The 56978-nt window shown below is 72.3% G+C and carries 52 protein-coding genes (2 of these 52 only partly in view); 32 read left to right on the forward strand and 20 right to left on the reverse strand.

The window, feature by feature from the left end:
- A protein-coding gene (locus tag ACGFR9_RS31675; RefSeq protein WP_393215541.1) for a hypothetical protein crosses the window boundary here: on the forward strand, nt 1-213 show its 3' portion. It extends 1260 nt beyond the left edge of the window; only the last 213 of its 1473 coding nucleotides appear in the window; the start codon falls outside the window, past its left edge; it ends in the stop codon at nt 211-213.
- A gap of 78 nt (nt 214-291) precedes the next feature.
- Here ACGFR9_RS31675 and erpA read toward each other — a convergent pair whose 3' ends face one another.
- The gene (erpA, locus tag ACGFR9_RS31680) at nt 292-648 is read right to left on the reverse strand and encodes an iron-sulfur cluster insertion protein ErpA (protein WP_030228943.1); all 357 of its coding nucleotides are present in this window, start codon (nt 646-648) and stop codon (nt 292-294) included.
- A 287-nt stretch (nt 649-935) separates the two neighbouring features.
- Here erpA and nadA point away from each other — a divergent pair, with 287 nt between their 5' ends.
- Complete coding sequence (nadA, locus tag ACGFR9_RS31685) at nt 936-2129, forward strand: quinolinate synthase NadA (RefSeq protein WP_393215407.1); 1194 nt, start codon at nt 936-938, stop codon at nt 2127-2129.
- A gap of 69 nt (nt 2130-2198) precedes the next feature.
- On the opposite strand, the gene ACGFR9_RS31690 is transcribed toward nadA, so the two are convergent.
- The 5 genes from ACGFR9_RS31690 to ACGFR9_RS31710 form a co-directional block, all read right to left on the reverse strand.
- The gene (locus ACGFR9_RS31690) at nt 2199-5315 is read right to left on the reverse strand and encodes an efflux RND transporter permease subunit (RefSeq protein ID WP_393215410.1); all 3117 of its coding nucleotides are present in this window, start codon (nt 5313-5315) and stop codon (nt 2199-2201) included.
- Between the two features lie 177 nt (nt 5316-5492).
- A complete protein-coding gene (locus tag ACGFR9_RS31695; protein ID WP_393215413.1) occupies nt 5493-6179 on the reverse strand; it encodes a response regulator in 687 nt (228 codons plus the stop codon).
- 39 nt (nt 6180-6218) lie between these two features.
- Nucleotides 6219-7442 carry a sensor histidine kinase gene (locus ACGFR9_RS31700; protein WP_393215416.1) on the reverse strand — a complete coding sequence of 408 codons (1224 nt, stop codon included), beginning with the start codon at nt 7440-7442 and terminating at the stop codon, nt 6219-6221.
- 212 nt (nt 7443-7654) lie between these two features.
- A complete protein-coding gene (locus ACGFR9_RS31705; protein ID WP_393215419.1) occupies nt 7655-7939 on the reverse strand; it encodes a hypothetical protein in 285 nt (94 codons plus the stop codon).
- Between the two features lie 20 nt (nt 7940-7959).
- Nucleotides 7960-8742, reverse strand: a complete 783-nt coding sequence (locus tag ACGFR9_RS31710) for a PspA/IM30 family protein (RefSeq protein WP_311711239.1) — start codon at nt 8740-8742, stop codon at nt 7960-7962.
- A gap of 268 nt (nt 8743-9010) precedes the next feature.
- Here ACGFR9_RS31710 and ACGFR9_RS31715 point away from each other — a divergent pair, with 268 nt between their 5' ends.
- Nucleotides 9011-9649, forward strand: coding sequence for a DUF3043 domain-containing protein (locus tag ACGFR9_RS31715; RefSeq protein WP_393215544.1), 639 nt, complete (start codon nt 9011-9013; stop codon nt 9647-9649).
- A gap of 86 nt (nt 9650-9735) precedes the next feature.
- Nucleotides 9736-10404: a methyltransferase domain-containing protein gene (locus ACGFR9_RS31720; RefSeq protein WP_393215547.1), complete on the forward strand. Its 669-nt coding sequence runs from the start codon at nt 9736-9738 to the stop codon at nt 10402-10404.
- A gap of 191 nt (nt 10405-10595) precedes the next feature.
- Here the strand turns inward: ACGFR9_RS31720 and ACGFR9_RS31725 are convergent, their stop codons facing one another.
- Nucleotides 10596-10808 carry a hypothetical protein gene (locus tag ACGFR9_RS31725; protein WP_393215422.1) on the reverse strand — a complete coding sequence of 71 codons (213 nt, stop codon included), beginning with the start codon at nt 10806-10808 and terminating at the stop codon, nt 10596-10598.
- 84 nt (nt 10809-10892) lie between these two features.
- Between ACGFR9_RS31725 and ACGFR9_RS31730 the strand changes: the two genes are divergently transcribed.
- Complete coding sequence (locus ACGFR9_RS31730; protein WP_393215424.1) at nt 10893-12092, forward strand: bifunctional adenosylcobinamide kinase/adenosylcobinamide-phosphate guanylyltransferase; 1200 nt, start codon at nt 10893-10895, stop codon at nt 12090-12092.
- Nucleotides 12093-12103: 11 nt separating this feature from the next.
- Here the strand turns inward: ACGFR9_RS31730 and ACGFR9_RS31735 are convergent, their stop codons facing one another.
- A complete protein-coding gene (locus ACGFR9_RS31735; RefSeq protein ID WP_393215427.1) occupies nt 12104-13153 on the reverse strand; it encodes a class I SAM-dependent methyltransferase in 1050 nt (349 codons plus the stop codon).
- A gap of 241 nt (nt 13154-13394) precedes the next feature.
- On the opposite strand from ACGFR9_RS31735, the gene cobT reads away from it, so the two are divergent.
- Nucleotides 13395-14453, forward strand: coding sequence for a nicotinate-nucleotide--dimethylbenzimidazole phosphoribosyltransferase (gene cobT / locus ACGFR9_RS31740; protein WP_393215429.1), 1059 nt, complete (start codon nt 13395-13397; stop codon nt 14451-14453).
- Nucleotides 14454-14694: 241 nt separating this feature from the next.
- Here cobT and ACGFR9_RS31745 read toward each other — a convergent pair whose 3' ends face one another.
- On the reverse strand, nt 14695-15444 hold the full coding sequence (locus ACGFR9_RS31745; protein ID WP_393215432.1) for a hypothetical protein: 750 nt from the start codon (nt 15442-15444) through the stop codon (nt 14695-14697).
- Between the two features lie 60 nt (nt 15445-15504).
- Here ACGFR9_RS31745 and ACGFR9_RS31750 point away from each other — a divergent pair, with 60 nt between their 5' ends.
- Together ACGFR9_RS31750 and ACGFR9_RS31755 are read left to right on the forward strand one after the other, a co-directional pair.
- Entirely contained in the window at nt 15505-16290 is a 786-nt protein-coding gene (locus ACGFR9_RS31750) for an adenosylcobinamide-GDP ribazoletransferase (RefSeq protein ID WP_393215435.1), read from the forward strand.
- Between the two features lie 92 nt (nt 16291-16382).
- Nucleotides 16383-16988, forward strand: a complete 606-nt coding sequence (locus ACGFR9_RS31755) for an RDD family protein (protein WP_393215438.1) — start codon at nt 16383-16385, stop codon at nt 16986-16988.
- Here ACGFR9_RS31755 and ACGFR9_RS31760 read toward each other — a convergent pair.
- Complete coding sequence (locus ACGFR9_RS31760) at nt 16948-17757, reverse strand: endo alpha-1,4 polygalactosaminidase (RefSeq protein WP_393215441.1); 810 nt, start codon at nt 17755-17757, stop codon at nt 16948-16950. The genes ACGFR9_RS31755 and ACGFR9_RS31760 overlap by 41 nt on opposite strands.
- 336 nt (nt 17758-18093) lie before the next feature.
- Here ACGFR9_RS31760 and ACGFR9_RS31765 point away from each other — a divergent pair, with 336 nt between their 5' ends.
- The 7 genes from ACGFR9_RS31765 (at nt 18094) to ACGFR9_RS31795 (ending at nt 29299) form a co-directional block, all read left to right on the forward strand.
- The gene (locus ACGFR9_RS31765; protein WP_393215444.1) at nt 18094-19626 is read left to right on the forward strand and encodes a leucyl aminopeptidase; all 1533 of its coding nucleotides are present in this window, start codon (nt 18094-18096) and stop codon (nt 19624-19626) included.
- Between the two features lie 576 nt (nt 19627-20202).
- Entirely contained in the window at nt 20203-21591 is a 1389-nt protein-coding gene (gene lpdA / locus ACGFR9_RS31770; protein ID WP_030228989.1) for a dihydrolipoyl dehydrogenase, read from the forward strand.
- Nucleotides 21592-21653: 62 nt separating this feature from the next.
- Nucleotides 21654-23429: a 2-oxoglutarate dehydrogenase, E2 component, dihydrolipoamide succinyltransferase gene (sucB, locus tag ACGFR9_RS31775; RefSeq protein WP_393215447.1), complete on the forward strand. Its 1776-nt coding sequence runs from the start codon at nt 21654-21656 to the stop codon at nt 23427-23429.
- A 219-nt stretch (nt 23430-23648) separates the two neighbouring features.
- Nucleotides 23649-24272 carry a GntR family transcriptional regulator gene (locus ACGFR9_RS31780; RefSeq protein WP_030228993.1) on the forward strand — a complete coding sequence of 208 codons (624 nt, stop codon included), beginning with the start codon at nt 23649-23651 and terminating at the stop codon, nt 24270-24272.
- Nucleotides 24273-24793: 521 nt separating this feature from the next.
- Entirely contained in the window at nt 24794-27499 is a 2706-nt protein-coding gene (gene aceE, locus ACGFR9_RS31785; RefSeq protein WP_393215451.1) for a pyruvate dehydrogenase (acetyl-transferring), homodimeric type, read from the forward strand.
- Nucleotides 27500-27562: 63 nt separating this feature from the next.
- Entirely contained in the window at nt 27563-28564 is a 1002-nt protein-coding gene (locus ACGFR9_RS31790; RefSeq protein ID WP_393215454.1) for a helix-turn-helix transcriptional regulator, read from the forward strand.
- Nucleotides 28565-28780: 216 nt separating this feature from the next.
- Nucleotides 28781-29299 carry a DUF4240 domain-containing protein gene (locus ACGFR9_RS31795; protein ID WP_393215550.1) on the forward strand — a complete coding sequence of 173 codons (519 nt, stop codon included), beginning with the start codon at nt 28781-28783 and terminating at the stop codon, nt 29297-29299.
- A 16-nt stretch (nt 29300-29315) separates the two neighbouring features.
- On the opposite strand, the gene ACGFR9_RS31800 is transcribed toward ACGFR9_RS31795, so the two are convergent.
- A complete protein-coding gene (locus ACGFR9_RS31800) occupies nt 29316-30128 on the reverse strand; it encodes a peptidoglycan recognition protein (protein ID WP_393215457.1) in 813 nt (270 codons plus the stop codon).
- Nucleotides 30129-30443: 315 nt separating this feature from the next.
- Between ACGFR9_RS31800 and ACGFR9_RS31805 the strand changes: the two genes are divergently transcribed.
- A complete protein-coding gene (locus tag ACGFR9_RS31805) occupies nt 30444-31625 on the forward strand; it encodes a MarP family serine protease (protein WP_393215460.1) in 1182 nt (393 codons plus the stop codon).
- A 26-nt stretch (nt 31626-31651) separates the two neighbouring features.
- Here the strand turns inward: ACGFR9_RS31805 and ACGFR9_RS31810 are convergent, their stop codons facing one another.
- Nucleotides 31652-32143, reverse strand: coding sequence for a GNAT family N-acetyltransferase (locus tag ACGFR9_RS31810; RefSeq protein ID WP_393215463.1), 492 nt, complete (start codon nt 32141-32143; stop codon nt 31652-31654).
- Between the two features lie 71 nt (nt 32144-32214).
- On the opposite strand from ACGFR9_RS31810, the gene ACGFR9_RS31815 reads away from it, so the two are divergent.
- A complete protein-coding gene (locus ACGFR9_RS31815; protein WP_393215466.1) occupies nt 32215-33123 on the forward strand; it encodes a TIGR01777 family oxidoreductase in 909 nt (302 codons plus the stop codon).
- A 197-nt stretch (nt 33124-33320) separates the two neighbouring features.
- Complete coding sequence (locus ACGFR9_RS31820; protein WP_393215469.1) at nt 33321-34724, forward strand: NAD(P)/FAD-dependent oxidoreductase; 1404 nt, start codon at nt 33321-33323, stop codon at nt 34722-34724.
- Between the two features lie 238 nt (nt 34725-34962).
- Here the strand turns inward: ACGFR9_RS31820 and ACGFR9_RS31825 are convergent, their stop codons facing one another.
- Nucleotides 34963-36420, reverse strand: a complete 1458-nt coding sequence (locus ACGFR9_RS31825) for a regulator (RefSeq protein WP_393215472.1) — start codon at nt 36418-36420, stop codon at nt 34963-34965.
- Between the two features lie 464 nt (nt 36421-36884).
- On the opposite strand from ACGFR9_RS31825, the gene lipB reads away from it, so the two are divergent.
- The 4 genes from lipB to ACGFR9_RS31845 all read left to right on the forward strand — a co-directional run bounded on the left by lipB (nt 36885) and on the right by ACGFR9_RS31845 (nt 40027).
- Nucleotides 36885-37685: a lipoyl(octanoyl) transferase LipB gene (lipB, locus tag ACGFR9_RS31830; protein ID WP_393215475.1), complete on the forward strand. Its 801-nt coding sequence runs from the start codon at nt 36885-36887 to the stop codon at nt 37683-37685.
- Between the two features lie 152 nt (nt 37686-37837).
- A complete protein-coding gene (gene lipA / locus ACGFR9_RS31835) occupies nt 37838-38803 on the forward strand; it encodes a lipoyl synthase (RefSeq protein ID WP_393215478.1) in 966 nt (321 codons plus the stop codon).
- 266 nt (nt 38804-39069) lie between these two features.
- Nucleotides 39070-39285 carry a hypothetical protein gene (locus ACGFR9_RS31840; RefSeq protein WP_393215481.1) on the forward strand — a complete coding sequence of 72 codons (216 nt, stop codon included), beginning with the start codon at nt 39070-39072 and terminating at the stop codon, nt 39283-39285.
- 37 nt (nt 39286-39322) lie between these two features.
- Complete coding sequence (locus ACGFR9_RS31845; RefSeq protein WP_393215484.1) at nt 39323-40027, forward strand: DUF4191 domain-containing protein; 705 nt, start codon at nt 39323-39325, stop codon at nt 40025-40027.
- An 85-nt stretch (nt 40028-40112) separates the two neighbouring features.
- On the opposite strand, the gene ACGFR9_RS31850 is transcribed toward ACGFR9_RS31845, so the two are convergent.
- The gene (locus ACGFR9_RS31850) at nt 40113-40583 is read right to left on the reverse strand and encodes an RDD family protein (RefSeq protein WP_393215486.1); all 471 of its coding nucleotides are present in this window, start codon (nt 40581-40583) and stop codon (nt 40113-40115) included.
- Between the two features lie 210 nt (nt 40584-40793).
- On the opposite strand from ACGFR9_RS31850, the gene glnA reads away from it, so the two are divergent.
- Nucleotides 40794-42203, forward strand: a complete 1410-nt coding sequence (glnA, locus tag ACGFR9_RS31855) for a type I glutamate--ammonia ligase (RefSeq protein ID WP_393215489.1) — start codon at nt 40794-40796, stop codon at nt 42201-42203.
- Nucleotides 42204-42412: 209 nt separating this feature from the next.
- On the forward strand, nt 42413-42670 hold the full coding sequence (locus ACGFR9_RS31860; RefSeq protein ID WP_393215492.1) for a hypothetical protein: 258 nt from the start codon (nt 42413-42415) through the stop codon (nt 42668-42670).
- A 125-nt stretch (nt 42671-42795) separates the two neighbouring features.
- Here ACGFR9_RS31860 and ACGFR9_RS31865 read toward each other — a convergent pair whose 3' ends face one another.
- From ACGFR9_RS31865 to ACGFR9_RS31890, 6 genes are all read right to left on the reverse strand, one after another.
- On the reverse strand, nt 42796-45360 hold the full coding sequence (locus ACGFR9_RS31865; RefSeq protein ID WP_393215494.1) for an FtsX-like permease family protein: 2565 nt from the start codon (nt 45358-45360) through the stop codon (nt 42796-42798).
- Nucleotides 45357-46127 carry an ABC transporter ATP-binding protein gene (locus ACGFR9_RS31870; RefSeq protein WP_393215497.1) on the reverse strand — a complete coding sequence of 257 codons (771 nt, stop codon included), beginning with the start codon at nt 46125-46127 and terminating at the stop codon, nt 45357-45359. The genes ACGFR9_RS31865 and ACGFR9_RS31870 overlap by 4 nt, the downstream gene beginning before the upstream one ends.
- A 23-nt stretch (nt 46128-46150) precedes the next feature.
- Nucleotides 46151-46594, reverse strand: coding sequence for a hypothetical protein (locus ACGFR9_RS31875; protein ID WP_393215500.1), 444 nt, complete (start codon nt 46592-46594; stop codon nt 46151-46153).
- 170 nt (nt 46595-46764) lie between these two features.
- Nucleotides 46765-47439, reverse strand: a complete 675-nt coding sequence (locus ACGFR9_RS31880; protein ID WP_393215503.1) for a response regulator — start codon at nt 47437-47439, stop codon at nt 46765-46767.
- Nucleotides 47439-48686, reverse strand: a complete 1248-nt coding sequence (locus ACGFR9_RS31885) for a sensor histidine kinase (RefSeq protein ID WP_393215506.1) — start codon at nt 48684-48686, stop codon at nt 47439-47441. Before ACGFR9_RS31885 ends, ACGFR9_RS31880 begins: the two co-directional genes overlap by 1 nt.
- Before the next feature lie 178 nt (nt 48687-48864).
- Nucleotides 48865-49179 (reverse strand): hypothetical protein, encoded by a 315-nt coding sequence (locus tag ACGFR9_RS31890; protein ID WP_393215509.1) that lies wholly within the window; start codon nt 49177-49179, stop codon nt 48865-48867.
- A 232-nt stretch (nt 49180-49411) separates the two neighbouring features.
- Here ACGFR9_RS31890 and ACGFR9_RS31895 point away from each other — a divergent pair, with 232 nt between their 5' ends.
- From ACGFR9_RS31895 to ACGFR9_RS31930, 8 genes are all read left to right on the forward strand, one after another.
- Nucleotides 49412-49771 carry an arsenate reductase family protein gene (locus ACGFR9_RS31895; RefSeq protein ID WP_393215512.1) on the forward strand — a complete coding sequence of 120 codons (360 nt, stop codon included), beginning with the start codon at nt 49412-49414 and terminating at the stop codon, nt 49769-49771.
- 111 nt (nt 49772-49882) lie between these two features.
- On the forward strand, nt 49883-50542 hold the full coding sequence (locus ACGFR9_RS31900; RefSeq protein WP_393215515.1) for a hypothetical protein: 660 nt from the start codon (nt 49883-49885) through the stop codon (nt 50540-50542).
- A 241-nt stretch (nt 50543-50783) separates the two neighbouring features.
- Complete coding sequence (gene glnII / locus ACGFR9_RS31905) at nt 50784-51812, forward strand: glutamine synthetase (protein WP_393215518.1); 1029 nt, start codon at nt 50784-50786, stop codon at nt 51810-51812.
- Between the two features lie 335 nt (nt 51813-52147).
- Nucleotides 52148-52711: a winged helix-turn-helix domain-containing protein gene (locus ACGFR9_RS31910; protein WP_393215521.1), complete on the forward strand. Its 564-nt coding sequence runs from the start codon at nt 52148-52150 to the stop codon at nt 52709-52711.
- Between the two features lie 62 nt (nt 52712-52773).
- Entirely contained in the window at nt 52774-53784 is a 1011-nt protein-coding gene (locus ACGFR9_RS31915) for an NAD-dependent epimerase/dehydratase family protein (RefSeq protein ID WP_393215523.1), read from the forward strand.
- A 68-nt stretch (nt 53785-53852) separates the two neighbouring features.
- On the forward strand, nt 53853-55118 hold the full coding sequence (locus ACGFR9_RS31920; protein ID WP_393215526.1) for a sensor histidine kinase: 1266 nt from the start codon (nt 53853-53855) through the stop codon (nt 55116-55118).
- On the forward strand, nt 55103-55756 hold the full coding sequence (locus ACGFR9_RS31925) for a LuxR C-terminal-related transcriptional regulator (protein ID WP_393215529.1): 654 nt from the start codon (nt 55103-55105) through the stop codon (nt 55754-55756). Before ACGFR9_RS31920 ends, ACGFR9_RS31925 begins: the two co-directional genes overlap by 16 nt.
- Before the next feature lie 210 nt (nt 55757-55966).
- Nucleotides 55967-56978: the 5' portion of a DUF1996 domain-containing protein gene (locus ACGFR9_RS31930; protein ID WP_393215532.1), read on the forward strand. 515 nt of this gene lie beyond the right edge of the window; 1012 of the gene's 1527 nt are visible here — the first part of the coding sequence; it begins with the start codon at nt 55967-55969; its stop codon lies beyond the right edge, outside the window.

The following is a 56978-nucleotide window of genomic DNA, read 5'->3' on the forward strand; positions in this document are numbered from 1 at the left end:
AGGGTGACGGCGAGCGAGGACGGCGGCCGGGTGACGGTGCGGGTGACCGAGACACCGTGGCCGGACAAGGTGTGCATCATGATCGCCAAGGGGTACCAGCAGACGGTACGGCTGGACGCCCCGCTGGGCGGCCGTGAGGTCGTGGGCACGGACGGCGATCCGGTCCCGCTGCACAAGGACGGTGCCCGGCTCCCGGCACCGCCCACCCGCTGAACGACGAGGAAGGCGGCGGCCCCTTCGTGGGGACCGCCGCCTTCTTCCTGTCCTGCCGGCCTGGTGGAAGGACCCGGCTCAGCTGAAGGAGTCGCCGCAGGCGCAGGAGCCCGTGGCGTTCGGGTTGTCGATCGTGAAGCCCTGCTTCTCGATGGAGTCGACGAAGTCGACGGTGGCGCCGCCCAGGTACGGGGCGCTCATCCGGTCGGTGACGACCTTGACACCGCCGAAGTCCTTCACCACGTCGCCGTCGAGCGAGCGCTCGTCGAAGAAGAGCTGGTAGCGCAGGCCGGAGCAGCCGCCGGGCTGGACGGCGACGCGCAGGGCGAGGTCGTCACGGCCTTCCTGGTCGAGCAGGGCCTTGACCTTGGACGCGGCGGCGTCGGTCAGGACGATGCCGTCGGTGACGGTGGTGGTCTCGTCCGATACGGACATCTACATCTCTCCCGGGTTGTACGGAGACTGCTTGCCGACGGTTGCAACCGGCGGGACCGCGGATTCATTCCGGGCCGGGCGCGTGGATTCCTCGCCTCCCTCCTCATGCTCGCACACGCGGTCCGGTGCGGAAACCGGCCCTTGTGGGGGCTTTCCGGGAACGCGTCACCGGGCAGCGGGATTCACGTCACATGGACGCTATGGCCGTCGTCAAAGTGACGTGAACCGGTTATGATAGATAGCGTCATTTCGACGAGAAGTCGCCAGAAACAGAAAGGGTGCGTGCCGTGACCACCGCCACCACCGCCCAGACCCAGGAGCTCGACGTACAGCCGACGCCCCTCGCCCTGCTGCTCCTCGGCCGTGAGGCCGACCCGAGGAGTGAGCGCGGAGTGGAGTGTCCCGGCGACCTCCCCTCGCCGTCCGACCCGAACCTGGTGGAGCGGGCCCGCGCCGCCAAGGAGAAGCTCGGGGACAAGGTCTTCGTGCTCGGCCACCACTACCAGCGTGACGAGGTCATCCAGTTCGCGGACGTCACGGGCGACTCCTTCAAGCTGGCCCGCGACGCCGCCGCCCGGCCGCAGGCCGAGTACATCGTGTTCTGCGGTGTGCACTTCATGGCCGAGTCCGCGGACATCCTCACGGGCGACGACCAGAAGGTCGTCCTGCCCGACCTCGCGGCCGGCTGCTCCATGGCGGACATGGCCACCGCCGAGCAGGTCGCCGAGTGCTGGGACGTCCTCACCGAGGCCGGGGTGGCCGAGCAGGTCGTCCCCGTCTCGTACATGAACTCCTCCGCCGACATCAAGGCCTTCACCGGCAAGCACGGCGGCACCATCTGTACGTCGTCCAACGCGAAGCGGGCCCTTGACTGGGCCTTCGAGCAGGGCGAGAAGGTCCTCTTCCTCCCGGACCAGCACCTGGGCCGGAACACCGCCGTCCGCGACATGGGCATGTCCCTGGAGGACTGCGTCCTCTACAACCCGCACAAGCCGAACGGCGGGCTGACGGCGGACGAGCTGCGCGCCGCGAAGATGATCCTGTGGCGCGGCCACTGCTCGGTGCACGGCCGCTTCAGCCTGGACTCGGTCGACGACGTGCGCGCGCGCATACCGGGCGTGAACGTGCTGGTGCACCCCGAGTGCCGGCACGAGGTCGTGGCCGCCGCGGACTACGTCGGCTCGACGGAGTACATCATCAAGACGCTGGAGGCGGCCCCGGCCGGCTCCAAGTGGGCCATCGGCACCGAACTGAACCTGGTCCGCCGCTTGGCGAACCGTTTCGCGTCCGAGAACAAGGAGATCGTCTTCCTCGACAAGACGGTCTGCTTCTGCTCCACGATGAACCGCATCGATCTCCCCCACCTGGTCTGGGCGCTCGAATCCCTCGCCGAGGGCAACCTGGTCAACCGCATCGAGGTGGACAAGGAGACGGAGGCGTTCGCGAAGCTGGCACTGGAGCGCATGCTGGCGCTGCCGTAGGACCGCACCACATGAAGGGGCGCCCCCGTGACGGCTTCACGGGGGCGCCCCTTCATGTGGTGACGGCTGTCAGACCTCGACCGGCTTCGGCTCCTGGGAAGTCCCGGCCCGGGTGGCCGCTTCCCTCTTCGCCGCGCGCTTCCTCGCGCGGCGCTCCTTGCGGAGCTCCAGCATCGCGTAGAGCGTCGGGACCAGGAGGAGGGTGAGCAGGGTCGACGTGATCAGGCCGCCGATCACCACCACGGCCAGCGGCTGGGCGATGAAGCCGCCCTCGCCGGTGACACCCAGGGCCATCGGGAGCAGGGCGAAGATGGTCGCCAGCGCCGTCATGAGGATCGGGCGAAGCCGGTGGCGGCCGCCCTCGATCACGGCCTCGACGACGCCGTGGCCCTGCTTGCGGTACTGGTTGATCAGGTCGATCAGCACGATCGCGTTGGTGACCACGATGCCGATCAGCATCAGCATGCCGATCATCGCCGGGACACCCATCGGGGTGCCGGTGACGATCAGCAGACCGATGGCGCCGGTCGCCGCGAACGGGATGGACACCAGCAGGATCAGCGGCTGGGCGAGCGAGCGGAAGGTGCCGACCAGCAGCATGAAGACGATCGCGATCGCCGCCAGCATCGCCAGGCCCAGGTTGACGAACGCCTCGTCCTGGTCGGACGTGACGCCGCCGATCTCCGCCGTCGCGCCCGCCGGGAGGGTCAGCGCGTCGATCTTCTTCTGAAGGTCCGCGCCGACCGCGCCCGTGTTGTCACCGGTCGGCTTCGCCGTGACGGTGGCGGCGCGCTGGCCGTCGATCCGGGTCATGGAGACGGGACCGTCCACCACCTCGACGGTGGCGATGTCACCCAGCTTCACCGGGCCGAGGGCGAGGTTCTTCAGCTGGTCCACGGTGGTGGCCGGCTTCGCCGAGCGGATGACGACATCGCGCTCGGTGTCGTCGAGGACCGCCGTGGCGGCCGGGGTGCCCTTCACCGACTGGGCGACAGCCGCACCGAGGGTCTGGTCGGTGAAACCGGCCGCGGCGGCCTTGTCGTTGGCCTTCACGGAGACGCGGGGCACGCTCTGCGCCAGGTCGCTGGTGACGTCCGTGACGTCGTCCAGGGAGGCCACCGCGTCACGGACCTGGTCCGCGGCCTTGCGCAGCGCCTGCGCGTCGGCCGCCTTGACGACGACGCTCAGGTCCTGGCTGCCGAAGCCGTCACCGGCCGCGATGGTGGTGGTGCCGAGGCCGTCGAGCTTCTCCAGCCCCTTCTCGAGGCTGTCCTGGACGTCCTCGGAGGACGCGTCGTCCTCCAGCATCACCTGGTAGGTGGCCTGATTGGTGTCCGTACCGCCGCCGAAGGCCGCCATCCAGCCGGACGAGCCGATGGTGACCTGGAAGTCCTTGACGCCCTTGGTGTCGCCGAGGAGGTTCTCGACCTTCTTCGCCTGGGCGTCGGTCGCGGCCAGGCTGGTGCCGGGCTTCAGCTCCTGCTGGACGGTGAGGACCTGCTGCTCGCCCGCGTCGAAGAAGTTGGTCTTCAGCAGCGGCGCCATGGCGAACGTGACGATCAGGACGACGACCGCGATGGCCACACTGGTCAGCCTGCGCCGGGTGGCGAAGCGCAGCACGGGCACGTAGGCGCGCTGGAGGCGGCTCTTCGCCTCCTTCTCCTCGGCGATCCTGCGGGCTTCCTCGGCGTCCTCGGGGGTGCCCTTGGGGGCGCGCAGGAACCAGTACGACAGGACGGGCACGACCGTCAGCGACACCAGCAGGGACGCCAGCAGCGCCGCCGTGACGGTGAGGCTGAAGGAGCCGAACAGCTCGCCCACCATGCCGCCGACCAGGCCGATCGGCAGGAACACGGCGACCGTGGTGAGCGTCGAGGACGTCACCGCGCCCGCGACCTCACGTACCGCGTTCATGATCGCGGAGTGGCGCTCCTCGCCGTAGCCGAGGTGCCGCTTGATGTTCTCCAGGACCACGATCGAGTCGTCGACGACCCGGCCGATGGCGATGGTCAGCGCACCCAGCGTCAGCATGTTCAGCGACAGGTCGCGCGTCCACAGCACGATCAGGGCGAGGACCACGGACAGCGGGATGGAGACCGCGGTGACGAGGGTCGAGCGGATCGACGCCAGGAAGACGAGGATGACGAGGACGGCGAAGACCAGACCGAGGGCGCCCTCGGTGGTCAGGCCCTCGATGGCCTTGGAGACCGCCGGGCCCTGGTCGCTGACGACGGTGAGGGTGGCGCCGTCGCCGAGGTCCTTGCGCAGGTCGGGCAGCTTGTCCGCGACGGCCTCGGAGATCGCGACGGCGCTGCCGTCGTGGTCCATGGTCGCCATCACGGCGAGACTGGGCTCGCCGTTGGTGCGGGTGAGGGAGTCGGCCCTGGCCTCCTGCTGCCGCACGGTGGCGACGTCACCGAGGCGGGCGGGCTTCCCCCGGCCGGGCTCGCCGGCGACCCTCAGGTCCTCGATCTGCTCGAGCGAGGTGAAGCCGCCGCCGACCTGGACGGTGCGGTTGGCGCCGTCCTCGTCGAAGGAGCCGGCCGGGACGGTCGCGCCGCCGGCCTGGAGGGCCGCGGCGAGGGACTGGGTGGTGAGGCCGGCCTTCGTCAGCTTCGCGGTGTCGGGGGTGACGGTGACCTGGAGGTCGCGTACGCCGTCCACGGTGACCTGGCCGACGCCGTCGATGCCCTCCAGCGCGGGCACCACGGTCCGGTCCAGCTGGTCGGCGAGCGCCTGCTGGTCCTTGCCGGAGGTGACGGCGAGCACCACGGCCGGGATGTCGTCCGTGGAACCGGCGACGACCTGCGGGTCGACGCCGTCCGGGAGGCGGGCCCCGGCCCGGTTGACGGCCTGCTGGACGTCGGCGACGAGCTGCTGGGTGCCGTTGCCGTAGTCGAAGGACGCCATGATGACGGCGTTGCCCTCGCTCGCCGTCGAGGTGACGCCGGAGATGCCGTCGACGGCCTCCAGGCTGTCCTCGATGGGCTCGACGACCTGCTTCTCGACCACGTCCGGGGACGCGCCCTGGTACGGCGCGATCACGGACACCATGGGCAGTTCGATGGTCGGCAACAGCTGCTGCTTGAGCTGGGGTATCGCGATCGCCCCGAACACGAGCGCGATGATCGACATCAGTCCGATCAGCGCCCGTTGCGCGAGGCTGAATCTGGACAGCCAGGACATGGTCAGGGTCTCTTTTCCGTGGAGCGGCAGAAGTCCGGCAAGCGAGTCCGGCAAGCGGGCGCGCGCACAAGTGGGCGCCCGCTCTACACCTTGAGCCATGGAAGAGGGCCGATCCGTAGCCCCGAGGTCCCATCCCTTGTGCGGGGCGTACTCCCGCCGCAGTACGCCCCGCGGAGCTCACTCCACCCTTGGACGGACCAGCCCCGTCTCGTAGGCGATGACGACCAGCTGGGCCCGGTCACGGGCGCCCAGCTTGGCCATGGCCCGGTTGACGTGGGTCTTCACCGTGAGCGGGCTGACCTCGAGGCGTTCGGCGATCTCGTCGTTGGAGTGGCCGCCGGCGACCTGCACCAGCACCTCGCGTTCGCGCACGGTGAGCGAGCCGAGCCGCTCGGCGCGGGCCGGGTCGCGGTCGGCGTCGCCGCCCGGGCCCTCCTGGGCGAGGAAGCGGGCGATCAGGCCCTTGGTGGCCACCGGGGAGAGCAGGGCCTCGCCGCCGGCGGCGATCCGGATGGCGTTCAGCATCTCGTCGGGTTCGGAGCCCTTGCCGAGGAAGCCGGAGGCTCCGGCGCGCAGCGACTGGACCACGTAGTCGTCGACCTCGAACGTCGTCAGTATGACCACCCGGACCCCGGCGAGTTCCGGGTCCGCGCTGATCAGACGAGTGGCGGCGAGCCCGTCGGTGTCGGGCATCCGGATGTCCATCAGAACGACGTCGGCGCGCTGCTCCCGGGCCAGCCGGACCGCCTCCGCGCCGTCGGACGCCTCGCCCACCACCTCCATGTCCGGCTCGGAGTCGACGAGCACCCGGAAGGCGCTGCGCAGCAGTGCCTGGTCGTCGGCGAGCAGGACACGGATCGTCATACGGGCTCCAATGTCTCCGGGGCTCCGACGGGGCGGTGGTCACGGGGTGTCGTCCCGGGCCGCGGCGGTGCGGGTCTTGACGGGCAGGATCGCATGGACGCGGAAGCCGCCGCCGTATCGGGGGCCGGTGGTGAGGGTGCCGCGCAGGGCGGTGACGCGTTCGCGCATGCCGAGCAGTCCGTGTCCGCCGCCGGGGGCGTGCTCCTGGTCCTCGCCGGCGCCGTCGTCGAGGACGGTGACCTCGATGTGCGGTCCCACCCGGACGACGCTGACCTCGGCCCGCGCCTCGGTGCCGGCGTGCTTCTGGACGTTGGTCAGGGCCTCCTGGATGATCCGGTACGCGGCCAGGTCCACGGCGGCGGGAAGGGCGGTGCCCTCGTCGGTGCGGGCGACCTCGACGCGCAGTCCGGCGTTGCGGAAGGTTCCGGCGAGTTCGTCGAGGCGGTCGAGGCCGGGGGCGGGTTCGGTGGGGGCCTCGGGGTCGCCGGACTGGCGCAGCAGGCCGACGGTGGCGCGCAGCTCGCCGAGGGCGGAGCGGCTGGCCTCGCGGACATGGGCGAGGGCCTCCTTCGCCTGGTCGGGGCGTTTGTCCATGACGTGGGCGGCGACTCCGGCCTGGACGTTGACCAGGGCGATGTGGTGGGCGACGACGTCGTGCAGATCGCGGGCGATGCGCAGGCGTTCCTCGGCGACCCGGCGGCGGGCCTCCTCCTCGCGGGTGCGTTCGGCCTTCTCGGCGCGCTCGCGGATGGCCTGGACGAAGGCGCGGCGGCTGCGGACGGCGTCCCCGGCGGTGGCGCCGATGCCGGTCCAGGCGAAGATCGCCAGGTTCTCCTGGGCGTACCAGGGCAGGGGGCCGGCCACCATCGCCGTGCCGGTGAGGACGGTCATGGTGAGCAGGCCGATCCGCCAGGTGGTGGGGCGGTCGGTGGTGGAGGCGACGGTGTAGAGGGCGATCACGGCGCACATGGCGACGGGGGCGCGGGGGTCGCCGGTGACGGACTCCGCGACGGAGAGGGCGCCGGCGAGGGCGAGGACGGTGCGGGGGGCTCGGCGGCGGAACACGAGTGCGGCAGCGCCGAGGGCCATGAGGACGAGGCTGAGCGGGTCGGGGGTGCGCAGGCCCCATCTGACGCCGTTGGGGCCGTGGGGGTCGACGAAGGAGCCGGCGACCATGCAGATGAGGACGCCTGCGGCGAGGGCTGCGTCCAGGGCGGTGGGGTGGGCCTGGAGGCGGCAGCGGGCTCGGGTCAGGGTGCTCACGGGTGTTTACGGTAGCTGTCGGGGGTCGGCGGCCCGATGGGTGTGGTGTGCGGCGGGGCGGGTGGGGTTGCGCGGGGTGGTGTTTGCGGGAGTGCGGCTGCCTCGCGGCTGGGCGGGGGGTGCGCGGCCCGGCGTTTGCGGGGTGCCGTCGCGCCCACCCGTGCCGCCCCAGCGGCACGACTGCCCGCGGAGAGCGGGGGTGGGGGAACGTCTCAGGGGGCTTCTGGGATCAGGCCGTTTTCCTGGAGGAGGTCCTGGACCTCCTCCAGGGTTGCCTCGGGGGACGGGAGGATCAGGTCGGAGGGTTCGAGGGAGTCGTCGGGGAGGGGCTCGCCGAGGTCGCGGACCCTGGCCAGGAGGGCCTGCAGGGTCGCGCGGAAACCCGGGCCGTCGCCGTTCTCCATCTCGGCGAGCAGTTCCTCGTCCAGTTCGTTCAGCTCGGCGAGCCGGCTCTCGGCCAGCGTCACCTGCCCCTCCCCCATGATCCGTACGATCATGTCGCCCTCCTCGGCGTGGGCTACTGCTTGTCGAAGCGCGGAGTGTCCTGCGGCTGCTGGGACTGCTGCTGACCGTTGCCGCCCTCGATGGCCTGCTGGCCACCGGACGGTCCGCCGGCCAGTTCGGCCTTCATGCGCTGCAGTTCCAGCTCTACATCCGTACCACCGGAGAGCCGGTCGAGCTCGGCCTGGATGTCGTCCTTGTGCATACCGGACTGGTCGTCGAGGGCTCCGGAGGCGAGCAGTTCGTCGATCGCGCCGGCCCGCGCCTGCAGCTGGGCCGTCTTGTCCTCGGCGCGCTGGATCGCCATCCCCACGTCGCCCATCTCCTCGGAGATGCCGGAGAAGGCCTCCCCGATCCGGGTCTGTGCCTGGGCCGCCGTGTACGTGGCCTTGATGGTCTCCTTCTTCGTACGGAAGGCGTCCACCTTGGCCTGGAGGCGCTGGGCCGCGAGGGTGAGCTTCTCCTCCTCGCCCTGCAGCGTGGCGTGCTGCGTCTCCAGGTCCGTCACCTGCTGCTGCAGCGCCGCGCGGCGGGAGAGCGCCTCACGGGCCAGGTCCTCGCGGCCGAGCGCGAGCGCCTTGCGGCCCTGGTCCTCCAGCTTGCCCGACTGGGACTGCAACTGGTTGAGCTGGAGCTCCAGCCGCTTGCGCGAGGTGGCCACGTCGGCGACGCCGCGGCGGACCTTCTGGAGCAGCTCCAGCTGCTTCTGGTACGAGTAATCGAGGGTTTCGCGCGGGTCCTCGGCCCTGTCCAGGGCCTTGTTCGCCTTCGCGCGGAAGATCATCCCCATACGCTTCATGACACCGCTCATGGGCTTCGCGCGCCCCCTTCTGACCGACTCCAGCTCCAGCACCTGCGACAGAACCCACAGTACGGGCCCCGCATCCATTACCGCACTGTTCGGGGACGGATGCGCTCATCCCCAAGGACGACTGAGTACCCTCCCGATCCGGCGTAGGGAGTAGGTGGTCCCCGGGGGCGGCCGGCCGGGCCACCCCGAGAACCGCACAACGTCCCCCTCTGTCCTATGGGAGACGTCCGGTGTTGCCGGATCGTTCCCCAGGCGGCTGGGGTCCAACCCCGGGCACCCCGTACCCTTGGGTTTTGTGTTCCGTAGCCGCGCCAAGGAAGAGAAGGCATCGGTCGCCGACAAGGCGACGGTGACCGACTCCACGCAGACCCGTCACCCGGAGGCCCCAAAGGGCCGCCCCACACCCAAACGCAGCGAGGCCCAGTCGCAGCGCCGCAGCGTCGCCAATACGTCGATGTCGCGCAAGGACGCCGCCAAGCGGCAGCGCGAGGAGCGCCGTGCCGCGATGGAGCGCCAGCGCCAGGCGCTGGCCAGCGGCGACGAGCGCTATCTGCCCACGCGTGACAAGGGGCCGGTGCGCCGGTTCGCGCGTGACTACGTGGACTCGCGGTTCAACATCGCGGAGTACTTCCTCCCGATGGCCGTGATCATCCTGGTGTTGAGCATGGTCCAGGTGGCACAGCTGCAGAACGTCGCGCTGCTGCTGTGGCTCGTGGTGATCGTGATGATCGTGCTCGACTCGATCGTCACCGGGTTCCGGCTGAAGAAGCGGCTGGCGGAGCGCTTCCCCGACGAGGGCCGCCGCGGTGCGGTGGCCTACGCGCTGATGCGCTCGCTCCAGATGCGCCGGCTGCGGCTGCCCAAGCCCCAGGTCAAGCGCGGGGAGCGGCCCTGAGCGCCACGCCGTTGACGGACGACGGCACGGCACCCGGTCCGCCGGGCGGGCTCGGCGGTCTGCGTGAAGTCGTCCGTCAGGAGCTGGTGGCCCGCCAGCTGGAGGAGCAGATAGTGGGGCGCTTCCCGGTGGGGAGGCGCCTGCGGGTGCTGGACGTGGGCATGGGCCGGGGGGCGCAGGCGCTGCGGCTGGCGCGGGCCGGTCATCAGGTGACCGGGGTCGAGCAGGACGCGACGTTGATCGCGTCCGCGCGGGAGGCGTTCGCGCAGGAGCCCGAGGGCATCCGGGAGCGGTTGCGGATCGTCGAGGGGCAGGCCGGGGACACCGGGGTGCACTTCGTGCCGGGCAGCTTCGACGTCGTGTTGTGTCATGGCGTGCTCATGGATGTCGAGGAGCCGGACGCGTTGCTGGCGGGGGTCGCGCGGATGCTGGCGCACGGGGGGCTGCTGTCGCTGCTGGTGCGCAACGGGGACGCGCCGGCGATGCGGGCGGGGTTGTGCGGGGAGTGGGGGGCCGCGCTGGAGGCGTTCTGTACGTCGGCGTACGGGCTGAAGCGGTTGACGGGGACGTTGGCGGGGATCGGGGCGCCGTTGCGTGCCTGGTACGGGGTGCGGGTCTTCACCGACGCGGTGGGGGACGAATCGGCCGTGCCGGGGGATCTGGACGCGCTGCTGTCGGTCGAGGACCGGGCGGGGCGTACGGATCCCTATCGGGGGGTTGCGGGGTTGCTGCACCTGTGCGGGGTGCGGGGCTGAGTTCTCGCCCCCCGCCGCCCCTTCCCGTCCCGTCCCTGGGGGCGCTGCCCCCAGACCCCCGTTCGCGCGGTTCCTCGCGCCCCTGTGCCGCCCCTCCCCCCGGCCCCGTTCGCGCCCACGCGGCGGAGCCGCATATCGGCACAGCCCCGCGCCCCTTCAGGGGCGCGGGGAACTGCGCGAACGGGCCGAATTCAGGCCTCTTCCGCGTGGAGGCTCATCGGGCCGTAGATCTCCGTCGCGTCCTCCGACAGACGGACCTGGTCCGCGCCGCCCTCCACCAGTTCCTTCCAGTGCTCCCCGAGCCAGGACTCGGCGTCCCCCTGTGTGGGGAACTCCTCCGGCGGCACCGCGGGCTCGACCTGCGTCCCGTCGGCCTTCTCGAACCGCCACGTCCATGCCGCCATGTACGCCTCCCAGAGAGTGTGATCACACCACGCCCAAGCCTAGTCGGACGCGCACCCGTCGTGGGCAGGGGTGAAAATCGGGGCGTGGAACTGACACTGCTCGGCACCGGCGCCCCCACGGGACTGCCCCGCCCCGACTGCCCCTGCGCCGCCTGCGCGTCCGCCCTCGGTGTGGACGCCCGTGCGGCGACCTCGCTGCTCGTGGACGGAACGCTGCTGCTCGATCTGACGCCGGGCGGCGCGTTCGCGGCCGCCCGCGCGGGGCGTTCGCTGAGCGGCGTGCGGCAGGTGCTGCTGTCGCATCCGCACGACGGTCCCGCGCTCGAGGTGCCCGCCGGGCTGCCGCAGCCGGGCCGGGTGCCGGACGGGCGGGAGCTGGCGCTGCTGACGGGGCACCGGGTGCGGGCGGTGGCGCTGGACGCGCCCGGTACGGGGTACGCGGTGACCGGCCCGGACGGGCGGCGGCTGCTGTATCTGCCGCCGGGCGGGGCGCCCGCCGGGCTCGAGGAGCCGGCCGAGTCGTACGCCATGGTGCTGCTGGACGTCGTGGGGCGACCGGACGCGCTCGCGCGGCTGCGGGAGGTGGGGGCGGTGGGCCCGGCCACGGACGTCGTCGCCGTCCACCTCGGCCACGACGTGCCGCCCGGCGCGGAGTTGCGGCGCCGGCTCGCGGCGGCCGGGGCGCGCGCCGTGCCGGACGGCACCACGCTGGAGGTCGGCGCCTACGAGGACGTGCCCGACGTACCGCGCCGGACGCTGGTGCTGGGCGGGGCGCGCTCGGGCAAGTCGGTGGAGGCGGAGCGGCGGATGGAGTCGTTCCCCGAGGTGCTGTACGTGGCGACCGGCGGGTCGCGGAGCGGGGACACCGAGTGGGCGGCGCGGGTGTCGGCGCACCAGGAGCGGCGGCCGGGATCGTGGCGCACCGTCGAGACCTGTGATCTGGTGCCGCTGCTGAAGGACGACGGGCCCCCGCTGCTGATCGACTGCCTGTCGCTGTGGCTGACGGACGCGATGGACGCCGTGGGGGCGTGGGACGACGCGGAGTGGGCGGACGGCGGGGAACGGGCGCTGCGCGTCCGGGTGCGGGCGCTGACGGACGCGGTGCGCGAGACCCGGCGGACACTGGTCGCCGTGTCCAACGAGGTCGGCTCCGGCATCGTCCCCGCGACCGCCTCCGGCCGCCGCTACCGTGACGAACTCGGCCGTCTGAACGCGGCGTTCGCGCAGGAGTGCGAGCAGGTGCTGCTGGTGGTGGCGGGCCAGGCGGTCGTGCTGCGGGGGTGACCCCGCGGGCCCTACGGTTTCGGCTTGCGCGCGATGATCCGGTACGCGTTGGCGAACGGGGTGTGGCGGAGCACAGGAGCGAGGGCCAGGTCCGTCGCCGCCGCGGCGACGACCAGGGGGGTGCCCGCGCGGAGCAGGACCGTGCGCAGGTGGTGCTGGAACGGGGTCGGCGGGATCGCGCGCCAGGGGGTGTCCGGGGCGGGGAGGGTGTGGGAGAGGGCCAGGGCGGTCAGGCCGGCCAGATCGTGCGGCACGTGTGCGGTGCGGTTCCCGCCGGTGACGATCGCGCAGCCGCGTCCCTCCAGCTCCGCGCGCAGGTTGCGGCGGGGCAGCAGATGCAGCCGGCGGGGCTGGTCGTAGGGCAGCCACCAGCGGCCGAACAGGGCGGCGAAGGCACAGCGGGGGTCCAGGGTCTCGATGAGCAGATGGCCGCCGGGGCGCAGGGCGTCGAGGGCGGCGTGGAGCTCCGCGCGGGGGTCGGTGGTGTGCTCCAGGTGGTGCAGCAGGCTGACGACGTCGTAGCGGCCCGCCAGCCGGGCCAGGACCCCCGGGTCGGTCAGCGGCCCGAGGTGGGCCTCCTCGACCCGGCCGAGCGTACGGGCCCGCTCCACGCGCGCGGTGAGGTCGGTGCCGTCGAAGGCGGTGTACGGGAAGAACTCCCGCGCGGTGAGCGGGAAGCGGGCGAGTCCGGTGCCGACGTCCAGCCAGCTCTCCGGTTCGCCGAAGGGGAGCATCGCGCGGGCGGCGCCCCTGCGGCGGTGCCGTACGGCGTGCAGGGCGAGGACGCGTTCGGTGGCGGGGTCGCGGGGGGCTCCGCGCACGGTCCGCCGGTAGAAGGCGAGGCCCTCGGCGGTGAGACGGGGGTTCTGGAAGGTGTGGCCGCAGTCCCGGCACTCGTCGACGGTGAACAGGCCCGGCCGGTGCCGGCGCAGATCGCCGGTTCTCAGCCGGTTGCGCAACCGCGCGGAGCCGCACCAGGGGCAGTCCTCGCGGCGCGGCTCGTGCACCCGGGCCGAGCCGTGGGGGGCCGGGGTCGCACGGGCTGGGTCGGTTGCGGACATGGGCGGCTCCCGGCGTGAGGGCGTACGGCGCCCGGGTGGTGACCCGGCGTACGGGACGGACAGGGCGTACGGGACGGTCGGGGCGGACGGTCGGATGTCCGGCGTTCCATGGCAAAACGTTACGGACGGGAAGGCGTTCCTGGGTGGACCGCCGCCGGGGTGGCGTGGTGGGGGTGAGGTCCCGCGTGTGAGGCCGACCGGCGCTCCGTCGCGTTCGATCGGGGCCGGTACTGTTCGGCGAATGAGCTCGCTTGATATCGACGACTTCACCGATCTGATCGAGCGTCCGGACGGCGGGGTGCGCCGTGACGCGGAGGCGCGCCGGGAGCGGCTGGCCGTGCCGCCCGGATCGCTGGGCCGCCTGGACGACCTGGGTGAGTGGCTGGCGGCGGCGCAGTCCGCGGTGCCGGTGCGGCCGGTCGAACGGCCGCGGGTCGTACTGTTCGCCGGCGATCACGGGATCGCCGCACTGGGTGTCTCCGCGCGGGCCGCGGGCAGCGCCGTGGAGCTGGTGCGGGAGGTGCTGGAGGGCGGCCGTCCGGTGTCCGTGCTCGCCCGTCGGCAGGGGGTGCCGGTACGGGTCGTCGACATGTCCCTGGACTGCGATCCGGAAACGCTGCCCGAGGACGTCGTACGGCACCGGGTGCGGCGGGGCAGCGGCCGTATCGACATCGAGGACGCGCTGACGGCCGAGGAGGCGGAGGCGGCGTTCCGCGCGGGGATGGCGGTCGCCGACGAGGAGGCCGACTCCGGTACGGATCTGGTGGTGCTCGGCGATGTGAGCGTGGGCGGCACCACGGCGGCGGGTGTGCTGGTGGCGGCGCTGTGCGGCACGGACGCGTCGGTGGTGACCGGGCGCGGCGGGCTGGCGATCGACGACCTGGCGTGGATGCGCAAGTGTGCGGCGATCCGGGACGGGTTGCGGCGGGCACGGCCGGTGCTCGGGGATCAGCTGCGGCTGCTGGCGACGGTGGGCGGGGCGGATCTCACCGCCATGACGGGGTTCCTGCTGCAGGCGGCTGTGCGGAAGCTGCCGGTGGTGCTGGACGGTGTGGTGGGCGCGGCGTGTGCGCTGGTGGCGCAGCGGGTGGCGTTCCGGGCGCCGGACTGGTGGGTGGCGTCGCACGACAGTGGGGAGCCGGGGCAGGCGAAGGCGCTGGACCGGATGGCGCTGGATCCTGTGCTGGCGCACGGGGTTCGGGTGGGGGAAGGGGTGGGTGGGCTGCTGGCCCTGCCGCTGATCCAGGCCGCGGCGGCGTTGGCGGCGGAGCTGCCGGAGGTCGTGGCCGCGGCGGAGTGAAGCGGCGGCCGGGGGTGGGTGGGTTTTCCCTCGCCCCCGCCGCCCCTTCCCCTTCCCGTCCCGAGGGGTGCTGCCCCTCGTCGACCCCGGGCCTGCGGGCCGGTGGGGGTTGTTCGCGCAGTTCCCCGCGCCCCTTCAGGGACGCGGGGCTGTGCCGATGCGCGGCTCCGCCGCGTGGGCGCGAAGGGGATCCGGGCGCGCAGCCCCAGAGACGGGACGGGGCGGCTGGGGCGGAAAACCCTCAGGGGCGGGCCACGGGGTCCGGTTTGCCGCCCAGCCAGTTCTCCACCGTCCGGCGGGGGCCGGACCAGCGGCGGTCGTGGCGGTAGGCGCGCAGGAACGCGCGGGCCCGCGCACGGGGCCGGCGACGATAGAAACGGCGCGCCCACAGCGAGCCCGGCCGGGCCAGGCGGAGCGACCCGACGACCGCCACCACCGGAATGATCACCCCGAACACCGCCACCCTCCCCTTCCCCTTGCTCAGCGCGATCAGCGCGAACAGGAAGTTCACCCCCACACTGGCCGCCACCCCCGCCCGGTTCTGCAGTTCCTCCCGCGACAGGTCGTTGACCCCGAACGGCGCGAACCCCGCCAGCAGCAGCCCGACCAGCGCGGCGGTCAGTACGACCACCTCCACGCTCTTGCGGCCCGCCTCGGTCCAGTACACGTCGTCGAGGTGCAGGATCAGCGCGAACTCGTCCAGGACCAGCCCCGCGCCGATACCGAACAGCACCGCGGCGAGGGCCGAACCCGGCCCGCCCCCGCCGCTCGCCACCGAGCCGAAGCCCCCGATGACGGTGAGGATGACGCCGGGCACCACATGGTGGATGTGCACCGAGCCCGCCGTGACATTGCCGAACGGCCCCTTCCCGGCCCGGATCAGCCGGGTGATGACCCGGGTGATCAGGAAGGTGAGGACGAAGGCGCCGAGCGCGAGAAGCAGCGGAAGCTTGCCCGGTTCGATGATGTTCCGGTCCAGCCAATGTCCCATAAGCGCACTTTATCCAGGGTGGCCGGGGACGCCCCGGTGACCGCCCGGTAATCTACGGCGGTGCCCGCACCGCCCTCCCTCGCCGATGGTCTCCGCTTCGCCTTCGGCACCCTCACCGCGCTGCCGGTCGGGCTCACCCGCTGGGACCGCCCGGCCGCCCGCGCCGGCATGCTGTGCGCCCCGCTCGCCGGGCTGGTGGTCGGCGCCGTCGCCGCCGTGACCGGGCTCCTGCTGCTGCTCCTCGGCGCGGGCACGCCGCTCGCCGCCGTGGCCACGGTCGCCGTGCCGGCCGTACTCACCCGGGGTCTGCATCTGGACGGGCTCGCCGACACCGCGGACGGGCTCGGCAGCGGCAAGCCCGCCGAGGACGCGCTGCGGATCATGAAGCAGTCGGACATCGGCCCGTTCGGGGTGATCACGCTCGTCCTCGTCCTGCTCGCCCAGGTGGCCGCGCTGGCGCAGGCGTACGACGGCGGCTGGGCTCGGGGCGCGTGCGCGGCCGTCGTGGCGGCGGCCGCGGCACGGCTGGCGCTCACCCTGGCTGCCCGCGCCGGTGTGCCGCCCGCCCGTCCGGAGGGCCTCGGCGCGGCGGTCGCGGGCGTGGTGCCGGTGCCGGCCGCGGTGGCCGCCGCGCTCGCCGTCGCCGGGCTCGCGGCGGCCGGGGGCGCGTTCCTGGGGGCGTACGGCATCCTGCGGGCGGTGCTCGCGGTGGTCCTGGCCGTCGGCGTCGCCGAACTGCTGCTGCGGCACTGTGTCCGCCGCTTCGGCGGGGTGACGGGCGATGTGTTCGGCGGGCTCGCGGAGACGGCGGCGACGACCGCGCTCGTCGTCATGTCACTGGGCTGAAACGATCTCCCGCCGCCCCTCGTGACCAGCGGACCGCACCGCTAGCCTGAGCGGCCGGACAGCGGGAACGACGGGGTACTCGGGGGACGTTCATGCCCACAACGCGGCGCGCCATGGCCTGGTTCATCGACTTCGGGCTGGTGGTGGCACTGGCCTCACTGCTCGCGGTGCTCACCTTCAACCGGATATCCGCCCTGGTCACCGACGTACCCGAACTGGCCGCGCGCGGCGGCTTCGACCTGCTGACGTCACGCGGTGACGTGCTCGGCGCCTCCGGGAACGTCGGCCACTCGCTGTGGGACAAGTCGGTGCTCTACGTCGAGCAGGCCTTCGGTCTGCTGATCGTCGTCACGTTCCTCTACCAGTGGGCGTGCCTGGCCCTGGCCGGGCGCACGGTCGGCAAGGCGCTGACCGGGCTGCGGATCACACCGCGCGGGCGGGGCGCGGCGGCGCGCAGGGCGGCGGTGACCACGGGGGCGGACGTGGCCGTGTACGCCGTGGCCTGTGTGCTGCTGATCGAGGGTCAGTGGGCGCTGTCGGTGCTGGTGTGGCTGGTCGCGGTGGCCCTGTTCCTGGTGAACGCGCTGCCCGTCTTCGGCCCCCGCCGCCGCTCCCTCGCCGACCGGATGGCGGGTACGACGGTGACCGGGCTGGGGCTCAGCACGCCTGACGCCATGCGTCCAGTTCGTACCGCTTGAGCAGGGAACTCAGTTCCAGCCGCCGGGAGTCGGCGCAGAAGCGGTCGGTGGACAGCTCGTACTCGACGTGGAAGACGGCCTTGTCCGCCTCGACGAACGGGGTCAGCAGCGCGCATTCGCCGTACTGGGCGCACTGTTCGTTGACCGCGAAGTCGAAGTCGCCGACGAGCTCCGGGATCTGGTCGAGGTCGTTCTTCAGGCCGACGGACATACCGCGTTCGTGGGTGAGCCGGGCGATCAGCCGGTTGTAGCGGAGCTGGTCGGCGGCGGTGAGCGGAAAGCCGGTGCGGTTGCGGTAGCCGTCCATGTTGTCCGGCTCCACCGCGTCGAAGCCCTTGTCCCGGCACATGTCGAGGCGTTCGGCCATCAGCGGCTCCAGTATGTCGGTACGGCGGATGTCGAGCCAGCGCTCGCCCTCCCAGCCGTTGCCGCGGCCGATCACCGACTTCGGGAAGTCGTCGGCGTCCGGGCGGAAGTCCTCCCAGGCGCCGGTGGAGAGGTAGCAGATGACCTTCCGGCCGTCGCGGCGCAGCGCGGTGACGGTCTCCTTCGGGTGGTCGAAGCCGTCGATGTCGTACACGGGGACGTCCACGGAGGTGTCGAGCCGCCCGCTGAGCTGCCACTGCCAGTCCGTGCCGGGGCGGGGCCGCCAGCGGTCGGCGGACGGCGACTTCACGTCGCCGGTGTCCTTCGCGTCGGGGCCGGGCGCGGTCGTACAGGCCGCGAGCAGCAGGGCGAGCAGGGCGACGAGGAGGGACGGTCGTCTCACCGGGCGGTCTCCGTAAGAGAGGGGGGCGGTGTGGTCGGCACCGCGGGAACACACAGGAACCTCAAGGATGATCCTCGCCGGTTCCGGGTGCGGCGGCGGGGCACGGAAGGTGACCACGGCGTCCCGGCGGGGTGAACGCCCGCGGGAGTCCCGTGAGGTCCCGTGGGAGTGAGGAGACGCGCACACGCGCGTAGTCTCGTGCCGAGTGTTCGCCGTCCGGGGACGACCCCCGAAGGCACCCCGTCCGTATGTCGCAATTAGGGTCGGCTGCGGGGCCCGGTCGACCCACACCTTTCGGCCATCGCAACTTCACATCGGAAGCGAGATTTCACCACCGTGACTGCTCTCACTCTCAGCACCGCCGCGGTCCCCGGCCTGCGGGCCGACGCGATCGTGATCGGTGTCGCCAAGGGCACTGCGTCAAAGCCCGCCGGTCCGGTCGTCGCACCGGGCGCCGAGGCCGTGGACCAGGCGTACGACGGCGGCCTCGCCGGCGTCCTGGAGACCCTCGGCGCGTCCGGTGCCGAGGGCGAGGTGACGAAGCTGCCCGCGCCGGCCGGCTTCAAGGCGCCGCTCGTGGTGGCGGTGGGCCTCGGCGCCCAGCCCGGCAAGGACGCCGGCTACGACACGGAGGTGCTGCGCAGGGCCGCCGGTGTCGCCGCCCGCACCCTCGCCGGTGTCAAGAAGGCCGCGTTCGCCCTCCCCCTCGTGGACGCCGCCGACGCCGGCGCGGTCGCCGAGGGCGTGCTGCTCGGCGCGTACACCTTCGACGCCTACAAGGACCGCGGCAAGGACGGCAGGAACGGCAGGGCGCCGCTCTCCGAGGCCGCGCTGCTCGGCGGCAAGCCCCGCGACAAGGCGTTCAAGGCCGCGCTCGAGCGTGCCGTCGCCGTCGCCGAGGAGCTCAACCGCGCCCGGGACCTCATCAACACCCCGCCGAACGACCTCAACCCCGAGGCGTTCGCCGCGGTCGCCCAGGTGGCGGCCAAGGAGCACGGCGTCAAGGTACAGGTGCTCGACGAGAAGGCCCTGGTCAAGGGCGGCTACGGCGGCATCCTCGGGGTCGGCGCCGGGTCGGCGGCGGGGCCGCGGCTGGTGAAGCTGTCGTACACCTCGTCCAAGGCGAAGAAGCACCTCGCGCTGGTCGGCAAGGGCATCACCTACGACTCGGGCGGCATCTCGCTGAAGCCGGCCGGGCACAACGAGACGATGAAGTGCGACATGAGCGGCGCCGCCGCCGTGTTCGCGGCGGTCGTCGCCGCCGCGCGCCTCGGGCTCCAGGTCAATGTGACGGGCTGGCTGGCGCTGGCCGAGAACATGCCGTCCGGCTCGGCGACGCGCCCGGGTGACGTGCTGCGCATGTACAGCGGCAAGACCGTGGAGGTGCTCAACACGGACGCCGAGGGCCGGCTGGTGCTCGCGGACGCGCTGTGGGCGGCCTCGCAGGAGAAGCCGGACGCGATCGTGGACGTCGCGACGCTGACCGGTGCGATGGTGCTGGCGCTGGGCGACCGTACGTTCGGGATCATGGCGAACGACGACGCGTTCCGCTCCGCGGTGCACGAGGCGGCGGAGGAGGTCGGTGAGCCGGCGTGGCAGATGCCGCTGCCGGAGCACCTGCGCAAGGGGATGGACTCGCCGACCGCCGACATCGCCAACATGGGTGAGCGGATGGGCGGCGGACTGGTCGCCGGGCTGTTCCTGCGCGAGTTCGTGGGCGAGGGGATCACCTGGGCGCACCTCGACATCGCGGGTCCGGCGTTCAACGAGGGCGCGCCGTTCGGGTACACGCCGAAGGGCGGGACGGGGTCGGCGGTTCGCACGCTCGTACGGGTTGCCGAGCTGGCGGCTTCGGGTGAGCTCGCGTAGGGGCGCCTGATCGGCCGGGGGCGCGGGACGTCGTGCGACGGCGGGGGCGTCGTGGGCCGGCCGCGCCTCCGCATGGCTCGGCCGCAGCCACCTCTTCGTCGGCTGCGGGTCCGTCGTGGCTGATCGCGCAGTTCCCCGCGCCCCTTTCGAGTCGGCTGCGGCCCACCTCTCTTGCAGGTACCGCCGGCCGGTCGCGCCCGTCAGGGGCGCGGGGAACTGCGCGGCCAACCCCCACCGGCCCGCACGAACCAAGGGGCGCGGGGAACTGCGCGACCCACCCCCACCGGCCCGCACGAACCAAGGGGCGCGGGGAACTGCGCGACCCACCCCCACCGGCCCGCAGGGACGGAAGCACAGGGGGCAGCGCCCCCCTCGGGGGGCGAAAGGGGAGCCCCCCTTCGCAGACGTGGGGTGTCTCACACCGCGGCCCGGCGTCTCGTACGGGGCGCGCAAGTGCGAAGATGGGGCACGGCAGGACAGGGCCCCACCCAAGGGCCGAGAACATTGAGCGGCCGGACACCAGCCGCCGACCGGTCACTGGAGACCGGCGTGGCGCACATGCATGGAGGACGTGACGTGGCGAACGACGCCAGCACCGTTTTCGACCTAGTGATCCTCGGCGGTGGCAGCGGTGGGTACGCCGCGGCCCTGCGCGGGGCGCAGCTGGGCCTGGACGTCGCCCTGATCGAGAAGAACAAGCTGGGCGGCACCTGCCTGCACAACGGCTGCATTCCCACCAAAGCCCTGCTCCACGCGGGCGAGATCGCCGACCAGGCCCGCGAGAGCGAGCAGTTCGGCATCAAGACGACCTTCGAGGGCGTCGACATGGCGGGCGTGCACAAGTACAAGGACGAGGTGATCGCCGGCCTGTACAAGGGCCTGCAGGGCCTGGTCGCCTCCCGCAAGGTCACCTACATCGAGGGTGAGGGCCGACTGTCCTCCCCCACCTCCGTCGACGTGGGCGGCCGGCGTGTCCAGGGCCGTCACGTCCTGCTGGCGACCGGCTCCGTGCCGAAGTCGCTGCCGGGCCTGGAGATCGACGGCAACCGGATCATCTCCTCCGACCACGCCCTCGTCCTGGACCGCGTGCCCAAGTCCGCGATCGTCCTGGGCGGCGGCGTCATCGGCGTCGAGTTCGCCTCCGCGTGGAAGTCCTTCGGCACCGACATCACGATCGTCGAGGGCCTCAAGCACCTCGTCCCGGTCGAGGACGAGAACAGCTCCAAGCTGCTCGAGCGCGCCTTCCGCAAGCGCGGCATCAAGTTCAACCTGGGCACCTTCTTCCAGAAGGCCGAGTACACCCAGGACGGTGTCAAGGTCACCCTGGCCGACGGCAAGGAGTTCGAGGCCGAGGTCCTGCTCGTCGCCATCGGCCGCGGCCCGGTCTCCCAGGGCCTGGGCTACGAGGAGCAGGGCGTCGCCATGGACCGCGGCTACGTCCTGGTCGACGAGTACATGCGCACCAACGTGCCGACCATCTCCGCCGTCGGTGACCTCGTCCCGACCCTCCAGCTCGCGCACGTCGGCTTCGCCGAGGGCATCCTGGTGGCGGAGCGTCTGGCCGGCCTGAAGACCGTTCCGGTCGACTACGACGGTGTCCCGCGGGTGACGTACTGCCACCCGGAGGTCGCCTCCGTCGGCATCACCGAGGCCAAGGCCAAGGAGATCTACGGTGCGGACAAGGTCGTCGCTCTGAAGTACAACCTGGCGGGCAACGGCAAGAGCAAGATCCTGAAGACCGCGGGCGAGATCAAGCTCGTCCAGGTCAAGGACGGTGCCGTCGTCGGCGTCCACATGGTCGGCGACCGCATGGGCGAGCAGGTCGGCGAAGCCCAGCTGATCTACAACTGGGAGGCGCTGCCGGCCGAGGTGGCCCAGCTCATCCACGCCCACCCGACGCAGAACGAGGCGATGGGCGAGGCCCACCTGGCCCTGGCCGGAAAGCCCCTCCACTCCCACGACTGACGCTCTCGGTCATCGGGCGCGACGACACAGACTTCCGCACTTTTAAAGGAGCAACCGAAACCATGGCGGTTTCCGTAACCCTTCCGGCGCTCGGCGAGAGCGTCACCGAGGGCACAGTCACCCGCTGGCTGAAGGCCGAGGGTGAGCGCGTCGAGGCCGACGAGCCGCTGCTCGAGGTCTCCACCGACAAGGTCGACACCGAGATCCCCTCCCCCGTCTCGGGCGTGCTGTCCTCCATCAAGGTCGCCGAGGACGAGACCGTCGAGGTCGGCGCCGAGCTGGCGCTGATCGACGACGGCAGCGGCGCCCCGGCGGCCGCCCCGGCCCCGGCCGCCGAGCAGGCGGCCCCGCCGGCTCCCGCCCCGGAGCCGCAGGCCCAGCCCTCCCCCGAGCAGGCCGCTCCGGCCCCGGCGCCCACCGCCGAGGCCACGGCCGGCGGCGGTTCCGCCCAGGGCACGGACGTGGTTCTGCCCGCGCTGGGCGAGTCCGTCACCGAGGGCACCGTCACCCGCTGGCTGAAGTCGGTCGGTGACAGCGTCGAGGCCGACGAACCGCTGCTGGAGGTGTCGACGGACAAGGTCGACACCGAGATTCCGGCGCCCACCTCCGGCACGCTGCTGGAGATCGTGGTCGGCGAGGACGAGACGGCCGAGGTCGGCGCGAAGCTCGCCGTCATCGGCGTGGCGGGTGCCGCTCCGGCGGCCGCCCCTGCCCCGGCCGCCCCGGCTCCGGAGCCCGCTGCTCCGGCTCCGGCGCCCACCCCGGCACCGGCTCCCGCCGCTCCGGCTGCCCCGGCACCGGCTCCCGCCGCTCCGGCTCCGCAGCAGGCCGCTCCGGCTGCCCCGGCGCCCGCTCCGGCCGCCCCGGCCCCGCAGGCCCCCGCCGCTCCCGCCGCCGCCCAGGCGACGGACGACGGTGCCTACGTGACCCCGCTGGTGCGCAAGCTCGCCGCCGAGAACGGCGTCGACCTGGCCACCGTCAAGGGCACCGGCGTCGGCGGCCGTATCCGCAAGCAGGACGTCCTCGCCGCCGCCGAGGCCGCGAAGGCCGCCGCGCCGGCTCCCGCCGCCGCTGCCGCGCCCGCCGCGAAGAAGGCCCCGGTCCTCGAGGCCTCGCCGCTGCGCGGCCAGACCGTGAAGATGCCGCGGATCCGCAAGGTCATCGGCGACAACATGGTCAAGGCCCTGCGCGAGCAGGCCCAGCTGTCCTCGGTGGTCGAGGTCGACGTCACCCGGCTGATGAAGCTGCGCGCCCGCGCCAAGGACGCGTTCGCGGCCCGTGAGGGCGTCAAGCTCTCCCCGATGCCGTTCTTCGTCAAGGCCGCCGCCCAGGCGCTGAAGGCGCACGCGCCGGTCAACGCCAAGATCAACGAGGCCGAGGGGACCATCACCTACTTCGACACCGAGAACATCGGTATCGCGGTGGACTCCGAGAAGGGCCTGATGACCCCGGTCATCAAGAACGCCGGTGACCTCAACCTGGCCGGTATCGCCAAGGCGACCGCCGACCTGGCGGGCAAGGTCCGGGCCAGCAAGATCAGCCCGGACGAGCTGGCCGGCGCCACCTTCACCATCTCCAACACCGGTTCGCGCGGCGCGCTGTTCGACACGATCATCGTGCCGCCGGGCCAGGTCGCCATCCTCGGCATCGGTGCCACGGTCAAGCGTCCGGCCGTCATCGAGACGGAGGACGGCCCGGTCATCGGCGTCCGCGACATGACGTACCTGACCCTGTCCTACGACCACCGCCTGGTGGACGGTGCCGACGCGGCCCGTTACCTGACGGCGGTCAAGGCGATCCTGGAGGCGGGCGAGTTCGAGGTCGAGCTCGGTCTGTGAACTCCTGATCCCGTGATCGGCTGATCCGCGGTCGTACGGTGCCCCCGTCGGGGAAGTCCTTGAGGCTTCCCGGGCGGGGGCATCGGCGTATGGAGCGTGTAAGTCTCGTCTCACCTGGGGGAAAGCGCCCCCGTGCGCCCCTCCCGGGCGGGTCGGCCGCCGTATTGTCTAAGCGTCAAAGCCCCCCGGGGGCCCGTGGGCCCCGCTAAGGAGCCCCTCATGACCGCGCCCGTCGTCCACTCGCTGCGCGAACAGATCCGCGAGCACATCCTGGAAGGGATCATCAGCGGACGCTGGCAGCCGGGCGAGCGGATCGTGGAGCGGCGGATCGCGACCGAGCTGGAGGTCAGCCAGACGCCCGTACGGGAGGCGCTGCGCGAGCTGGAGTCGCTGCGGCTGATCGAGTCGGCGCCGAACAAGGGCGTACGGGTGCGGAATCTGACGGCCGCCGATCTGGAGGAGAGCTACCCCGTACGGGCCGGGCTGGAGGCGATCGCGGCGGAGCTGGCGGCGGGGCGGCTGGCGGAGGACTGCTCGGCGCTGGAACCGCATGTGGCCGCGCTGTACGAGGCGGACAGGCTGTCGGACGGGACGGGGCAGGTGCGGCACACCGTGGGGTTCCACCGGGAGTTGGTGCGGGCTGCGGGCAACTCGGTGCTGCTGCATACGTGGGAGGGGCTGGGGATCGAGGTGTTCACCGCGTTGTCGATACGGTGGCTGGGGACGGTGCAGCAGTCCTACGCGGAGGAGCATGAGGAGCTGGTCGCGGCGTTTCGGCGGCGGGATCCGTTGATCGCGGATCTGGTGAAGGCGCATGTGCTGGGGTGTGCGCCCCGGGCTTAGCGCCGGGGCTTTCTCGCCCCCGCCGCCCCTTCCCATCCCGTCTCTGGGGGCGCTGCCCCCAGACCCCCGTTCGCGCAGTTCCTCGCGCCCCCTGGCGGCACCCTCCCTCGCGCCCACGCGGCGGAGCCGCACATCGACACAGCCCCGCGCCCCCTGGCGGCACCCTCCCTCGCGCCCACGCGGCGGAGCCGCACATCGACACAGCCTCGCGCCCCCTGGGGGCGCGGGGAACTGCGCGATCAGCCACCGACGGACCGCGGTCGCCATGCCTCCGCAGCCGTCCGGGCTCATCCGCGCCAACACCCCCTCACCTGCAAAAAACCCCGGAAGGACAGTCACCCCGTGCCACCGCCGGAGGCACCCCGTGCCGACTTTCTCCCTATCGAGAGATTTTGCCCCTCAACCCTTTGATCGATCATCGATCAGCGAGTTATTGTCGCCAGCGGGTTCTACCCGAGCCCTCCGCCCTGTCCTGCCAAAGACACAAGGGCACCCCCCCTTCGACTGAGGAAGGCGGCGACATGACGACCGACCCCAACGCCATCCAGCCGAGCGAGCTCGACCAGCTCCCGGACCGCGACCCCGAGGAGACCGCCGAGTGGCAGGCCTCCCTGGACGCCGTCACCAAGGCGGCCGGGCCGCACCGTGCCGCGTACCTGATGCGCCGCACGCTGGAGCGTGCCGAGGGAGCCGGCCTTGCGCTGCCGAAGCTCCTCGAGACGGACTACGTCAACACCATCCCCACCTCCGCCGAGCCCGCCGTGGACGGCGACGAGGCGCTGGAGCAGCGGATCACCGCCTGGAACCGCTGGAACGCGGCGGCCATGGTGACCCGCGGCAGTAAATACGGCGTCGGCGGCCACATCGCCACCTTCGCCTCCGCGGCCTGGCTGTACGAGACCGGGTTCAACCACTTCTTCCACGGCAAGGAGGGTGACGGGTCCGGCGACCAGCTCTACATCCAGGGCCACGCCTCCCCCGGCATCTACGCCCGTGCCTTCCTCGACGGCCGTATCGGCGAGGAGCAGCTGGACAACTTCCGCCGTGAGGCGGGCGGCAACGGTCTGCCGTCGTACCCGCACCCGCGGCGGCTGCCGTGGCTGTGGGAGTTCCCGACCGTGTCGATGGGTCTCGGGCCGATCTCCGCGATCTACCAGGCGCGGTTCAACCGCTATCTGACCAGCCGCGGCATCAAGGACGTCTCCGACTCCCACGTCTGGGCGTTCCTCGGTGACGGCGAGATGGACGAGCCCGAGTCGACGACCGCGCTCACGCTCGCCTCCCGCGAGCAGCTGGACAACCTGACCTTCGTCATCAACTGCAACCTGCAGCGCCTCGACGGTCCGGTCCGCGCCAACTTCAAGATCGTGCAGGAGCTGGAGGCCCAGTTCCGCGGCGCCGGCTGGAACGTCATCAAGACGCTCTGGGGCACGGCGTGGGACGAGCTGTTCCGGCTCGACACCACCGGCGCGCTCGTACGCCGCCTGCGCGAGGTACCGGACGCCCAGGTGCAGACGTACCAGACGCGTGACGCGGCCTACATCCGCCAGGACTTCTTCGGCAAGGACCCGGCGCTCGCCGAGATGGCGAAGCTGCTGAGCGACGACAAGATCCTCGAGTGCTTCCACCTCTCGCGCGGCGGCCACGAGTCCCGCAAGGTGTACGCCGCGTACAAGGCCGCGCTCGCCCACAAGGGCGCGCCGACCGTGATCCTGGCGCAGACGGTCAAGGGGCACACCCTCGGTGAGGGCTTCGCCTCCAAGAACGCCAACCACCAGATGAAGAAGCTCTCGGTGGACGAGTTCAAGGCGATGCGTGACCGCCTCGAACTGCCGATCTCCGACGCGCAGTTCGTCGACGGCCAGGTTCCCTACGTCCACCCGGGCGCCGACTCCCCCGAGGTGCGCTACCTCCAGGAGCGCCGTGCCGCCCTCGGCGGTCCGGCCCCGGCCCGCCGGGTGCACCCGGTCGCGCCGCTGCCGCAGCCCGCGGACAAGGCGTTCACCGCCTTCGACAAGGGTTCCGGCTCGCAGAACGTGGCCACCACCATGGCGTTCGTCCGCCTGGTCAAGGACCTGGTCCGCGACAAGGAGACCGGCAAGCGCTGGGTGCCGATCGTCCCCGACGAGGCGCGCACCTTCGGTATGGAGAGCCTCTTCCCGTCCCTCGGCATCTACTCGCCGATGGGGCAGACGTACGAGCCGGTCGACCGCGACCAGCTGATGTACTACAAGGAAGCCAAGAACGGCCAGATCTTCAACGAGGGCATCACCGAGGCCGGTGCCATGGCCGAGTTCGTCGCCGCCTCGACGTCGTACGCGACGCACGGCGAGACGATGATCCCGTTCTACATCTACTACTCGATGTTCGGCTGGCAGCGCACCGGCGACCAGATGTGGCAGGCCGGCGACCAGCTGGCCCGCGGCTTCCTCGTCGGCGCCACGGCCGGCCGTACGACGCTGACGGGCGAGGGCCTGCAGCACGCCGACGGACACTCGCCGGTCATCGCGTCGACCAACCCGGCGGCGCTGACGTACGACCCGGCGTTCGCGTACGAGCTCGGGGTCATCGTCAAGGAGGGTCTGCGCCGGATGTTCGGCGAGGGCAGGCCGGGCGAGGACCAGGACGTCTTCTACTACCTGACGGTCTACAACGAGCCGCTGCCGCAGCCCGCGAAGCCGTCGGCCGCCGGTGTCGACGAGGGCATCGTCAAGGGCCTGTACCGCTTCAACACGGCGGAGACGGCGGGCCTGTCCCCGGCGGCCAACGCCCCGCGGATCCAGCTGCTCGGCTCCGGTACGGCGATCCACTGGGCGCTGAAGGCACAGCGGCTGCTCGCCGAGGAGTGGGGTGTGGCCGCCGACGTGTGGTCCGCGACCTCGTGGACCGAGCTGCGCCGGGACGCCATGGAGGCGGACGAGGCGCTGCTGCGCGGCGAGGACCGGGTGCCGTTCGTCCGGCAGGCGCTGCAGGGCGCCGAGGGTCCGGTGCTGGCGGTCTCCGACTACATGCGCCAGGTCCCGGACCAGATCGCGCAGTGGGTCGAGCAGGACTACACGTCGCTGGGCGCCGACGGCTTCGGTCTGTCGGACACCCGTGACGCGGCCCGTCGGCACTTCGGCGTCGACGCCGAGTCGATCGTCGCCGCCGCGCTGGCGCAGCTCGCCCGGCGTGGTGAGGTGCCGGCCGCGGCGGTGAAGGAAGCGCGCGCGAAGTACGGCCTGTAAGGGCCGGTTGTTCCGGGAGACCCCCGCCGTTCTTCGGCGGGGGTCTCCTGCATGATGTGGCCCATGCGTGCTGCCCGGCTGATCAAGATGGTGTTGCTGCTCCAGTCCCGGCCCTCGATGACGGCCGCCGAGCTGGCATCCGAACTGGAGGTGTCGGAGCGGACGGTGACCCGGGACGCGCAGGCGCTGTCGGAGGCCGGGGTGCCGGTGTACGCGGACCGGGGGCGCGTCGGCGGGTACCGGCTGATCGGCGGTTACCGGACGCGGCTGACAGGGCTGGCCCGCGGTGAGGCGGAGGCGCTGTTCCTGTCGGGGGTGCCGGGGGCGCTGCGCGAGATGGGGCTGGAGGACGCGGCCTCGGCGGCCCGGCTGAAGGTGTCGGCGGCGTTGCTGCCGTCGCTGCGGGATGCGCCTCGTACGGCGGCGCAGCGGTTTCATCTGGACGCGCCGGGGTGGTTTCGTGAGGCGGTCACGCCGGAGTTGCTGCCGGTGCTCGCCGGGGCGGTGTGGGGGGATCTGCGGGTTGTCGCGCGTTATCGGCGGGCGGCGGGGATCGGGGCGGGGATGGGGGCGGGCTCGGGTGTTGTGGAGCGGGAGTTGGAGCCGTACGGGCTCGTGCTGAAGGCAGGGGTCTGGTACCTGTGCGCGCGGGTTCGCGGGGGCGGGGGGTTTCGGGTGTACCGGGTGGATCGGTTCACGGGGGTGGCGGTGGGCGGGGAGGGGTTCGAGCGGGAGGCGTCGTTCGATCTGCCGGGGTTCTGGGAGGAGCGGGCGGAGGGGTTCGCTCGGTCGTTGTTGCGGGGGGAGGTGGTGGTGCGGCTGTCGGGGGAAGGGGTGCGGCGGCTGGGGCAGGTGGTGGATCCGGTGGCCGCGCGGGAGGCGGTGGCGGGGGCGGAGGCCGATGGGGAGGGGTGGGTGCGGGTGGTGTTGGGGGTGGAGTCGGAGGAGGTCGCGTTCACGCAGTTGACCGCGTTGGGGGCGGAGGTGGAGGTGTTGGCTCCGTTGTCCCTGCGGGAGCGGTTCGCGGGGGAGGCCGTGCGGTTGGCTTCGTTGTATCGGGGGTGAAGGGGGGTCTCCTGGTCTTTTTCGCCCCCGCCGCCCCTTCCCGTCCCGTCCCTGGGGGCTCCGCCCCCAGACCCCCGTTCGCGCGGTTCCCCGCGCCCCTTGTCTCCCCGCGCCCTTGTCCCCGCCGCCGTTTGCGTTGTTCCCCGCGCCCCTTGGGGGGAGAGCACCGTACTGCGGGTGCGTGCGTGGGGCGTAGGGCCGATGCTTGAGCTCGTGATGGATGAGACGGAGTTCTGGGAGCTGGTGGACACCGCCCGCGAGGACGCCGGGGGTGATCCGGAGGAGCAGGCCGACCTGCTGGTGGAGCGGCTGGTGCGGCTGGATCCCGAGGCGGTCCTGGACTTCGCCCGTCATTTCGAGTCGCGGTACCACCGGGCGTATCACTGGGACCTGTGGGGCGCCGCCTGGGTGCTGCTGGACGGGGCCAGCGACGACGCGTTCGACTACTTCCGGTGCTGGCTGATCGGCCAGGGGCGGGAGGTGTTCGAGGGCGCGCTGCACGATCCGGACTCGCTCGCGGATCTGCTGGGCGACTTCGACGAGGAGATCGACGGCGACGGCGAGGACCTCGGCTACGCGGCGGACGAGGCGTACGAGCAGCTCACCGGCACGGTGGCGCCGGACCTCGAGCTGCCCCCGGCCCCGGCGGAGCCGGAGGGCACGCCGCTCGACTTCGAGAACGAGGCCCTGCTCGCCGAGCGCTGTCCCCGGCTCTGGGACCGGTTCCGGTCCTGAGCTCCTGGGGAACCGCTCACCTCGCGGCCCCCGCGATCCGGCTGTTCTCCTCCTGCGCCTTCTCCTGCCGCTCCGGCCGGCGTTCGGCGTCCGGCCGGCGGCCCTGCAGCTCCGCCGCCATCTCCCTGATCCTCGGCAGCCGGGCTTGCAGTGCGGCACCGGGACAGCTGGTCATGAAACCGTCGCTGTGGCCCGCCAGGGCGGGCAGCATGGCGGTGGCGCCGACCGCGTACCGGCTGCCGCCGTTGCTGGAGACCAGCCGGACGTCGGATCGCGGGTCGGTGCCGGACAGACCGAGCTTCCAGGCGGCCAGCTCGGCGATCGCGCGCTCCATCGCGGGCGGTACGGGAACCCCGGCGGTGAAGGTGCCGAGCGCGGCTATGCCGGTGGTGCGGTGGTTGAAGCCCAGGGTGTGTGCGCCGGTGACGGGACGGCCCGGGCCGCCGGCGCGGCCTTCGTAGACGGTGCCGCAGCGGTCGACGAGGAAGTTGTAGCCGATGTCGTCCCAGTCCCGGGCGCTGGTCTGGCCCTCGTAGAGGTTGCGTATCTGGGCGGGGGCCTCGGCGCAGTCGTAGTCGTTGGGCGAGTCGGTGTGGTGGACGAAGACGGCTACGACCTTGTCGTCGTAGCGCGGGGGCGGCTGTTCGCGGCTGGCGTCGCCCACCCAGACCGTGCGCGGCACGATGGGCGGCCTGGGCGCCGTGTGGGCGGCCGTATTGCGTGCGGGGACGGGGGCGGCGGCCGAGGACTCCGCGGCCCGCTCGACGCCGTACGCGCACAGCACCAGGGCGACCGCGGCGGCGACGCCCGGGACGCAGCCGAGCGGCACCCTGACGTTCCTGGGCAGGTTCGTGCCAACGATTCTGCGGGATATTCGGGAAGGACGGCGCGGTCGCGCTCCCCTTGGTCTTGTGAATACACGCATGCCTTCACTGTGGGTCCGGTCGAGCGAGCCCGCGACGTGGCCGTGCCAACCGGAGGACCCGCCGTCCGGTCCGCGGCGGAACCATCGTCCGGTTCCTCGGCGTTCTTCCGGGTGAACGCGCGTGCGGCCGCTTTCCGGTGGTCACCCGCGCGTGACTGATCACCGGGCCCCTCCCCCACGTATGTAGGGGCCGGTGGTTCCGAGAGAAAGGCGGCGTGCGTGGACCTGCTCGACATCCTGCTGTTGCTGGTCGTCCTGGCCTACGCGGCGTCCGGGTACCGGCGCGGACTGCTGGCCGGCTGTGTGTCGCTGGCCGGTTTCGTGGGCGGTGCGGTCGTCGGCGTGTGGATCCTGCCGTGGGTGATGGACCTGGTGACGCCGGGGACGACCCGGGCGACGGTGACGGCCGTGTTCACGGTGCTGCTGCCGGCCGTGGCGGGCCATGAGCTGGCGGGGCGGCTGGCGCTCAGGCTGCGGCGGGAGCTGGACCGGGGCCCGCTGCGGGTGGCGGACGGGGTCGGCGGGGCGGTGGCCAACTCGGTGGCGGTGCTGATCGTGGCGTGGGTGGTGGCGAGCGTGCTGGGCGCGTCGTCGTCGCCGCTGGTGACGTCGGCGATCCGGGACTCACGGCTGCTGGGGGCGGTGCAGGACACCATGCCGGACACCACTCCGGGCTGGTTCTCGCGGGCCACGTCGGCGCTGACGGAGGCGGGTTTCCCGCAGGTCTTCAACCCGTTCGAGAACGAGTCGACGGCCGAGGTCGCCGCGCCCACCGGGGACAGCGTCACCGCGGCCGCCACCCGGGCCGCGCAGCGCAGCACGGTGAAGGTGGAGGGCGTGGCGGGCGCGCAGGGCCGCGAGGGCAGCGGTTTCGTGTACGCGGCGGAGCATGTGATGACCAACGCGCACGTGGTGGCCGGCATCGACGAGCCGACCGTACGCGTGGGCGGGGTCGGGCAGGCGTACGAGGCACGGGTGGTGCTCTTCGATCCGCGCAAGGACGTGGCCGTGCTGTATGTGCCGGATCTGCGCGCTCCGGTGCTGGACTTCGACGACGACGCGGACCGCGGCGACTCGGCGGTCGTCGCCGGCTATCCGCAGGACGGCGATCTGAATCTGCAGGCGGCGACGGTCGCCAACCGGGTGCGGGCCCGGGGGCAGAACATCTACAACGACGCGATCGTCACGCGCGAGATCTACTCGATCCGCTCCACGGTCCGGCCCGGCAACTCCGGCGGCCCGCTGCTGACGACCGACGGCCGGGTGTACGGGGTGGTGTTCGCGCGGTCCACGTCGGACGCCGAGACGGGGTACGTCCTGACGGCGGACGAGGTGGCCGAGGACGCCGGGCGCGCGGCGGACGCGACGGCGCCGGTGGACACCGGGGAGCCGACGGCGTAGGGGGTGTCCGGCACCCCTGGGCCCCCTCAGACCAGCGGCCGTCCCATCAGCACGTCGTCGACGTAGGTACCCCCGACGAAGAACTCCTCCGGCTGGACGCCCTCCACGACGAAGCCCTCGGACTCGTACAGCTTGCGGGCGGCGGTGTTGTGGCCGAGCACGCGCAGGGTGATCCGGCGGGCGCCGCACTCCCGCGCCCGGTCCACGGCGGCCCGTACCAGCGCCCGGCCCACGCCCAGTCCGCGTGCCTCCTCGGCGACGGCGAGGCCGCGGATCTGCCGTACGTGCGCGTTGGAGGCGAGTTCGGTGGGAAAGCCGAGGCGGACGTAGCCCACGATCCGGCCCCGGTGCTCGGCCACGTGATGGTCCCGGGGCCCGGAGCGTTCGCCGAAGAAGGAGTCGTACGGCGGCCGCGGCGGCGGGGTGACGGCGTGCAGGGTGGACCAGGTCGCGTGGTCGAGGCGGGCCAGTTCCCCCTCGTCTTCGAAGCGGGCGACGCGTATGAACGGCTCGGACATGGGCGCCACCTTACGGGCGGATCGGCGCCCCCAGCCGTGAATTTCGTGGCGTGAGGGGCAGGATGGACGCCATGGAACGTTCCCGAATCGCGGTGGCCGGTGCGTCCGGGCTCATCGGAGACGCGCTGGCACGGTCCCTCACGGCGGACGGGCACGAGGTGGTCCGGCTGGTACGGCGTGCGCCCCGTACGGCGGACGAGGTGCGCTGGGACCCGGAGCGCGGGTCGGTCGACGCGGCCGGTCTCACCGGATGCGACGCGGTGGTGAACCTGGCGGGCGCCGGGGTCGGCGACCGGCGCTGGACGGCGGAGTACAAGGCGCGGATCAGGAGCAGCCGGGTGGGTGGCACGGAGGCGCTCGCGCGGGCCGTCGCGGGCCTGCCCGAGGACGTACGGCCGCGGGTGTTCCTCAACGGCAGCGCGATCGGCTACTACGGCGAGACCGGCGACCGGACGGTGGACGAGAGCGCCCCGCCGGGCGAGGGTTTCCTGCCGGAGCTGTGCGTCGAGTGGGAGGCGGCCGCCGCGCCGGCCCGGGAGGCGGGCGTACGGACGGTGTTCTCGCGTACCGGCCTGGTGGTGGCGCGCGGCGGCGGCGCGTGGGGCCGGCTCTTCCCGCTCTTCCGGGCCGGGCTGGGCGGGCGGATGGGCGACGGCAGCCAGTACTGGTCGTTCGTGGCGCTGCACGACGAGGTGGCCGCGCTGCGCCATCTCCTGGACACCGAGGGGCTGTCCGGGCCGTTCAACGTGACCGCGCCGCAGCCCGCGACCAACCGTGAGGTCACCGAGGCGATGTCGCGCGTACTGCGCCGGCCGGCGCTGTTCGCGGTGCCGGCGCCGGTGCTGCGGACGGTGCTCGGGGAGATGGCCGGGGACGTCCTCGGCAGCGCCCGTGTGCTGCCGGCGCGGCTGCTGGAGTCCGGTTTCCGGTTCGCGTTCCCCGGGATCGAGGGGGCGATCAGGGCGGCGGCGGCCCGCTGACCACCACCCGCGGACCGTCCGGCACCCCAGGGTGCCCGTCCGGCACGCGCATGCGACCTTCGTGCGCCCGTGCTCTGCCCGTGCGCGACTGACCGGGTGACCGGGCGCGGCCCTACCCTCGACCAGAACTCGGGTATCCCTGGGGCCTGTTGAGGGCATGAAGTCTCCAGCGCCCGCGCAACCTCGAGGAGGTGCACGTGCTTGAGCCCACGTACCAGGCGGACGTCGTCATCGTGGGGGCCGGGGTCGCCGGACTCTCCGCCGCACGACGACTGACCAGCGCAGGAGTCACCACGATGGTTCTGGAGGCCGCCCATGAGGTGGGCGGCCGGATGGCCACCGAGAAGGTCGACGGCTTCCGGCTCGACCGGATCGGACGGCTGCTGTCCACGGCGTACCCCGAACTACGGCCGGACGGGGTCCTCGACGGGCTGGTGCTGCGTCCGTTCGCGCCCGGCGTCCTGCTGCACAGCGACGGACGGCACCATCGTGCGGGCGTGCAGCCGGGCGCGAGAGGGGCGCGGAGCGCGAGGGGCGCACTGTATGCGGTGCGCGCCCTGGCGAGCGCCCCACGGGCGGGCGGGGGGCCGCGCAGGCCGGTGGCGGTGCCCGGCCGTCAGGTGTCGGTGCCGCGCAGCCGTACGGGCGCGCCACTGGGCACGGCGGTCGACCAGGCGCGGCTGGGGGCCGCGTTCAGCAGGCTCGCGGGTACTCCGGTGGAACGGCTGCTGGCGCGGCCCGAGACGACGGCGGCCCAGGCGCTGCCGGGCCGGGGGCTGCCGGCCCGCACGATCGACGGTTTTCTGCGTCCGCTGCTGGCCGCGCTGTTGTGCGATCCGGAGCTCACCACGTCCAGCCGGTGCGCGGATCTGGCGCTGCGGGCGTTCGCGAGCGGGCGGCTGTGTGTGCCGGAGGGCGGCGCCGAGGCGCTGCCGCGGCGGCTGGAGCGGGGGCTGCCGGCGGGGACGGTGCACACGGGGGTGCGGGTCACGTCCGTGTCGACGACCTCGGTGACCACCGCGGAGCACGGGGAGTTCCGGTGCGGCGCGGTACTGATCGCGACGGGTGCGCGGGAGGCGGCGGAGCTGCTGCCGGGGCTGCGGGTGCCGGACTTCCACCCGGTTACCGTGCTGCACCACACCACCGACGAGGAGCCGGGGACGGGGGCGTCGCTGCTGCTGGACGCGGAGCGGGGCGGGCCGGTGGCGCATACGGCGGTCGTCAGCCGGGTCGACCCGTCCCGCGCCCCGGCGGGGCGCACGCTGGTCAGCTCGACGGTCCTGGGGCCGCCGGTGCCGGGCCTCGACACCGCCGTACGCATGCATCTGGCGCGGCTGTACGGCGTGCCGACGGGGCGGTGGGAGACGGTGGGTGTGTACCACTCGCCGGAGGCGGTGCCCGCGATGCGGCCGCCGCACGATCTGCGGCGGCCGGTGCGGTTGCTGGCGGGGCTGTATGTGTGCGGCGATCACCGGGACACGGGGACCGTGCAGGGGGCGTTGCACTCGGCTCATCGGGCGGCGGGGGCGATCTTGGCGGACCTGGGGGCGGATCGGTCGCTGCACCGGGCGGAACCGGCCCCGACCGCCCGGGCGGCCTGACCGGCCGGCCGGCGTGTGCGCCGGGGGCGCGTTCTTGCGCGCCCGGCGCCGGCGGGGGCGCTCCACGTCTGATGCGGACCGGGGGGTGTTCGCGCGGCCCGGCGCTTACGGGGTGCCGTCGCGCCCACCCTCCCCCGCTCTCGGCTTCGCTCGAGCGGGAGGTACCCCCATCGCCCTGCGGCACGACTGCCCGCGGAGTGCGGAGGGGTGCGGCGCGGCCGGGTCCGACCACCGGTCGTCAGCCGTAGGCCGCGACCTTGTCGCGGTACGTGCGGACCGGGGTCGCGTCGCGGTACGGCTCGAGCCTGCGTTCGAAGTCCCGTACGTATTCGACCGCTCGTACCGAGCGCATCTCCGCCGCCTGGGCGGCCGCTTCGGCGCCCAGTTGGCATGCCTGGTCGAGTTCGCCGAGGGCGAGGCGGGCGGTCGCCAGGACCACCCGGCAGAACAGCCGGCTGCGCGCGTACCCCGCCGCGCGCAACCGCAGCGAGCGTTCCGCGTGCTGCGCCGCCGCCCGGAACTGCTGAAGGTCCCGGTGGCAGTGCGAGAACTCGTCCGCCAGCTGCGCCTCGTCGAAGAAGCGCGCCCAGTACGGCACGTCGTCGCCCGCCCGCGCCCCCTCCAGCGCGCGCTCCGCGCGGACCAGCGCGGCCGTGCACGACCGCACCTCCCCCAGCACCCCGTGCCCCCGCGCCTCGGCGGCCTGCAGCAGCGCCTGCACGACAGGCGGAACGGACCCGCCCGCCCCCTGCTGGGCCACCCGCGCCAGCTGGACGGCCTCCCGCCCGTGCCCGAGGTACACCGCCTGCCTGCTCATCGTGACCAGCACGTACGCGCCGTACGGCCGGTCCCCCGCCGCCTGCGCGAGCCGCAGTGCCTGTACGAAGTACCGCTGCGCGAGCCCGTGCGCGGCGATGTCGTACGACGTCCAGCCGGCCAGCCGGGTCAGATCCGCGGCGGCCGCGAACAGCCGCCGCCCGGTCTGCTCGCCGTACGTGCCGCGCAGCATGGGCTCGCACTCGTGCTCCAGGTACCGCACGAGGGCCTGTCGGGCGTGCCCGCCGCCGTACGCGTCGTCGAGCGTGCGGAACAGTTCGCCGACCGAGCGCAGCGCGGAGATGTCGCCGCCGGTGACCCGGTGGCCGGGCCCGCGTTCGGCGGTGGCGCGGCGACGGGCGAGCAGTTCGGCCGGGCGGGGCAGCGGTGTCCGCGCCTGGGCCGGTACCCGCGGCGGGGGTTCCGTGCGGGCCACCTTCTCGTCCGCCCGTCCGATCAGCCAGTCCCGGCTCGGCACGACCAGGCCCGCCGAGGTGAAGGCGATCTTCCGCAGCTCGGCGTGGCTGCCGGAGTCCTTGCGCCACAGGCCGCTGACGATGTCGACGGCCTCCTCCGGGCTCGCGGCGAACTCCAGGCCCGCGTAGACGGGCGCGCAGGCGTCCAGGCCCAGGTCCTGGGCGGTCAGGCGCCGACCGAGGCGGCGGGTGAAGACCTCGGCGATCAGCGCCGGTGTCGTACCGCGTGGCTGCTGTCCGCGCAGCCAGCGGGTGACGGAGGTCTTGTCGTATCTCAGGTCGAGCCCGTGTTCGAGACCGAGCTGGTCCACGCGACGGGCGAGTCCCGCGTTGGAGAACCCCGCTTCTGCGATGAGCGCGGCGAGCTGGCGGTTGGGGGTGCGCTGCGCGGGTCGTTCCGTCATCTGTGGTGCGGTCTCCTGCCTTCCGGCTGAGCGAGGTGCCACGACTTGCCTGTGAGCAGCCCGTTTGGGCGTACGGACGGCGCGAATGTAGCGGAGAGTAAGCGGGTGATCGCAGATTTCGGGCGGCATTCATCCGATCGTGTGAGAATTGCCCGAATGCTGACATTCCCTTCCGGGTCTCGGCCCGGGCTGAACCGGCGCCTGGCAGGCACCGGGGGGCTGCTCGGCGGGGGTCTCACGCAGCCCGGCGTCAGCGGGGTGCCGTCGCACCCGCCCTCCCCCACTCTCGGCTTCGCTCGAGCGGGAGGTACCCCCATCGCCCTGCGGCACGACTGCCCGCGGAGTGCGGAGCGACCGCGGGGACGCGGCCCCCCGGGCGGCCCCCGGATGTCCTGTTCTCGAACGGTCGTACAGTGGCGTGGGCGCGTTTCGTGTCCGACTGACCTTCTAGGGAGGCGCTTGCCGTGAGCGAGTTGCGGTTCGTGCGGATGGGCTTCGGGGCCGAGGCCGTGGACTACCAGGTGGCCTGGGACGAGCAGCGCCGGGTGCACGCGGCGCGGTTCGCCGACGAGGTGCCCGACACCGTGATCCTCCTGGAACACCCCCCGGTCTACACGGCCGGCCGCCGCACCGAGGCGAGCGAGCGCCCCCTGGACGGCACCCCGGTCATCGACGTGGACCGCGGTGGCAAGATCACCTGGCACGGCCCCGGCCAGCTGGTCGGCTACCCGATCCAGAAGCTGCCCCGCCCGGTGGACGTGGTCGCGCACGTACGGCGCCTGGAGGAGGCCCTGATCCGGGCCTGCGCGGAGTTCGGCCTGGAGACCACCCGGGTGGAGGGCCGCAGCGGGGTGTGGGTGCTGGGCGACCCGGTGGAGCGGCGCCCGGCGCTCGGCGGACTCTCCCTGGACTTCGACCCCCGGCTCACCGACGACGAGTTCGACGCCCGTCTCAACGGCCCGGAGTACGCCCCGTCCAACGCCGGCCAGCGCCGCGAGGACCGCAAGATCGCCGCGATCGGCATCCGGGTCGCCAAGGGCGTCACGATGCACGGCTTCGCCCTCAACGTGAACCCCGACAACAAGTGGTTCGACCGGATCATCCCGTGCGGCATCCGGGACGCCGGCGTCGCCTCCCTGGCGAACGAGCTGGGCCGCGACATCACCATCGCCGAGGTGCTCCCCGTCGTGGAGCGCCACCTCCGGGACGTCGTGGAGCACGCGGAGCTGAGGCCCCGGGTGGTCGAAAAGGCACCGGCGGCATAAATCGGCCGCGTCCGGCGTTGGCGGTCGTGGTGACACAGGCCGCACCGGGGGTCACGGTCTGGCAGCAGTCAGCAGGCGGACACCCCGCCGGACGTTCAAATCAACGGGCGTACCCTTGAGCACGCCGAGGAATCAATCGCTAGGAGCCGGTCGTGTCCGCAGTCGCACCCGACGGACGCAAGATGCTGCGCCTGGAGGTCCGCAACAGCCAGACCCCCATCGAGCGCAAGCCCGAGTGGATCAAGACCCGGGCGAAAATGGGCCCCGAGTACTCCAAGATGCAGAACCTCGTGAAGAGCGAGGGGCTGCACACGGTCTGCCAGGAAGCCGGCTGTCCGAACATCTACGAGTGCTGGGAGGACCGCGAGGCGACCTTCCTCATCGGTGGCGACCAGTGCACCCGGCGCTGTGACTTCTGCCAGATCGACACCGGCAAGCCCGAGGCGCTGGACCGTGACGAGCCGCGCCGGGTGGGCGAGTCGGTCGTCACCATGGACCTGAACTACGCCACGATCACCGGCGTCGCGCGCGACGACCTGGAGGACGGCGGCGCCTGGCTGTACGCGGAGACCGTGCGCCAGATCCACGCGCAGACCGCCGAGCGCGCGGACGGCCGTACCAAGGTCGAACTGCTGGCACCCGACTTCAACGCGGTCCCCGAGCAGCTGGCGGAGGTCTTCTCCTCCCGCCCCGAGGTGTTCGCGCACAACGTGGAGACGGTCCCCCGGATCTTCAAGCGGATCCGCCCCGGCTTCCGCTACGAGCGCTCCCTGAAGGTCATCACGGACGCCCGCGACTACGGTCTGGTCACGAAGTCGAACCTGATCCTCGGCATGGGCGAGACCCGTGAGGAGGTCGGCGAGGCGCTCAGGCAGCTGCACGAGGCGGGCTGCGAGCTGATCACCATCACCCAGTATCTGCGGCCCTCCGTGCGCCATCACCCGGTCGAGCGCTGGGTGAAGCCGCACGAGTTCGTGGAGCTGAAGGAGGAGGCCGAGCAGATCGGCTTCTCCGGTGTGATGTCCGGCCCGCTGGTCCGCTCCTCGTACCGCGCCGGCCGGCTCTACGGGATGGCGATCGAGAAGCGTGGCGCGTACGCGGCCTCGCAGGCCGTCTGACCCTGCCCGCAGCCGTCCCCGGCACACCGCCCATCGCGTGTGAATTCACGCACAAGGCACTACCGGCCAGTAATGGCCGATACGACGCGGTCCCGACCGTCCTCGCAGATGAGGGCACAGGTCGGGACCGCGTCGGCGTTCCGGGCCCGTCACCCGAGCCTTCATGCCCGTTTGACCGGTCGGTCACGCACTGGTAACACCAGTGCGTGAGCCTGGAATCACCGCACGTACTCCGCTACCCGCCGGCACCGAGAGGGATCTCCACCATGCAGGCCGCGCCCGTCCGCGCCACCGCCATCCCGTCCTTCACCACGGCGCTGCGCGCCGTCGAGTCGCTGCTGATGAGCGGCGGCCAGCGCACCGCCCGCCGCAACGCCTGGGCCTCGGTGCTCGAGGACCGCCGCCGCGCCAGGGACCGGGTCGAGGCGCAGCGCGTGCTCGACCTGGCCGGGACCACCCCGTCCCCGGCGACCCGCCCCTGAGCCTCCGCCCCCTCCGGGGACACGTAGACTTCATGTCATGGCGAGGAAGGAAACCGCAGCGGACGCTGCGAACCCCGGGCGACTGAAACAGATCGCCCTGACCTACAAGATGACCCGCAGGGCCGACAAGAAGATCGGTCTTGTACTCGCGGCTGTCGGAATCGTCACCTTCGGTGTCTTCCTCGCGATCGGTTTCTTGCTCGGATACCCCATCTATCTCGGCATCCTGGGCCTCCTGTTCGCCTTCCTCGCGACGGCGATCGTGTTCGGGCGCCGGGCCGAGCGGGCCGCCTTCGGGCAGATGGAGGGACAGCCGGGCGCCGCCGCGGCCGTGCTCGACAACATCGGCCGGGGCTGGACGACGACTCCGGCGGTGGCGATGAACCGCAGCCAGGACGTGGTGCACCGCGCGGTCGGCAAGGCCGGCATCGTGCTGGTCGCCGAGGGCAACCCGAACCGGGTGAAGAGCCTGCTGGCCGCCGAGAAGAAGAAGATGAACCGCATCGTCGCGGACGTCCCGGTGCACGACCTGATCGTGGGAACGGGCGAGGGCCAGGTCGAGCTGAAGAAGGTCCGTACGACCATGCTCAAGCTGCCCCGTGTGCTCACCGGCCCGCAGGTCACCGCGACCAACGACCGGCTGCGCGCCCTGGGCGACCTGATGAGCAACATGCCGCTGCCGAAGGGCCCGATGCCCAAGGGGATGCGGCTCCCGAAGGGCGGCGGCCAGCGCGGCCGCTGACCCCCACCCCTTTTCCGTTACGACGACGGGGGCGCCGGAATCACTTCCGGCGCCCCCGTCGTCGTAACGAACGCGTGGACGGGTGTCAGGCGCGGACCTCGACCGTGCGGGCCAGCCGGTCGTGCAGTCCGCGGCCGTCGCGGTCCCAGACGAGGGCGGGGACGGCGAGGCACAGCAGCGCCGTGCGCACCAGTCCGCGCAGCGGCTGGACCCGGCCGGTGTCCAGGGCGACGACCCGCAGCCCGAACAGCCGCTTGCCGGGGGTGAAGCCGAGGGTGCCGACGGTGAGGACGCTCAGCACCAGGAACACCAGCAGCGCCCAGTTGCCGGTCGACTGTCCGTCGTAGCCGTCGGTGATGAGACCGTATGCGATCAGCATGCACAGGCCCCAGTCCACGGCGAGGGCGCCGAACCTGCGGCCGGGGCGCGCGATCGAGCCCGGTCCGTCCTCCGGCAGCCCCAGCTGCTCGCCCCGGTAGCCGAACTCGGCACCGGCCTCCTCCAGGGCCGCGCGGGGCCCGGAGAGCCATGATCCGATTGCTTGCCTGTTGTCCACCCGTCCACGGTACTGCGCCCGGATATGACCACAGGACGGCGGGGTGCGTCGGGGCTACCGTGGGAGAGGGGCCGGTTAACTTGTGCGAAACAAATGGGTCACGCACGAGAAATGACCCGTCCCTAGGGTCGAGTGCAGCGTGTGCCACCCGCACTGGCCGCACGAACGATCTACCACCCCGGCGGGACGGTCGGGAGTAGGAGGAGCTGGATGTTCCAGAACGCCGACGAGGCCAAGAAGTTCATCGCGGACGAGGACGTCAAGTTCATCGACGTCCGGTTCTGCGACCTCCCGGGTGTGATGCAGCACGTCACGGTGCCTGCGGAGGCGTTCGACCCGGACGAGGAGCTGGCCTTCGACGGGTCCTCGATCCGCGGCTTCCAGGCCATCCACGAGTCCGACATGTCGCTGCGCGCGGACCTGTCCACGGCGCGTGTCGACCCGTTCCGCCGCGACAAGACGCTGAACGTCAACTTCTTCATCCACGACCCGATCACGGGCGAGGCCTACTCCCGCGACCCGCGCAACGTGGCCCGCAAGGCCGAGGCCTACCTCGCCTCCACGGGTGTCGCGGACACCGCGTTCTTCGGCCCGGAGGCCGAGTTCTACGTCTTCGACAGCGTGCGCTTCAAGACCTCGGAGAACGAGTCCTTCTACCACATCGACTCCGAGGCGGGCGCCTGGAACACCGGTGCGCTGGAGGACAACCGCGGTTACAAGGTCCGCTACAAGGGCGGCTACTTCCCGGTCCCGCCGGTCGACCACTTCGCCGACCTGCGTGCCGAGATCTCCCTGGAACTGGCCAAGTCGGGCCTCCAGGTCGAACGCCAGCACCACGAGGTGGGCACGGCCGGCCAGGCGGAGATCAACTACAAGTTCAACACCCTGCTCGCCGCCGCCGACGACCTGCAGCTCTTCAAGTACATCGTGAAGAACGTGGCCTGGCGCAACGGCAAGACCGCGACCTTCATGCCGAAGCCGATCTTCGGTGACAACGGTTCGGGCATGCACGTCCACCAGTCGCTGTGGGCGGGCGGCGAGCCGCTCTTCTACGACGAGCAGGGCTACGCCGGCCTGTCGGACACGGCCCGCTACTATATCGGCGGCATCCTGCGGCACGCCCCGTCGCTGCTGGCCTTCACCAACCCGACGGTGAACTCGTACCACCGTCTGGTGCCGGGCTTCGAGGCGCCGGTGAACCTGGTGTACTCGCAGCGCAACCGCTCCGCCGCGATGCGTATCCCGATCACGGGCTCGAACCCGAAGGCCAAGCGCGTCGAGTTCCGTGCCCCGGACGCCTCCGGCAACCCGTACCTGACCTTCTCGGCGCTGCTCCTGGCCGGTCTGGACGGCATCAAGAACAAGATCGAGCCGGCCGAGCCGATCGACAAGGACCTCTACGAGCTGGCTCCCGAGGAGCACGCGAACGTGGCGCAGGTCCCGACCTCCCTCGGCGCCGTCCTCGACCGCCTCGAGGCCGACCACGAGTTCCTCCTCCAGGGCGACGTCTTCACGCCGGACCTGATCGAGACGTGGATCGACTTCAAGCGCACCAACGAGATCGCGCCGCTCCAGCTCCGCCCGCACCCGCACGAGTTCGAGCTTTACTTCGACGTGTGATCCCGCCCGGGCCGGAGCGGGTGACCGCTCCCCCCGGCCGAGGACCGAGCCGCCGCCGGCACTCCTGTTGCGAGTGCCGGCGGCGGCTTTCTCTCACACCGACCGATGACATGGCGCACTTGGTGGTCCGGATGACCGGAAAGCTTCCCTCCTCACGGCCTGGGAGGGATCCTGGAACCGACACGGTTGTTCGAGAGAAGGTCACGGGGATGTCCGAAAGGCACGACGACGAGCGCGAGTTCGACATCAAGTGGGCGGACGGCGCCGTGCACAAGGAGCCGTCGGCGCGAGCCAGGATGCTCGCCGCCCGCTGGAAGGACAACCCGCCCGGACCGGTGCCGTTCCGTGGTGAGCCGGAGCACAGGGGATCGGCCGGGCGCTCGTCATGGGTGTCGACGGCCGTGGTGCTCGGGTCCGTCGCCGCGGTGATCGTGCTGCTCGGGTACCTCGACTTCCGGCCGTACTGATCCCCGCGACGCCGCCCGCTCACCGGGCCCCGGCGCGCGTATTCCGACCGTCCGTCTCCCGCCACGTCCCTAGGGCCTGTCTGACAATCCCCGTCTGCCGCGCGACGGGAATTGTCAGACAGGCCCTAGTCGGACCCGGCGACGGCGACCGTCGGTGAGGTCCGCGAGGCGCGGAGGGCGGGCACCATGCCCGCGGCGGCGGTCACCAGGACGAGGACGGTGAGGACCGCCGCGAGCTGCCCGGCCGGCACGCTGAACGGGGCGCTGGTCTCGGCGACACGGACCACCAGCCAGGAGTACGGCAGGGCGAGGGCCAGTCCGAGGACTCCGCCCAGTACGCCGTAGAGCGCGCACTCCACCGTGACCATGCGGTGCACGGCCGCCCCGCCGAGGCCCAGGGCCCGCAGCAGCCCGAACTCGCGTGTGCGTTCGACGACGGTGAGGCTCGCCGTCGTGGCGACTCCGACGACCGCCACCAGGACGGTCAGCCCCAGCACCATGATCACTGTCGTGGCCATCGTGCGCAGGTCGTCCGGCTCACCGCCCTGGCCCGCCGGGTCCTCCGCGATGACCCGGCCGTCGCCGCGCTGCGGACCGGTCAGTGTCCCGGTGATGGCCCGCTGCGCGCGTATCCGCCCCCGGGCGCCGTCCTCGGAGGCGTTGGCGGTGACCGCGGTGGGCGCGGCGTCCGCTCCCATACGGGTGAGGTCCGCGGGCGGGACGAAGAAGTCGCCGCCGTAGGGCCCGGCTCCGGGCAGCGTCGCCGCCACGGTGAGCCGGACAGGGCGTCCCTCGAAGGTCAGGGTCACGCGGTCACCGGCCCGGACGCCGAGCCGGTGGGCGTGGTCGGCGTCCACCACGACGTGGGCGGGTCCGAGGCGGTCGAGGGAGCCGGTGCGGGCGGTCAGGCCCACGCCGGAGCGGACGGCGGTGAGGTCGAGGTCGGAGACCGTCGCGCCGCGGGTGCTCTCGACGACCTCCGCCGTGCGGAACGCGGTCACGTCGACGAGTCCGGGGCGGGAGGCCAGATCGGCGGCCAGCGACCGGTCCAGCGTCCCGCCGTCCCTCGCGTACAGGCGGAAGTCGGCGGGGGCCTCCACCGCCTGCCGGTACCGTTCGTAGGCGTTCAGGGAGGCGAGGCAGGTCAGCGTCGAGCCGACCAGGCAGACGCCGAGGGCGACGACGACCGAGACGGAGGCCGCCCGGCCGGGCGCACCCCCGACGCCCGCGACCGCGAGGCGGCCGGCCGCACCGGTGCGGCGCAGCGGCACGGCGACGGCGGACAGCACCGGCCGGACCAGACGGGGTCCGAGGGCGATCAGGGCCAGGAAGGCCAGCCCCCCCGAGAGCACCACGACGGTCAGCGCGGCGAACCGGTCGTAGTCCGTGTCGCCCGGCTGGGGCAGTCCGGTGTACTGCTGCCAGGCCAGGAGCGCGGCGCCCGCCGCACAGAGCAGTCCCAGCAGGGTCCGGCCGGTGCCGTTCGCCGGGCCCTCCCCGGACGCCGCGCTGCGCAGGGCCTGGAGCGGGGAGACCCGGGAGGCGGTCAGGGACGGGGCCAGGACGGCGAGGACCGCGAGGAGACCCGTGCCGAGCACGGTGAGCACGGCCTCGGCCGGCGGGAGGTGGGACGGGACGGACAGATCGTGACCGAACCGTCCGGCGACCGAGGGGACGAGCAGCCCGCAGCCCCAGGCCGTCGGCACACCGGTCGCGCCGGCCAGCAGTCCGACCACCGCCCCTTCGGCGACGAGCGCGGCGGCGAGCCTGCGCGGGGTCGCCCCGATGGCACGCAGCAGCGCCAGCTGGCGTACGCGCCGTGCGAAGACGATGCGGAAGGTGGAGGTCGCGACGAGCACGGCCGCGCCGACGGCGACGGCGAGGAAGACGTTGACCAGCTCCAGGGTGTCCTTCGCCTCCGCCACCGCCTGGCGGGCCTCCTCCTGCCGCACCTCGTCCCCGGACCGCACCCGCGCTCCGGGCACCGCCTGCCGGATCCGCTCCGTCAGCCGCGCCTGATCCGCCGGGGCGGAGGCCGCGGTGCCGGTGCGGATGTCGACGCGGGAGTAGCCGGACGTGCCGAGCAGCTTCCCGAGTCGAGGGCCGGGGGCGTACCCCGTGGGCTCCGTGTCGTTCGTGGCGGTGCCGCGGACGATGCCGCTGACCCGGACCGTGACACGTCGGGTGATCTCGCCGTCGGGTGCGGGCCGCAGCAGGGTGAGCGACGAGCCCGGGGCGAGATCGTATTCCCGCGCGGCCCGCGTGTCGACGGCGAGCCGGCCCGGCCCGGAGGGGTAGGCGCCTTCGATCAGGCGGACCTCCGCCAGGGCGCCGGTGCCGGGGTCCGCGGACAGCGCGAGGTAGCGTTCCACGGCGCTGCCGTCCAGCGGGGCGCCTCCGTCCAGCCGGCCGACGGCCTCGGTGACTCCGGGCGTCTCGCGGATCTCGCGGAGGCGGTCCTCGCCGATGTCCTCACCGCCGCCCGGTTCGACCACCAGCGACACCGCTTCGGGTGTCCCGCGGAAGTTCTCGACGACGGTCGCGGTGATGATCTGCTGGGCCATGACGGTCCCGAAGACGACGAACGCGGCGATCAGCAGCGACAGTCCGGTCGCCGCGAACCGTCCGGGCCGCCGCAGCAGCTCCGCCACCTGGGAGCCCAGGACGGTCGCGCGCCAGGGGTTCCTCATCGCCGCCCCGCCCTGAGGCCGGTGACGAGTGCGGCGGCCCGCCCGGTGGGGACGATGTCCTCGTCCTGGACGACTCGTCCGTCCCCGAGGGTCAGCACCCGGTCCGCGTACCGCGCCGCCGCGGGGTCGTGGGTGACCATGACGACCGTCTGGCCGAGCTCGTCGACGGACCGGCGCAGCATGGTGAGGACTTCGTCGCCGGCCCGGGAGTCGAGGTTGCCGGTGGGTTCGTCGGCGAAGACCACGGCAGGCCGGGCCACCAGCGCGCGGGCCACCGCGACCCGCTGCTGCTGGCCGCCGGACAGCTCGGCGGGCCGGTGCGCCATCCGGTGGGCGATGCCGAGGACGTCGCAGAGGTGGTCCACCAGGTCGCGGTCCGGTCGCCCGCCGGACATGGTGACGGGCAGCACGATGTTCTCGTAGGCCGTCAGCTGGGGCAGCAGGTTGAAGGACTGGAAGACGAACCCGACGCGTTTGCGGCGCACCCGGGTCAGCTGGCGGTCGGACAGCCCGGTGATCTCCGTTCCGTCCAGGACGATGCTGCCGGAGGTGACGGTGTCGAGTCCGGCGACGCAGTGCATCAGGGTCGACTTGCCCGACCCGGAGGGGCCGACGACGGCGGTGAAGCGGGCGCGCCGGATGCCGACGGACACCCCGTCGAGGGCCCGTACCTCGGTGGTGCCCTGACGGTAGGTCTTCGTCAGGGCGGTGGTGGTGATGACGTCGTCGTCGGGTGCGCGGTCGCGGGCGGCGGTGTGGGCAGCCATGGGGGCGGTCTCCGCGATCCGGGTCAGGCGCCGAGCGGCGGCATGGACAGGGTGACGCCGGAGTCCGAGCAGTGGCCCCGCGTCTCTTCCTCGAGGTCCCTCACGTCCTTCGCGGACGGCGCCTCGGGGGACTTCTGGGCGGTCGCGAGCGCCCACCCCTCGTAGCGGGAGACCTTGGCCCCGAGGTAGCCGTCCTTCATCTGCGCGCGGCGCTCGTCGCCGGTCTTCTTCCACCACGTCCGCGCGTCCGGTGCGGGGCCGGTGGAGATCTCCTCGGCCTCGGTGATGATGCGCTGCGCCATGCGGCAGTCGGCGGCGGACGCCTGGCTGAGCTCGTCGCGGTCCAGCCACCAGTAGCCCGCCCCGGCGACCAGGGCACCGGCGATCACGGCGGTGGCCGCGCCGATGACGAGACGGTTCCGCCCGCGGTCCGGCGTGGCGGGGGCGGTGGTGGGCGTGGTGTTCATCGGGTCCTCCGGTGTCTTCTCGGCCGCGTTCGGCGACAGTGAGAAGTCTGGATTCCGGCGGCCCGCCGGACATCGGCCACGGATCCGAGATCGGACGCCGCGGATCTGGCACACCGGACCGGGGGGACTCTGCGTCCCCGGGTGCAGAACCCGGGGGCGCTTCCGCACCCTCAGGGGGAGGGACGGACCAGCCCGGACTCATAGGCGAACACGACGGCCTGGGCACGGTCCCGCAGGTGGAGTTTGGCCATGAGGTTGCCCAGATGGGTCTTCACCGTGGCCTCCGCGACGTACAGGTCCCCCGCGATCTCGGCGTTGGACAGCCCCCGGGCGACCAGGGCGAGCACGTCCCGCTCACGCGCGGTGAGGGCGTCCAGCCGTTCGGCCTGTCCGTTCGCCGGCGCGAGCCGGTCCGAGACCCGGTCGAGGAGCAGCCGGGTGATGCGCGGCGCCACCACCGACTCCCCCGCGGCCAGGACCCGGATGGCGTTCACGACCTCCGCGGCGGGGGCGTTCTTCAGCAGGAAGCCGCCGGCTCCGGCGCGCAGCGCCGCGAAGGCGTCCTCGTCGTTGTCGAAGGTGGTCAGCACCAGCACGCCGGGCGGACTGTCCCACCGCGTCAGCTGTTCCGTGGCCTGGATGCCGTCCATGACGGGCATGCGGATGTCCATGATGACGACGTCCGCCTCGACCTTCCGCAGCAGGTCGAGGGCGTCCGCCCCGTTCTCCGCCTCCCCCACGACGTCGATGTCGTCCTGGCCGGCCAGCACCATGGAGAAGCCGGCCCGGATCAGGGGCTGGTCGTCCACGACGACCACGCGGATCGGTCCGTCTGCCTGTGCCATCATGCCGTCCTTGTCGGAATCGAGGCGTGTACGTGCCATCCGCTGCCGAGCCGGGGGCCGGCCTCGAAGGTGCCGCCGGCGAGTTCCGCCCGCTCCCGCATCCCCACGAGTCCGTTCCCCCCGGAGCGGCCGCCGACGCCGCCGCCCGCGAGGGTGCCCGCTCCGTCGTCGGTCACGTCGATCAGCAGTGTGCCCCGCTCCTCGCGGAGCCGGATGTCGACCCCGGCCCCGGCTCCGGCGTGGCGGAGCACGTTGGTGAGGCACTCCTGGACGACGCGGAAGGCCGTCATCTCCTCCGCCGGCGACAGCCGTCCCTCGCCGACCTCGACCGACACGTCCACGGTCAGCCCGGCGGCCCGTGCGCGGTCGGCGACGACCTCGATCTCGTCGAGGGTGATCAGGCGCCGTGGCGGTTCGCCGTCGGCGGGGTGCGGGGTGCCGGAGTCCGGGTTTCCCTCGCGCAGCACCCGGACGATGCGGTGCATGTCGTCGATGGCGTCCCGGCCCGTGGCGGCGATCGTCTTCAGCGCGGATTCGGCCATGTCCGGTGACGTGCGCAGCACGGATCCGGCGCCGTCGGCCTGAAGGATCATCACGGCCAGGCTGTGCGCCACCACATCGTGCAGTTCACGGGCGATCTCGGCCCGCTCCCGGGTCGCGGCCAGCCGGACCCGCTGCTCCTGTTCCCGCTCGGCGTGCCAGGCGCGGGCCGCCTGGCTCTCGGCGTAGAGGCGCCGAGTGTGCAGGGCGAAGGCGGTGAGCCAGACCGTCAGCGTCAGGCCCCAGTAGATGAGCAGCGTCTGGAGGTCGACGAACGGCTCGATGCCGGAAGCGGTTATGTCCACCGTCCCGGCCGCCGGGGCCAGCAGCACCGCGGCGCCCGCGAGGTACGGCATCCAGGTGGCCCGGGAGTGGTGGACGACCGACATCATGGCGAACAGCACGGCCACGTCGTACGAGGCGGGCGCCGAGGCCAGCTCGAATTCCGGCAGTTCGGACAGGGCGAACTGGACGGCGCTCAGCGCCAGCACGACCGCCATCACCGTACCGGGGAACCGCCTGCGGGCCAGCAGGCTCAGGGCCATCAGACCGCCCATGAGCAGGTCGTATTCGGCGCTGTAGTACTCCGCCGCCACCAGGACGACCAGGGCGATACCGAGGTCGCACGTCCGGGCGACGGCGCGTCCGTACCGGCCGGACGGCGTCATCCAGGACGACGGGACCGAAACCGTCCTCTGCTCAGCCAACCGTCGTGCCTTTCGTCTCCGGCGGGGCGTGTCCGCGCGGCCCTTCCGGTACAAGTACCGGCCGCGCACGCCGACTTCGGGGATGAGGGTGGTGCGCCCTCCCCCGCCATACTGCCTCAGCGCGCGGCACGGCGGTGCCGGGCGCCCCCAGGGGAGGCGCCCGGCACCGGTCCCGCTCTCAGCGGTTGTAGCGCATGAAGGCGCGGACCATGTGGCAGGTGGTGTCCGACGGGGGGTGGACGCCGATCAGCGACGCCGTGGCGCGGATCCTCTCGTCCCGGGCCTGGGTGGGCAGGTAGACGCCGGAGTCGAGCAGGGCGATGGCGAGCCGCATCGCCTTGAGCCGGCGGTTGTGCGTGACGTACCAGTGCCGCGGACGGCCCGGCGGGAGCGGGCGCTTCTCCGCCGGGGCGCAGGGCGTTTCGAGCAGCACGGGACGCTTCGCGGTGGACTGGGTGGGCAGGGGCTTCGGCTTCAGTGCGGCAGCGGGCACGGGCATCCTCCTGTCGCGGTCGGGGCGGCCCGCCGAGGTCCATGACGACCCCGGCGATTCCCTCGAACACTGCTCCCATTCTACCGTCCGCCACTGACAATCAGCAGGCCTGAGCGCGCGGGTAAAGGGCCTGGTGGACACGGGTTCTGCCAGGGCGTCACAGCGGCCCCGGCAGGCCCCCGCGGCACAGTCGAGGAATCGAACAGAGAGGGAGCGGCGTACGGTGTCCGTCATGGAGATCTGGATCAATCCGGCCTGTTCCAAGTGCCGTAGCGCCATCAGCCTGCTCGACGCGGAGGGGGCCGAGTACACCGTCCGCCGGTATCTGGAGGAGGTGCCGGGCGAGGACGAGATCCGGGAGGTGCTTCGGCGGCTGGGCCTGGAGCCGTGGGACATCACGCGGACCCAGGAGGCGGAGGCGAAGGAGCTGGGGCTCGGGGAGTGGGCGCGGGACGCCGGCGCGCGGGACCGGTGGGTGGCGGCGCTCGCCGCGCATCCGCGGCTGATCCAGCGGCCGATCATCACGGCGGACGACGGTACGGCGGTCGTGGGCCGCACCGAGGACGCCGTGCGGGACGCCCTCTCCCGCTGAACCGCCGTGTGACGCAGGCCACTTCGGCGAACTGGGCCGACCGATGAGTAACTCCGTTCGGTATCTCGTACATAGCGGCGTACGCCCCCCTACCGCTTCGAGGAGGCGCGCATGTCGCGCAGGAGAAGTCTCGGTCCGAAGAAGAAGCTCGCACTGTTGCTGAGCGCCGCGACGGTGGCGGGAGGCGGCGCCTTCGTCATGGCGACCACGTCGAACGCCACCCCGCCGGCGGCCACCACCAAGTCCGCGGCGGACTCGACCGTCTGTCAGGGCCTCGCCACCGCGCTCGGCAACAACGAGAGGTTCATCGAGGGCCAGCGGGCCGCGCCCGACGCGCAGTCGGAGGCGCGGATCGCCAACCGCGAGGCGGTCATCGCCCAGATCAGGGTCCAGCAGGAGGCGTCCGGGTGCACGGTGGGGGAGTCGGCTCAGGGCTCCCAGCCGCAGCAGCCCGCACAGCCGGAGCAGCCCGCCCCCTCGCAGCCGGCGGCGGAGGAGGACGGCGGGGCGGCGCAGGCCTCCGGTGAGCAGGTGTGCAACGGGTCGACCGTCACCCTCTCCGGTGAGGACGGCGCCCCTGCCGCGTCCAGCAACCAGTTCCCGGCCGGTACGAAGCTGAAAGTCACCAACCTGGACAACAACAAGTCCACGACGGTGGAGGTCACTTCGGTGTCCGGCAGCTGTGTGCTGCTGAACAACGCGGCCTTCGAGCAGGTCCGGGAGGCGGGCAAGTTCCTGATCCGCCGGGCGGTGATCGAGAAGGTCGGCTGACACCCGGGTTCGTCGCGGATTCCCAGGGCCCGCCGCTCCCCCACGGGGCGGCGGGCCCGTCCGTGTCCCGGCGGCCGGGGCACGCGGTGCGGCGGGACACGGCGGCGGCAGGTAACACGGGGTTCACACGCGGGCAACGGCCGGGAAATCGCCTGTTGACAGGCTGCGTGGCATCGACGGCGGCGCCCCAGTGCCGCAGCACCCGCACCAGCGCCCAGCCCCACCCCGAAGGATGTGGACCGTGAGCTTCAAGGCCGAGTACATCTGGATCGACGGCACCGAGCCGACCGCCAAGCTGCGTTCCAAGACGAAGATCCTGGGCGACGACGCCAAGGGCGCGGACCTGCCGATCTGGGGCTTCGACGGTTCCTCCACCAACCAGGCCAAGGGGCACGCCTCCGACCGTGTCCTCAAGCCGGTCTTCGTCTGCCCGGACCCCATCCGCGGCGGTGACGACATCCTCGTCCTGTGCGAGGTCCTGAACACGGACATGACGCCGCACGAGTCCAACACGCGGGCCGCGCTGGCCGAGGTCGCCGGGAAGTTCACCGCCCAGGAGCCGGTCTTCGGCATCGAGCAGGAGTACACCTTCTTCAAGGGCACCCGCCCGCTCGGCTTCCCCGAGGGCGGCTTCCCGGCCGCGCAGGGCGGCTACTACTGCGGTGTGGGCTCGGACGAGATCTTCGGCCGTGACGTCGTCGAGGCGCACCTGGAGAACTGCCTGAAGGCCGGTCTCGGCATCTCCGGCATCAACGCCGAGGTCATGCCCGGCCAGTGGGAGTTCCAGGTCGGCCCGCTGGCGCCGCTGGAGGTCTCCGACCAGCTGTGGGTGGCGCGCTGGCTGCTCTACCGCACCGCCGAGGACTTCGACGTCTCCGCCACCCTCGACCCCAAGCCGGTCAAGGGCGACTGGAACGGCGCGGGCGCGCACACCAACTTCTCCACCAAGGCGATGCGCGAGGGTTACGACGCGATCATCACCGCCTGCGAGTCGCTCGGCGAGGGCTCCAAGCCGCTGGACCACGTGAAGAACTACGGCGCCGGCATCGACGACCGGCTCACCGGCCTGCACGAGACCGCGCCGTGGAACGAGTACTCGTACGGCGTCTCGGACCGTGGCGCCTCGGTGCGCATCCCGTGGCAGGTCGAGAAGGACGGCAAGGGCTACATCGAGGACCGCCGTCCGAACGCCAACGTCGACCCGTACGTGGTGACGCGGCTGCTGGTCGACACCTGCTGCACCGCGCTGGAGAAGGCCGGCCAGGTCTGATCCGTACAGGCGAGCGAGGGGCGTCCACCGGTCGGGGTGGGCGCCCCTTCGCGTTGTCCGAGCGGTGAGAGGGGGCTCCTGCCGGGCGCGTGGGTCTGCTTCAATGGGCGTATGGCCAGCTTCCGGAAGTACGACGTGACGGGTCGCCGTGACCTCGAGCCGTTCTGGCCTTCCCGTCAGCACCACGACTTCGACCGGGTCTGTTGTCGCGTGACGAACGCACCGGCCCTCTGAAGCCCGGGCACCCGGCACATCCCGGACCCCCGGCGGCCTTCGGCCGGCGCGAACCGCGTACGTCCTCGACGAACCCCTTCGCGCGAAAGAGCTGACGACTCATGGCGACCACCCGCTCCCTGACCTCCGCCCCCTCCGCCCCCGTGTCCCTTCCGCCCCGGCACCGGCTGCGCGCCGTCGACCGGGACGAGGTGGTGACCGTCGCGGATCTGCTGCCGCCGGGCGCCACCTGGCTGCCCGCCCCGCAGCACGCCCTGCCGGTGCTGCCCGGCCGTCCCCCGATGGTCGGCTATCTGGTGCTGGTCCCCGCCGACCAGCAGCCGCCGTTCCCGGTCGCGGTGCCGGAGCCGGCCGGCTCCGGGGCCGACGACGACGCGCTGATCCGGGTCGACCCCGTGCAGCGCACCGCCCAGGTCGACGGGCGACAACTCGACCTGACCTACCTGGAGTTCGAGCTTCTCGCCCATCTCGTCGCGCACCCGGGCCGGGTGCACACCCGGGATCATCTCGTGGGCACGGTGTGGGGCTACGGCCATGTCGGCGACGGCCGTACCGTCGACGTCCACATCGCCCGGCTGCGCCGCAAGCTGGGCGCCGGGCACCGCGACGCGATCCGCACGGTACGCCGGGTCGGCTACAAGTACGTGCCCGCGGCCGCGCACTGAACCGGTCTGCCGACAGCAGATTCCCGTTCCCCCGTGCCGCCCGGCCGGGCAGAGTCACCGGTATGAGACTTCTGATGCTGGGCGGTACGGAGTTCGCGGGCCGGGCCGTCGTCGAGGCGGCCCTGGGCCGGGGCTGGGAGGTGACCGTCTTCCACCGAGGGCGGCACGAGGCCCCGCACGGCGCGCGGACGCTGCTGGGCGACCGCACGGCGCTCGACGGTCTGGCCGCGCTCGACGAGGACCCCGGCCGGTGGGACGTCGTCGTCGACTCCTGGTCGGCCGCGCCGCGCGCGGTGCGGGACACGGCACGGCTGCTGCGGGACCGCGCCGGACGGTATGTGTACGTGTCGAGCTGCTCGGTGTACGAGTGGGCGCCGCCCGCCGGGTACACCGAGCGGGCTCCGGTGGTGGAGGGCGCCTCGGCCGACGCCGGGGCCACGGACTACGCGCGGGACAAGCGGGGTGGTGAGCTGGCCGCCGTGGACGCCTTCGGCGCGGACCGGTCGCTGCTGGTGCGGGCGGGGCTGCTGATCGGGCCGTACGAGAACGTGGGCCGGCTGCCCTGGTGGCTGGCCCGTACGGCGCGCGGCGGGCCGGTGCTCGCGCCGGGGCCGCGGGAGCTGCCGCTGCAGTACGCCGATGTCCGTGACCTCGCGGAGTGGATCCTCGGGGCGGCGGAGCAGGGCCTCAGCGGGCCGTACAACCTGATGTCGCCGCAGGGGCACACCACGATGGGCGAGCTGCTCGACGCCTGTGTCCGTGTGACGGGGGGCATGGCGGAACTGCGGTGGACCGCGCCGGAGGTGATCCTCGGCGCGGGGATCGAGCCGTGGACGCAGCTGCCGGTGTGGGTGCCGCCGGGCACCGATCTGCACGACGCGCTGCACTCGGCGGACGTCTCCCGGGCGGTCGCGACGGGCCTGCGCTGCCGCCCGGTCGCAGAGACCGTGGCCGACACCTGGGCCTGGCTGCGAGGGATCGGTGGTACGGCGCCCCAGCGGCCGGACCGTACGGTCAAGGGGCTCGACCCGGAGGTGGAGGCGAAGGTGCTCGGCATCGCGGGAGGGGTGTAGGTAACACCACCTCCGGGCCGGGTGTCCGGCCCAGTGCCCCGCCCGCCGCGCCCCGTCAGACTTGTGCCATGACCACAGACACGAGAAGCGGCGGCGGGCGGAACACGGGGCGGGGCATCGCGCTCGCCGCGCTACGGGGGCTGGCGCTCGCCCTGGTGACGCTGCCGGGGGCGGTGCTGTGCTTCGTGCTGTCCGTGGTGTCCATCGCGCTGATCCCGATCGGTGTCGGCATCGTCACCACCCCGTACGTACTGGAAGGGGTGCGGGCGTTCGCGAACGGGCGGCGGGTGCTGGCGGCCGAGTGGGGCGGGGTGCGGATCGCGCCGTCGTACCGGCCGATACCCGAGGACGCCAACCCGTGGGGGCGGACGTTCGGGATGCTGGGCGACCCGGCGACCTGGCGGGACCTGCGCTGGCTGCCGGTCGACATGACCGCGGGCTTCGTCACCGCGCTGCTGCCGTTCGCGCTGCTGGTCTATCCGCTGGAGGGCCTGGCGATCGCGGTCGGCCTGTGGCGGGTGCTGCCCGACGGGTACTGGTACGGCTTCGTGCGGGTCACCGACCAGGTGTCCGCGCTCGGCGCCGGGGTGCTCGCCCTGGCCCTGCTGTTCCTGGCCCACTTCATCACCCCGCGCCTGCTGCACGGGCACTTCCTGCTCACCCGTGCCGTCCTCGGCTCGGACCGGGGCGAACTGGCCGAGCGGGTGCGGGTGCTGACGGAGACCCGGCGGGACGCCGTGGACACCTCCGCCGCCGAACTGCGGCGCATCGAGCGGGATCTGCACGACGGGGCGCAGGCCCGCCTGGTCGCCATGGGCATGGACCTGGGCACGGTCGAGGCGCTGCTGGAGAAGGACCCGGCGAAGGCGCGCGCGCTGCTGACGCAGGCCCGGCAGTCGTCCGCCGAGGCGCTGACGGAGCTGCGGGAGCTGGTGCGCGGCATCCATCCGCCGGTGCTGGCCGAACGCGGCCTCGGTGACGCGGTGCGGGCGCTGGCGCTGCGGCTGCCGGTGGCGACGGAGGTGAACGTGGAGCCGACCGGGCGGGCCGGGGCGCCGGTGGAGTCGGCGGCGTACTTCGCGGTGAGCGAGGTGCTCACCAACGCGGTGAAGCACTCGGGCGCGGACCGGGTCTGGATCGACGTGCACCACTCCGAGGGGTTGCTGCGGGTGACGGTCACCGACAACGGCCGGGGCGGCGCGGTGATCGGCGCCGGCTCGGGACTGACCGGGGTGGAGCGGCGACTGGGTACATTCGACGGCGTCCTGGCCGTCAGCAGCCCCGCGGGCGGTCCCACCATGGTCACCATGGAGCTCCCTTGCGTGTTGTCCTAGCCGAAGACCTGTTCCTGCTGCGCGACGGACTCGTCCGGCTCCTCGAGGCGCACGACTTCGAGATCGTCGCGGCGGTGGAGTCCGGGCCCGAGCTGACCCGCGCGCTGGCCGAGCGGGACCCCGACGTCGCCGTGGTCGACGTACGGCTGCCGCCGACCCATACCGACGAGGGCCTGCAGTGCGCGCTGGAGGCGCGGCGCGGACGGCCGGGGCTGCCGGTGCTGGTGCTGTCGCAGCACGTGGAGCAGTTGTACGCGCGGGAGCTGCTGGCGGACGGCAGTGGCGGCGTCGGCTATCTGCTGAAGGACCGGGTGTTCGACGCGGAGCAGTTCGTGGACGCGGTACGACGGGTGGCCCAGGGAGGTACGGCGATGGACCCGCAGGTGATCCAGCAGCTACTGGCGCGGCAGTCGGGCGACGACCGGCCGCTGGCCCGGCTGACGCCCCGCGAGCTGGAGGTGCTGGAACTGATGGCGCAGGGACGGACCAACGCGGCCATCGCGGCGAAGCTGGTGGTGACGGAGCGGGCGATCGCCAAGCACACCGCCAACATCTTCGCCAAACTGGGACTCGAGGTCTCGGACGACGACAACCGGCGCGTCCTCGCCGTACTCGCCTATCTCGACCACGGCCGCTGAAACCGGACCTCACACCGGGTGCGCGATCAGCAACTCCCGGTACTCCAGGGCCTGTTGAAACCGGTGTGCCGTACGAACTTCTCATCAATTCCGGTGCCGGGTGAACACCCGTGGGGCGGCTCCCGTACTCAAGGGAGCCGCTTCACTCCTGTCGGGCCGTTCAATGCCCCGCAATGGGATGCCCCCGTAAGGAAGGTCAAGAGGAGTTCCATGGGACGCAACACAAGAAAACGCCGTACGCCGCTGGCCGCCAAGGCCGTAGCCGGGGTAGCGGCCCTGGCGCTCGGCGGGGGCGGGCTGATCTGGGCCAATTTCTATGCCTCGGCACACGAGGACGGAGGCCACAACCGGACGAAGTCGAGAGGGGCGCAGCAGGTCGCCACGATCGACTGCCCGGACGTCGGGCAGCAGCTCCGTGACGTGCCGGACCGGGCCCGCGGTGAGGTCGACGGTGAACTGGCCTCTATGGACCAGCAGATCACCGACGCCTACCAGCGCCTCGTCACCACGCGCCGCGCGCAGGCCGGGGACGGGCAGTTCGTGCAGAACTCCATCCTGGGTCCGCTCAAGGACCGCCGGAAGGTACTGATCGACCGCATCAAGCTGGAGATCAACCGGGCCGGCGGCAAGGCCGGCAACGACCTGGACCGGCTCGCCGGCTGCACCGGCCGCCCCGCCGACGGGCAGCAGGGCGGCGGCCAGAACGACGGCGGTCAGAACGACGGCGGCCAGGACCAGGGTCAGGACGGCGGCCAGGACGGCGGCCAGGACCAGGGCGACGGGCAGAACCAGGACGACAACGGCAACGGTGTCGCGGGCCCGGTGGCCGAGGACTTCATCGACATCAACGACGTCCAGCCGGGCTCCCGCGATCTGCAGAACGGGCTCGCGGCGAACGGCGACGGCGGTTCCACCGGTACCTTCACCACCGAGTGCGGTACCAACGAGAACAACATCTTCAACAGTGACAACCTGATCGCCGCCCCGGGCGTCGACAACGGCGCGCACCACGTGCACGACTACGTCGGCAACCAGGACAACGACGCCTTCTCCAGCGACGAGGACCTGGCCAACGCCGACACCTCGTGCCAGAACCAGGGCGACAAGTCCACGTACTACTGGCCGGTGCTCCGACTCCAGGACGGTACCCAGGAGTTCGACGCGAACGACCAGGGCGGTGGCGCCGAGGGCAACATCGGCAAGATCCTCAAGCCGGCCCAGG

Source organism: Streptomyces sp. NPDC048584 (assembly GCF_043199595.1).
In the GTDB taxonomy this organism is placed as follows: Bacteria; Actinomycetota; Actinomycetes; order Streptomycetales; family Streptomycetaceae; genus Streptomyces; species Streptomyces edwardsiae.

What these genes read in the sequence shown, in the direction of transcription:
- ACGFR9_RS31875 (WP_393215500.1), bottom strand. Translation starts at nt 46,594, where the DNA reads ATGAACACCACGCCCACCACCGCCCCCGCCACGCCGGACCGCGGGCGG.
- ACGFR9_RS31870 (WP_393215497.1), bottom strand. Translation starts at nt 46,127, where the DNA reads ATGGCTGCCCACACCGCCGCCCGCGACCGCGCACCCGACGACGACGTC.
- ACGFR9_RS31780 (WP_030228993.1), top strand. Translation starts at nt 23,649, where the DNA reads ATGACCGCGCCCGTCGTCCACTCGCTGCGCGAACAGATCCGCGAGCAC.
- ACGFR9_RS31900 (WP_393215515.1), top strand. Translation starts at nt 49,883, where the DNA reads ATGTCGCGCAGGAGAAGTCTCGGTCCGAAGAAGAAGCTCGCACTGTTG.
- glnA (WP_393215489.1), top strand. Translation starts at nt 40,794, where the DNA reads ATGTTCCAGAACGCCGACGAGGCCAAGAAGTTCATCGCGGACGAGGAC.
- ACGFR9_RS31735 (WP_393215427.1), bottom strand. Translation starts at nt 13,153, where the DNA reads ATGTCCGCAACCGACCCAGCCCGTGCGACCCCGGCCCCCCACGGCTCG.
- ACGFR9_RS31710 (WP_311711239.1), bottom strand. Translation starts at nt 8,742, where the DNA reads ATGAAGCGTATGGGGATGATCTTCCGCGCGAAGGCGAACAAGGCCCTG.
- ACGFR9_RS31795 (WP_393215550.1), top strand. Translation starts at nt 28,781, where the DNA reads ATGGATGAGACGGAGTTCTGGGAGCTGGTGGACACCGCCCGCGAGGAC.
- ACGFR9_RS31695 (WP_393215413.1), bottom strand. Translation starts at nt 6,179, where the DNA reads ATGACGATCCGTGTCCTGCTCGCCGACGACCAGGCACTGCTGCGCAGC.
- ACGFR9_RS31745 (WP_393215432.1), bottom strand. Translation starts at nt 15,444, where the DNA reads ATGGGACATTGGCTGGACCGGAACATCATCGAACCGGGCAAGCTTCCG.
- ACGFR9_RS31825 (WP_393215472.1), bottom strand. Translation starts at nt 36,420, where the DNA reads ATGACGGAACGACCCGCGCAGCGCACCCCCAACCGCCAGCTCGCCGCG.
- ACGFR9_RS31705 (WP_393215419.1), bottom strand. Translation starts at nt 7,939, where the DNA reads ATGATCGTACGGATCATGGGGGAGGGGCAGGTGACGCTGGCCGAGAGC.
- sucB (WP_393215447.1), top strand. Translation starts at nt 21,654, where the DNA reads ATGGCGGTTTCCGTAACCCTTCCGGCGCTCGGCGAGAGCGTCACCGAG.
- ACGFR9_RS31690 (WP_393215410.1), bottom strand. Translation starts at nt 5,315, where the DNA reads ATGTCCTGGCTGTCCAGATTCAGCCTCGCGCAACGGGCGCTGATCGGA.
- ACGFR9_RS31845 (WP_393215484.1), top strand. Translation starts at nt 39,323, where the DNA reads ATGGCGAGGAAGGAAACCGCAGCGGACGCTGCGAACCCCGGGCGACTG.
- ACGFR9_RS31880 (WP_393215503.1), bottom strand. Translation starts at nt 47,439, where the DNA reads ATGGCACAGGCAGACGGACCGATCCGCGTGGTCGTCGTGGACGACCAG.
- ACGFR9_RS31815 (WP_393215466.1), top strand. Translation starts at nt 32,215, where the DNA reads ATGGAACGTTCCCGAATCGCGGTGGCCGGTGCGTCCGGGCTCATCGGA.
- aceE (WP_393215451.1), top strand. Translation starts at nt 24,794, where the DNA reads ATGACGACCGACCCCAACGCCATCCAGCCGAGCGAGCTCGACCAGCTC.
- ACGFR9_RS31895 (WP_393215512.1), top strand. Translation starts at nt 49,412, where the DNA reads ATGGAGATCTGGATCAATCCGGCCTGTTCCAAGTGCCGTAGCGCCATC.
- ACGFR9_RS31920 (WP_393215526.1), top strand. Translation starts at nt 53,853, where the DNA reads ATGACCACAGACACGAGAAGCGGCGGCGGGCGGAACACGGGGCGGGGC.
- ACGFR9_RS31865 (WP_393215494.1), bottom strand. Translation starts at nt 45,360, where the DNA reads ATGAGGAACCCCTGGCGCGCGACCGTCCTGGGCTCCCAGGTGGCGGAG.
- ACGFR9_RS31860 (WP_393215492.1), top strand. Translation starts at nt 42,413, where the DNA reads ATGTCCGAAAGGCACGACGACGAGCGCGAGTTCGACATCAAGTGGGCG.
- ACGFR9_RS31725 (WP_393215422.1), bottom strand. Translation starts at nt 10,808, where the DNA reads ATGGCGGCATGGACGTGGCGGTTCGAGAAGGCCGACGGGACGCAGGTC.
- cobT (WP_393215429.1), top strand. Translation starts at nt 13,395, where the DNA reads ATGAGCTCGCTTGATATCGACGACTTCACCGATCTGATCGAGCGTCCG.
- erpA (WP_030228943.1), bottom strand. Translation starts at nt 648, where the DNA reads ATGTCCGTATCGGACGAGACCACCACCGTCACCGACGGCATCGTCCTG.
- ACGFR9_RS31840 (WP_393215481.1), top strand. Translation starts at nt 39,070, where the DNA reads ATGCAGGCCGCGCCCGTCCGCGCCACCGCCATCCCGTCCTTCACCACG.
- ACGFR9_RS31910 (WP_393215521.1), top strand. Translation starts at nt 52,148, where the DNA reads ATGGCGACCACCCGCTCCCTGACCTCCGCCCCCTCCGCCCCCGTGTCC.
- ACGFR9_RS31810 (WP_393215463.1), bottom strand. Translation starts at nt 32,143, where the DNA reads ATGTCCGAGCCGTTCATACGCGTCGCCCGCTTCGAAGACGAGGGGGAA.
- ACGFR9_RS31790 (WP_393215454.1), top strand. Translation starts at nt 27,563, where the DNA reads ATGCGTGCTGCCCGGCTGATCAAGATGGTGTTGCTGCTCCAGTCCCGG.
- ACGFR9_RS31915 (WP_393215523.1), top strand. Translation starts at nt 52,774, where the DNA reads ATGAGACTTCTGATGCTGGGCGGTACGGAGTTCGCGGGCCGGGCCGTC.
- ACGFR9_RS31755 (WP_393215438.1), top strand. Translation starts at nt 16,383, where the DNA reads ATGCCCACAACGCGGCGCGCCATGGCCTGGTTCATCGACTTCGGGCTG.